This is a genomic window from Streptomyces sp. NPDC049887, from assembly GCF_040656535.1.
Taxonomy (GTDB): domain Bacteria; phylum Actinomycetota; class Actinomycetes; order Streptomycetales; family Streptomycetaceae; genus Streptomyces.
On sequence record NZ_JBFAMM010000012.1, the window covers coordinates 115171 to 171506 of the forward strand.

50 protein-coding genes, 3 pseudogenes and 1 riboswitch (2 of these 54 only partly in view) are annotated in these 56336 nt (G+C 73.3%); of the genes and pseudogenes, 24 read left to right on the forward strand and 29 right to left on the reverse strand.

Going from position 1 to position 56336, the window contains the following annotated elements; genetic code table 11:
• On the forward strand, positions 1 to 876 hold the 3' portion of the coding sequence (gene dapD / locus AB0J10_RS17135) for a 2,3,4,5-tetrahydropyridine-2,6-dicarboxylate N-succinyltransferase (protein WP_363062295.1). 126 nt of this gene lie to the left of the window's left edge; only the last 876 of its 1002 coding nucleotides appear in the window; its start codon lies beyond the left edge, outside the window; it ends in the stop codon at positions 874 to 876.
• A 146-nt stretch (positions 877 to 1022) separates the two neighbouring features.
• The gene (locus tag AB0J10_RS17140; protein WP_363062297.1) at positions 1023 to 1226 is read left to right on the forward strand and encodes a hypothetical protein; all 204 of its coding nucleotides are present in this window, start codon (positions 1023 to 1025) and stop codon (positions 1224 to 1226) included.
• Here the strand turns inward: AB0J10_RS17140 and dapA are convergent.
• Together dapA and AB0J10_RS17150 are read right to left on the reverse strand one after the other, a co-directional pair.
• Complete coding sequence (gene dapA / locus AB0J10_RS17145) at positions 1211 to 2185, reverse strand: 4-hydroxy-tetrahydrodipicolinate synthase (protein WP_363062299.1); 975 nt, start codon at positions 2183 to 2185, stop codon at positions 1211 to 1213. The genes AB0J10_RS17140 and dapA overlap by 16 nt on opposite strands.
• Positions 2186 to 2616: 431 nt before the next feature.
• Positions 2617 to 4461, reverse strand: coding sequence for an endonuclease/exonuclease/phosphatase family protein (locus AB0J10_RS17150; protein WP_363062301.1), 1845 nt, complete (start codon positions 4459 to 4461; stop codon positions 2617 to 2619).
• A gap of 210 nt (positions 4462 to 4671) precedes the next feature.
• Here AB0J10_RS17150 and AB0J10_RS17155 point away from each other — a divergent pair, with 210 nt between their 5' ends.
• The 3 genes from AB0J10_RS17155 to AB0J10_RS17165 all read left to right on the forward strand — a co-directional run bounded on the left by AB0J10_RS17155 (position 4672) and on the right by AB0J10_RS17165 (position 8796).
• Positions 4672 to 6126 carry a hypothetical protein gene (locus tag AB0J10_RS17155; RefSeq protein ID WP_363062303.1) on the forward strand — a complete coding sequence of 485 codons (1455 nt, stop codon included), beginning with the start codon at positions 4672 to 4674 and terminating at the stop codon, positions 6124 to 6126.
• 824 nt (positions 6127 to 6950) lie between these two features.
• Positions 6951 to 8534 carry a TROVE domain-containing protein gene (locus AB0J10_RS17160; RefSeq protein WP_363062305.1) on the forward strand — a complete coding sequence of 528 codons (1584 nt, stop codon included), beginning with the start codon at positions 6951 to 6953 and terminating at the stop codon, positions 8532 to 8534.
• 34 nt (positions 8535 to 8568) lie between these two features.
• The gene (locus AB0J10_RS17165; protein ID WP_363062307.1) at positions 8569 to 8796 is read left to right on the forward strand and encodes a hypothetical protein; all 228 of its coding nucleotides are present in this window, start codon (positions 8569 to 8571) and stop codon (positions 8794 to 8796) included.
• A 102-nt stretch (positions 8797 to 8898) separates the two neighbouring features.
• On the opposite strand, the gene AB0J10_RS17170 is transcribed toward AB0J10_RS17165, so the two are convergent.
• Positions 8899 to 10080, reverse strand: coding sequence for a TerD family protein (locus AB0J10_RS17170; protein ID WP_363062309.1), 1182 nt, complete (start codon positions 10078 to 10080; stop codon positions 8899 to 8901).
• A 263-nt stretch (positions 10081 to 10343) separates the two neighbouring features.
• Here AB0J10_RS17170 and AB0J10_RS17175 point away from each other — a divergent pair, with 263 nt between their 5' ends.
• Complete coding sequence (locus AB0J10_RS17175) at positions 10344 to 11765, forward strand: NCS2 family permease (RefSeq protein WP_363062311.1); 1422 nt, start codon at positions 10344 to 10346, stop codon at positions 11763 to 11765.
• Here the strand turns inward: AB0J10_RS17175 and AB0J10_RS17180 are convergent.
• From AB0J10_RS17180 to AB0J10_RS17195, 4 genes are all read right to left on the reverse strand, one after another.
• Positions 11758 to 12186 (reverse strand): hypothetical protein, encoded by a 429-nt coding sequence (locus tag AB0J10_RS17180; RefSeq protein ID WP_363062313.1) that lies wholly within the window; start codon positions 12184 to 12186, stop codon positions 11758 to 11760. The two genes, AB0J10_RS17175 and AB0J10_RS17180, sit on opposite strands and share 8 nt — an antisense overlap.
• Before the next feature lie 69 nt (positions 12187 to 12255).
• Positions 12256 to 13701: a penicillin-binding transpeptidase domain-containing protein gene (locus tag AB0J10_RS17185; RefSeq protein WP_363062315.1), complete on the reverse strand. Its 1446-nt coding sequence runs from the start codon at positions 13699 to 13701 to the stop codon at positions 12256 to 12258.
• A 217-nt stretch (positions 13702 to 13918) separates the two neighbouring features.
• Positions 13919 to 14389, reverse strand: coding sequence for a GNAT family N-acetyltransferase (locus tag AB0J10_RS17190; protein WP_363062317.1), 471 nt, complete (start codon positions 14387 to 14389; stop codon positions 13919 to 13921).
• Positions 14389 to 15159 (reverse strand): IclR family transcriptional regulator, encoded by a 771-nt coding sequence (locus AB0J10_RS17195; RefSeq protein ID WP_363062319.1) that lies wholly within the window; start codon positions 15157 to 15159, stop codon positions 14389 to 14391. Before AB0J10_RS17195 ends, AB0J10_RS17190 begins: the two co-directional genes overlap by 1 nt.
• A 117-nt stretch (positions 15160 to 15276) precedes the next feature.
• Here AB0J10_RS17195 and AB0J10_RS17200 point away from each other — a divergent pair, with 117 nt between their 5' ends.
• On the forward strand, positions 15277 to 16809 hold the full coding sequence (locus AB0J10_RS17200; protein ID WP_363062321.1) for an aldehyde dehydrogenase (NADP(+)): 1533 nt from the start codon (positions 15277 to 15279) through the stop codon (positions 16807 to 16809).
• Between the two features lie 206 nt (positions 16810 to 17015).
• Positions 17016 to 18059, forward strand: coding sequence for an aminotransferase class V-fold PLP-dependent enzyme (locus AB0J10_RS17205; RefSeq protein ID WP_363062323.1), 1044 nt, complete (start codon positions 17016 to 17018; stop codon positions 18057 to 18059).
• A gap of 173 nt (positions 18060 to 18232) precedes the next feature.
• Here the strand turns inward: AB0J10_RS17205 and AB0J10_RS17210 are convergent.
• Positions 18233 to 18712: pseudogene (locus AB0J10_RS17210) on the reverse strand (MarR family winged helix-turn-helix transcriptional regulator); the annotation flags it as partial.
• Between the two features lie 198 nt (positions 18713 to 18910).
• On the opposite strand from AB0J10_RS17210, the gene AB0J10_RS17215 reads away from it, so the two are divergent.
• On the forward strand, positions 18911 to 19990 hold the full coding sequence (locus tag AB0J10_RS17215; RefSeq protein WP_363062325.1) for an alkene reductase: 1080 nt from the start codon (positions 18911 to 18913) through the stop codon (positions 19988 to 19990).
• 138 nt (positions 19991 to 20128) lie between these two features.
• On the opposite strand, the gene thpD is transcribed toward AB0J10_RS17215, so the two are convergent.
• From thpD to AB0J10_RS17240, 5 genes are all read right to left on the reverse strand, one after another.
• Positions 20129 to 21019: an ectoine hydroxylase gene (gene thpD / locus AB0J10_RS17220; RefSeq protein WP_363062327.1), complete on the reverse strand. Its 891-nt coding sequence runs from the start codon at positions 21017 to 21019 to the stop codon at positions 20129 to 20131.
• Between the two features lie 2 nt (positions 21020 to 21021).
• A complete protein-coding gene (locus tag AB0J10_RS17225) occupies positions 21022 to 21420 on the reverse strand; it encodes an ectoine synthase (protein WP_362551782.1) in 399 nt (132 codons plus the stop codon).
• Between the two features lie 58 nt (positions 21421 to 21478).
• Positions 21479 to 22747, reverse strand: a complete 1269-nt coding sequence (ectB, locus tag AB0J10_RS17230; protein WP_363062329.1) for a diaminobutyrate--2-oxoglutarate transaminase — start codon at positions 22745 to 22747, stop codon at positions 21479 to 21481.
• A 121-nt stretch (positions 22748 to 22868) separates the two neighbouring features.
• On the reverse strand, positions 22869 to 23363 hold the full coding sequence (ectA, locus tag AB0J10_RS17235) for a diaminobutyrate acetyltransferase (protein WP_363062331.1): 495 nt from the start codon (positions 23361 to 23363) through the stop codon (positions 22869 to 22871).
• A gap of 343 nt (positions 23364 to 23706) precedes the next feature.
• The gene (locus AB0J10_RS17240) at positions 23707 to 24807 is read right to left on the reverse strand and encodes an aminotransferase class V-fold PLP-dependent enzyme (RefSeq protein WP_363062333.1); all 1101 of its coding nucleotides are present in this window, start codon (positions 24805 to 24807) and stop codon (positions 23707 to 23709) included.
• Between the two features lie 79 nt (positions 24808 to 24886).
• Between AB0J10_RS17240 and AB0J10_RS17245 the strand changes: the two genes are divergently transcribed.
• Together AB0J10_RS17245 and AB0J10_RS17250 are read left to right on the forward strand one after the other, a co-directional pair.
• Positions 24887 to 25975: an amidohydrolase family protein gene (locus AB0J10_RS17245; protein WP_363062335.1), complete on the forward strand. Its 1089-nt coding sequence runs from the start codon at positions 24887 to 24889 to the stop codon at positions 25973 to 25975.
• 324 nt (positions 25976 to 26299) lie between these two features.
• The gene (locus tag AB0J10_RS17250) at positions 26300 to 27211 is read left to right on the forward strand and encodes an SCO1860 family LAETG-anchored protein (RefSeq protein WP_363062337.1); all 912 of its coding nucleotides are present in this window, start codon (positions 26300 to 26302) and stop codon (positions 27209 to 27211) included.
• A gap of 152 nt (positions 27212 to 27363) precedes the next feature.
• On the opposite strand, the pseudogene cobC reads toward AB0J10_RS17250, so the two are convergent.
• From cobC to AB0J10_RS17265, 3 genes and pseudogenes are all read right to left on the reverse strand, one after another.
• Positions 27364 to 28395 (reverse strand): annotated as a pseudogene (gene cobC / locus AB0J10_RS17255) (Rv2231c family pyridoxal phosphate-dependent protein CobC); the annotation flags it as partial.
• A 14-nt stretch (positions 28396 to 28409) separates the two neighbouring features.
• Positions 28410 to 29204 carry a sirohydrochlorin chelatase gene (locus tag AB0J10_RS17260; protein ID WP_363062339.1) on the reverse strand — a complete coding sequence of 265 codons (795 nt, stop codon included), beginning with the start codon at positions 29202 to 29204 and terminating at the stop codon, positions 28410 to 28412.
• A gap of 134 nt (positions 29205 to 29338) precedes the next feature.
• Positions 29339 to 29725, reverse strand: a pseudogene (locus AB0J10_RS17265) (cobalamin biosynthesis protein); the annotation flags it as partial.
• Between the two features lie 47 nt (positions 29726 to 29772).
• On the opposite strand from AB0J10_RS17265, the gene AB0J10_RS17270 reads away from it, so the two are divergent.
• Positions 29773 to 30516 carry a ZIP family metal transporter gene (locus AB0J10_RS17270; protein WP_363062341.1) on the forward strand — a complete coding sequence of 248 codons (744 nt, stop codon included), beginning with the start codon at positions 29773 to 29775 and terminating at the stop codon, positions 30514 to 30516.
• A gap of 20 nt (positions 30517 to 30536) precedes the next feature.
• On the opposite strand, the gene AB0J10_RS17275 is transcribed toward AB0J10_RS17270, so the two are convergent.
• The 7 genes from AB0J10_RS17275 to AB0J10_RS17305 form a co-directional block, all read right to left on the reverse strand.
• Positions 30537 to 31910 carry a cobyrinate a,c-diamide synthase gene (locus AB0J10_RS17275; RefSeq protein ID WP_363062343.1) on the reverse strand — a complete coding sequence of 458 codons (1374 nt, stop codon included), beginning with the start codon at positions 31908 to 31910 and terminating at the stop codon, positions 30537 to 30539.
• Positions 31911 to 31929: 19 nt separating this feature from the next.
• Positions 31930 to 32538 carry a cob(I)yrinic acid a,c-diamide adenosyltransferase gene (gene cobO, locus AB0J10_RS17280; protein ID WP_363062345.1) on the reverse strand — a complete coding sequence of 203 codons (609 nt, stop codon included), beginning with the start codon at positions 32536 to 32538 and terminating at the stop codon, positions 31930 to 31932.
• A complete protein-coding gene (locus AB0J10_RS17285; protein WP_363062468.1) occupies positions 32538 to 34601 on the reverse strand; it encodes a putative cobaltochelatase in 2064 nt (687 codons plus the stop codon). The genes cobO and AB0J10_RS17285 overlap by 1 nt, the downstream gene beginning before the upstream one ends.
• A gap of 38 nt (positions 34602 to 34639) precedes the next feature.
• Positions 34640 to 36193: a cobyric acid synthase gene (locus tag AB0J10_RS17290; protein ID WP_363062347.1), complete on the reverse strand. Its 1554-nt coding sequence runs from the start codon at positions 36191 to 36193 to the stop codon at positions 34640 to 34642.
• Positions 36190 to 37173: a cobalamin biosynthesis protein gene (locus AB0J10_RS17295; protein WP_363062349.1), complete on the reverse strand. Its 984-nt coding sequence runs from the start codon at positions 37171 to 37173 to the stop codon at positions 36190 to 36192. The genes AB0J10_RS17290 and AB0J10_RS17295 overlap by 4 nt, the downstream gene beginning before the upstream one ends.
• 30 nt (positions 37174 to 37203) lie before the next feature.
• Positions 37204 to 37364, reverse strand: a riboswitch (cobalamin riboswitch).
• 125 nt (positions 37365 to 37489) lie between these two features.
• Positions 37490 to 37711, reverse strand: a complete 222-nt coding sequence (locus tag AB0J10_RS17300) for a hypothetical protein (protein ID WP_363062351.1) — start codon at positions 37709 to 37711, stop codon at positions 37490 to 37492.
• Between the two features lie 12 nt (positions 37712 to 37723).
• Positions 37724 to 38980: an inorganic phosphate transporter gene (locus tag AB0J10_RS17305; protein WP_363062353.1), complete on the reverse strand. Its 1257-nt coding sequence runs from the start codon at positions 38978 to 38980 to the stop codon at positions 37724 to 37726.
• 398 nt (positions 38981 to 39378) lie between these two features.
• Here AB0J10_RS17305 and AB0J10_RS17310 point away from each other — a divergent pair, with 398 nt between their 5' ends.
• From AB0J10_RS17310 to AB0J10_RS17320, 3 genes are all read left to right on the forward strand, one after another.
• Positions 39379 to 40092: a class II aldolase/adducin family protein gene (locus AB0J10_RS17310; protein WP_363062355.1), complete on the forward strand. Its 714-nt coding sequence runs from the start codon at positions 39379 to 39381 to the stop codon at positions 40090 to 40092.
• 59 nt (positions 40093 to 40151) lie between these two features.
• Positions 40152 to 41279, forward strand: coding sequence for an alpha/beta fold hydrolase (locus AB0J10_RS17315; protein ID WP_363062357.1), 1128 nt, complete (start codon positions 40152 to 40154; stop codon positions 41277 to 41279).
• Between the two features lie 311 nt (positions 41280 to 41590).
• Positions 41591 to 42967, forward strand: coding sequence for a hypothetical protein (locus AB0J10_RS17320; RefSeq protein ID WP_363062359.1), 1377 nt, complete (start codon positions 41591 to 41593; stop codon positions 42965 to 42967).
• 270 nt (positions 42968 to 43237) lie between these two features.
• Here AB0J10_RS17320 and AB0J10_RS17325 read toward each other — a convergent pair whose 3' ends face one another.
• A complete protein-coding gene (locus AB0J10_RS17325; protein ID WP_363062360.1) occupies positions 43238 to 44128 on the reverse strand; it encodes a neutral zinc metallopeptidase in 891 nt (296 codons plus the stop codon).
• 361 nt (positions 44129 to 44489) lie between these two features.
• Here AB0J10_RS17325 and AB0J10_RS17330 point away from each other — a divergent pair, with 361 nt between their 5' ends.
• The 3 genes from AB0J10_RS17330 (at position 44490) to AB0J10_RS17340 (ending at position 47891) form a co-directional block, all read left to right on the forward strand.
• Entirely contained in the window at positions 44490 to 46088 is a 1599-nt protein-coding gene (locus AB0J10_RS17330) for an ABC-F family ATP-binding cassette domain-containing protein (RefSeq protein ID WP_363062362.1), read from the forward strand.
• A gap of 650 nt (positions 46089 to 46738) precedes the next feature.
• A complete protein-coding gene (locus AB0J10_RS17335; protein ID WP_017948860.1) occupies positions 46739 to 46960 on the forward strand; it encodes a helix-turn-helix domain-containing protein in 222 nt (73 codons plus the stop codon).
• A 139-nt stretch (positions 46961 to 47099) separates the two neighbouring features.
• Positions 47100 to 47891: an enoyl-CoA hydratase/isomerase family protein gene (locus AB0J10_RS17340; protein ID WP_363062364.1), complete on the forward strand. Its 792-nt coding sequence runs from the start codon at positions 47100 to 47102 to the stop codon at positions 47889 to 47891.
• A 231-nt stretch (positions 47892 to 48122) separates the two neighbouring features.
• Here AB0J10_RS17340 and AB0J10_RS17345 read toward each other — a convergent pair whose 3' ends face one another.
• Positions 48123 to 48950, reverse strand: a complete 828-nt coding sequence (locus tag AB0J10_RS17345; protein WP_363062366.1) for a hypothetical protein — start codon at positions 48948 to 48950, stop codon at positions 48123 to 48125.
• Between the two features lie 119 nt (positions 48951 to 49069).
• On the opposite strand from AB0J10_RS17345, the gene AB0J10_RS17350 reads away from it, so the two are divergent.
• The 6 genes from AB0J10_RS17350 (at position 49070) to AB0J10_RS17375 (ending at position 51819) form a co-directional block, all read left to right on the forward strand.
• The gene (locus tag AB0J10_RS17350) at positions 49070 to 49522 is read left to right on the forward strand and encodes an Asp23/Gls24 family envelope stress response protein (RefSeq protein WP_269731124.1); all 453 of its coding nucleotides are present in this window, start codon (positions 49070 to 49072) and stop codon (positions 49520 to 49522) included.
• A 24-nt stretch (positions 49523 to 49546) separates the two neighbouring features.
• On the forward strand, positions 49547 to 49738 hold the full coding sequence (locus tag AB0J10_RS17355) for a hypothetical protein (RefSeq protein WP_363062369.1): 192 nt from the start codon (positions 49547 to 49549) through the stop codon (positions 49736 to 49738).
• 6 nt (positions 49739 to 49744) lie between these two features.
• The gene (locus AB0J10_RS17360) at positions 49745 to 50167 is read left to right on the forward strand and encodes a hypothetical protein (RefSeq protein ID WP_363062371.1); all 423 of its coding nucleotides are present in this window, start codon (positions 49745 to 49747) and stop codon (positions 50165 to 50167) included.
• Entirely contained in the window at positions 50164 to 50835 is a 672-nt protein-coding gene (locus AB0J10_RS17365; protein WP_363062372.1) for a DUF6286 domain-containing protein, read from the forward strand. Before AB0J10_RS17360 ends, AB0J10_RS17365 begins: the two co-directional genes overlap by 4 nt.
• Positions 50832 to 51419: an alkaline shock response membrane anchor protein AmaP gene (amaP, locus tag AB0J10_RS17370; protein WP_363062374.1), complete on the forward strand. Its 588-nt coding sequence runs from the start codon at positions 50832 to 50834 to the stop codon at positions 51417 to 51419. The genes AB0J10_RS17365 and amaP overlap by 4 nt, the downstream gene beginning before the upstream one ends.
• A 208-nt stretch (positions 51420 to 51627) precedes the next feature.
• Positions 51628 to 51819 carry a DUF6381 family protein gene (locus tag AB0J10_RS17375; RefSeq protein ID WP_363062376.1) on the forward strand — a complete coding sequence of 64 codons (192 nt, stop codon included), beginning with the start codon at positions 51628 to 51630 and terminating at the stop codon, positions 51817 to 51819.
• A gap of 185 nt (positions 51820 to 52004) precedes the next feature.
• On the opposite strand, the gene AB0J10_RS17380 is transcribed toward AB0J10_RS17375, so the two are convergent.
• The 4 genes from AB0J10_RS17380 to AB0J10_RS17395 all read right to left on the reverse strand — a co-directional run.
• A complete protein-coding gene (locus tag AB0J10_RS17380; RefSeq protein WP_363062378.1) occupies positions 52005 to 52646 on the reverse strand; it encodes a universal stress protein in 642 nt (213 codons plus the stop codon).
• Positions 52647 to 53270: 624 nt separating this feature from the next.
• Positions 53271 to 54026, reverse strand: coding sequence for an SDR family oxidoreductase (locus AB0J10_RS17385; RefSeq protein WP_363062380.1), 756 nt, complete (start codon positions 54024 to 54026; stop codon positions 53271 to 53273).
• 4 nt (positions 54027 to 54030) lie between these two features.
• On the reverse strand, positions 54031 to 55827 hold the full coding sequence (locus tag AB0J10_RS17390) for a glycoside hydrolase family 15 protein (RefSeq protein WP_363062382.1): 1797 nt from the start codon (positions 55825 to 55827) through the stop codon (positions 54031 to 54033).
• Between the two features lie 243 nt (positions 55828 to 56070).
• On the reverse strand, positions 56071 to 56336 hold the end of the coding sequence (locus tag AB0J10_RS17395) for an SURF1 family protein (RefSeq protein ID WP_363062384.1). 538 nt of this gene lie beyond the right edge of the window; the window shows 266 of its 804 coding nt (coding positions 539-804); the start codon falls outside the window, past its right edge — the gene reads right to left on this strand; its stop codon occupies positions 56071 to 56073.

A 56336-nucleotide genomic window follows, 5' to 3' on the forward strand; every position in this document is an offset into this window, starting at 1 on the left:
GAGCCCGGCCCCGCCGGCACCGAGCGCCTCACGCCCGACCAGGCGGTCAACCTGCTCGGTGAAGGTGCCGCCAGGGCCGTCGGTGTGGACGCCCGGCGCGAGGTCGAGGTCGTGGCCGTACGCACGGTCATCGCCTCGCTCGACGAGAAGCCGATCGACGCGCACGACGCCTACCTGCGCCTCCACCTGCTCTCGCACCGGCTCGTGCGGCCGCACGGCCAGAGCCTCGACGGGGTCTTCGGGCTGCTGGCCAACGTCGCCTGGACCTCCCTGGGGCCGGTCGCCGTCGACAACGTCGAGAGGGTGCGGCTCAACGCCCGCGCCGAGGGCCTCCACCTCCAGGTGACCTCGATCGACAAGTTCCCGCGGATGACGGACTACGTGGCGCCCAAGGGCGTCCGCATCGCCGACGCCGACCGCGTCCGGCTCGGCGCGCACCTCGCCGAGGGCACCACGGTCATGCACGAGGGCTTCGTCAACTTCAACGCGGGCACCCTGGGCACCTCCATGGTCGAGGGCCGTATCTCCGCCGGCGTCGTGATCGGCGACGGCTCCGACATCGGCGGCGGCGCCTCCACCATGGGCACCCTCTCCGGCGGCGGCAACGTGGTCATCGCCGTCGGCGAGCGCTGCCTGATCGGCGCCGAGGCGGGCGTCGGGATCGCGCTCGGCGACGAGTGCGTCGTCGAGGCCGGTCTGTACGTCACCGCGGGCACCCGCGTCACGATGCCCGACGGACAGATCGTCAAGGCCCGTGAGCTGTCCGGCGCCTCGAACATCCTCTTCCGCCGCAACTCGGTGACCGGCGCCGTCGAGGCCCGCCCGAACAACGCGGTCTGGGGCGGTCTCAACGAGGTGCTGCACAGTCACAACTGAGGTACGCCGTCGCCGCCCCGGGTACCGGAGGTCCGCTCCCCGGGGTCGGCGAACGCTTTCGTGTGACTCCGCGTGACCTCCGGCGCCGCCGGACGGATGAACGGGTGACCGTGGAGTCCTACGAAATGCCAAGGCGAGGAATCGAGATGAAGACCAGGCCGGCCGTGCTCGGAACGCTGATGCTGGGGGCCCTGGCGGGTCCGTGCGGACTCGCGCACGCCGACGAGACCCACAGCGACTCGCACAACGCCCCTGTCGTGGCGCTGGTCTCGACCGGCCAGATCGACGATCCGCTCGAGGACGTCCTGGAGCATGCCGCCGTCCTCGGCTCGACCTACGTGTACGACTGAGCCCGGACGGGAACCTCCGGGGCCGTACCGGCCCGGTGCGCGCGCGGCGCCGCCGGGTACAGCCGGGCGAGTTCCCCGTACGCCGCCAGCAGCCCGCCGGTCGTCTCCCGGCCGGCGGGCCGCAGCGGCTCGCGCACCGGTCCGGCCGGCAGTCCGATCGCCCCCAGCAGGGCCTTCGCGGTCACCGTGCCCGGCAGTCCCGAGGCCATCATCGACTCGGCGAGCGGCAGGGTGAGCTGGTTGATCGTGGTGGCCTCGGCCGTCAGCCCCGCGTCGAAGGCGTCCAGGACGGCCCGCATGGGGCGCGGGGCGGCGTTCGCCACGGTGCTGACGAAACCGGCGGCGCCGACGGCGTAGAGCGGCAGGTTCGTCTCCTCGCAGCCCGAGTAGTACGCGAGCGAGGTCCGGGCGATCACCTTGGTGCTGCCGAGCAGGTCGTACGCGCAGTCCTTCACGGCCACGATCCGCGGGTGGGCGGACACGCGTACCAGGGTGTCCGGTTCGATGCGGGTGCCGGTGCGGCCCGGGATGTCGTACAGCATCAGCGGAATGCCCACCGCGTCCGCGACCTGCCGGAAGTGTGCCGCGAGGGCGTCCTGCGGCGGTCTGCTGTAGTACGGGGTCACCACCAGCAGGCCGTCCGCCCCCGCCTTCTCCGCCGCCCGGCCCAGCTCGACGGTGTGCCGGGTGCTTGCGCTGCCGACGCCGGCGACGACGGCCGCTCGTTCGCCCACGGCCTCGCGCACGGCCCGTACAAGCGCGGTCTTCTCGGCGTCGGTGGTGGTGGGCGACTCACCTGTGGTGCCGTTCAGCACCAGCCCGTCGCAGCCCTCGTCCACCAGGTGCGCGGCCAGCTTCTGTGCGCCGGCCAGGTCGGGGCCGCCATCGGCGGTGAACGGTGTGATCATCGCGCAGAGTGCACGGCCGAACGGGCGCGGTCGAGGTCGTGGCGTCGTCATGGCCGAAGTGTCCGTCCCGGCGACTGTGAAGGTCCACTTAGTTCTGCTTGGGTGCAAGGGAAAGCATTGCTGAAGGGATTGGTGCGGTGGGGTGGGCGCCGGCCCCGGACCGCCGCCACGGACGGTACCCGCGTCCGCGGCCACGCCGAGGGGAGAGCGGGGCGGGAGGCCCGGAAGGCGCTGGAGGCGCCCCACGGCGGATCCGGCTCCCGTGCCTCGCCGTGGCACCTGGTCCGGAGCCACCCGGCCGGGTCCCACGGGCAGCCGCGTGACGCGCTGGACGCCCGCGCCCTTCCCTGACGCGGGCGTCCGGGAAGGGCGCGGCCGACCGCCCCGATGCCGATGCCGATGCCGATGCCGAGGCGGAGCCGGGCGCCGCGACGGGCGCCCGTCCGCTGTGCGTCCCGCCGGGCGTTCCGCCCGCTCCGCGGTTACGGGCGGAAGCGCAGCACCTGCGGGTCGTGGTCGCTGTTCTGGTCCGCGAACTCCGCGTTGATGTGGACGCTGTCGTAGCTGAAGTCGTCGATCGACGGGCTGGTCAGGATCTGGTCAAGCACCTGGCTGTTGCCCTGGTAGACGTACGAGTAACGCTCCCAGCGCGGCAGCGACTTGATGGCGGGGTACAGCGCACCGCCGTGCGTCAGCGCCTTCGTGGTCTGCGAGAACTCGAAGTCGTTGATGTCGCCGAGCACGACCACGTCGGCGTTGCGCTGGGCCTTCAGGATGTCCTTCACGAAGGCGTTCACGGTCTGGGCCTGCAGCAGGCGCTGGGCCTCGGAGGACCGGGCCGGCGGCTGGTGGTGCGAGGTCAGGCTCTCGTCGCCGCCCTTCGAACCGAAGTGGTTGGCGATGACGAACACCGTGCGGCCTCGGAAGACGAACTCTCCCGCGAGCGGCTTGCGGCTGTTCTCCCAGGCCGCGTTGGCCGGGTCGACCCGGCCGGGGGAGAGGGTCAGGGCGGCGCGGCCCTTCTCCCGGACGACACCGGTCGCGGCGGTCGGCGTGCCGCCCGCACGGTCGGTGAAGGAGACCCGCTCGGGGTCGAAGAGGAACACCTGGCGGATGTTGCCGCCGGGCTGGCCTCCGTCCTTGTTGTTCTCCGGGTCGACCGAGCGGAAGTCGTAGGCAGGACCGCCGGCGGCGACGATCGCCTCCGTGAACTTGCGGACGGTCTGGTCCGCGGCGACCACACCGTCGTTCGTCGCGCCCGTGTTGTCCTGGATCTCCTCCAGGGCGATGATGTCCGGCGTGGCGAGGTTCTCGACGACGGCCCGGGCCAGGGCGTCGAACTTCTCCTGTGGGTCGGACGGGTCCAGGTTCTCCACGTTGTACGTGGCCACGGACAGTTCACCGCGGCGCTCCTGGCGGGCGCGCTCGCGCTCCAGGCCGCGGTCCTGCACCGTGCCGAGGGTACGGGCCGTGATAGTGTAGCCGCCGAACTGGTTGAAGTCCAGCGGGCCCTCGGTCGTTCCGGACAGCACGTCACCGACGTTCGCCTTCGGGAACGGCTGCTGGGCGATCGGCACCAGCGACTGGATCTGGAGCCGGCCGGTGTTCTGGGAGGCGTACGAGCCGTAGCGGGTTCCGCCGCGCACGGTGCGGTTCTCCCACGGCTTCACCGTGACCCACAGCTCCGAGTACGGGTCGGTGGCGCCGACGACACGCGAGGAGCCGATCCGGACGTTGCTGCCCTCCAGGGACTCGTAGTAGTCCAGGGCGTACGCGCGGGGCCGCAGCGGCAGCGCGTTGATGCTGTTCCCGGCCGCGGGGTCGCCCTCGGGCGCGTACGCCGACGGCACGGAGCGGGCGGTGATCGTCACCGGCGCGGGCAGCTCGTTCCCGGAGGAGACCACGGTGATCGTCGGCTTGGAGATCTGGGTGATCGACTGGTTGCCGGAGTTGAGGCCGCCGGGGACGTACTCGCCGACCGTGCCCGAGACCCTGACCGCGTCGCCGGTGGCGACCGTCGGGGTGGAGCCCGTGAAGACGAAGATCCCCTCGCTGGTGGCGGGGTCGGCGTCGGCCTGGGGGTCCTGGATCCAGAATCCGCGGGAGGAGCCGTACGTACGGACACCGATGACGATGCCCTCGACGTCGGCGACCTGGCGGCCGACGAGCGGGGACGTACGGGTCGTGCCCTGGATGTCGTGAATGCGGACGGCCGGGTCCGTGTTCTCGGCATCGGCGGCGGCCGAGGAGGAACCGGCGAGCAGGCCGGCGGCCAGTGCGGAGGCCACGACGGCTGCGACGGCGGCAGATCTCGGTATGGAAGACATCAGGGAACTCCGGTGTGAGGGTTGAGGGGTGGCATGTGGGACCACTGATGGATCTACGCGCGTCAATGTCTTGTGTGGATGCGTGAGTTGTCAAGAGGTGCCGGGTGTACGGGGGTTGACGGGTACATGAATCGGAAGGCATCGGGCGAATTGCGTCTACGCTGGGGGCCGCCACGAGCCGGATCGCCCACAGCCGAGGAGAGCCCCCAGATGCCAGCAGACCGCCCCGCCGGACGCCGTGCCCTGCCGCCTGTGCGACTGCACTCGGACGCGGAACTGGCGCGGGACGCGCTGGGCGCGCCCCTGCTCGCCCGGGCCGTGCGGCTGGCGCGCTGGGCCGGACCCGAGACCAGGGTCGGCGCGGGCGGTGAGCTCGTCGACGAGCAACTCGCTCCGGCAGCCGAGGTGTTGGGGCTGCCGGCGGACGAGGACGGCCGGGCGTACGCCAGCGAGGCATGGCGGATCGCCGTGGACACCGGGCTCGTCGAGGTCACGGATCCGGAGGACGACACCGCCGAGTTCGGCACGGTCACCGCCGGCGGCGCGCTGCCGCTGGTCACCGGCGGCAGCCCGCAGGACGTGCTCGCGCTCTGGCAGGACGCCTTCGACGCGGTCTTCGCCGACGCCATCGCCCCCGTGCTGGAGGATCCGGACGCGATCATCGGCCCGGACGGCGGGATCGACTTCGACGCGCTCGGCTGGGACCCCGAGGCGGAGACGGAGTTCCTCGACGGCGTCCTCGGCAACCTCTACCTGCTGACGGCCATGGGGACGGGCGCGGTGGAGGGGCAGGTTCCGCTGCCGGCCCTCGCCGCGTCGATGATCGTGCCGGACGACATGCGGGAGCCCACCGACGCGGTACTGGAGCAGGTCTCCGACGCGATGATGCGCCTCGACGACCAGTTCCGGGTGCTGGAACCGATCGGACTGGTGGAGTACCGGCCGGTCGACGAGGCACTGATGGTCGAGGAGGGCGCCGAGCCCGCGCTCCCGGGCATCGAGGAGGACGTCTCGCGCTACGGGCTGGTGAAGCTCACCCCGCTCGGCCTGTACGGCGTCAGGAACCGGCTGGCCGAGGGCGGGGAGTCGGTTCCGGCCGTCGGCGACCTCGCCGACAAGGACGCCGACGCGCTGCTCGACGGAGTGGCGTACTACCCCGACGAGGCGGCCCTGGCGGAGACCGCGCAGTGGCTCGGCGCGCGAGCCCCGCTGCAGGCCGCCCGTGAACTGCTCGCCGCCGCGCGGGGCAGCGACCCCGGCGCGCCGCTGCGCCGTCTGCGCTGCCAGCAGGCGCTCGCACTCGCGGGCCCCGAGGCGGAACCGGCGGTCCGGGACGTCCTGGACGACCGCGAACTCGGCGGCCTCGCCCGCGTCTGGCTCGCCGAGCGCGGCGCACCGGACGTACCCCCGCCGCCGGAGACCATGGTCTTCTGGCTCGCCGTCGACACCATCGCGGCCCAGCTCGACGCCGAGGGCGACCTGGCGGACGTCCAGGACCTGATCGTGGGCCTCGTGGGTCAGCACGGCGGCTTCTTCGACGCGGTCTGGCGCGTCGACCACCCCGCCACGGTGGACGTCCTCGACGCGATGGGCCGACTCCACCCCGACAGGAAGACGGCGAAGGACGCCCGCAAGGCGGCGTTCAAGGCCCGCTCCCGAGGCTGACACCGGCTCGCCGGCGCCGGCCCCGGTAGCGGGCCCTGAAGCGGTCCGGCGGCGGGGCCGCCGCCGGCCTTCCCCGGCGGATACCGCGTCCCCGCGGCCGGTACCGTGCCGCGGGGCGCGCTCATGGCGGGCGTCGTGCGTCCACGCACGGCCGGTCGGCGGGCGCACGCCCGCGCGCGAATCGAAGGGGCGCACGCTGACCGCGACGGCGTCGGACAGGCGATCCTGAGCTACCACCGCTCTGTTCGCCGGCATCCGGACGCCGGGCATCACACTCGCCGTCACCGGCCCCTGGAAACGAGGGCCCCGCCCCTGAGCAACGGCGTCCCGGATCCGCCCGGGCGGCCGGAAAACCCTTGGCGCGACCCGCGCCCGCTTCCCTAGAGTGATCCACGTCCAGGTGCGCAGGCAGGACCTACTTCCGCTCATAACGGGGAGGCCGCGGGTTCGAGTCCCGCCGCCGGCACTCGTGCCGGTGTAGCTCAGAGGTCAGAGCACCACTGTCGGTTCCGCCGAACCGTCCTCTGGACGCACAACTCCGTGCACCTCCCGGTGCGCAGGCCGCGGTTACTTCGTTGTCATCGAAATTGCGACCGCAGCCGTCCTCGATCTCGGGAGGCCCAGCATGCGGAGAGGGCGCCCGGTGCGCAGGCCACGGGTACTTCCGGATCTGGCGGCTGCGGGTTCGAGTCCCGTCATGCCTTCGGGGCGTGTAGCTCAATCGGGCAGAGCACCAGGCACAGCAACCGTCGCCGACCCCTGATCTCGGGCACCCTCTTCCGCGCTGCGCTTCCCCTGGAAACACCGAATTCGGGGGAATTCACATGGCACGCTTCAACATCCGCCCCGTCAAGTCCCGCGCGGCCTCGCCCGTGAGGACGACCGGGCGGACCACCGTCACCCACCAGGGCGGCCGGGGCCATCTGCGCGATGCCAAGTCCGAGCTGTTTCTGCTGGCGGTGGCGAACTTCGTCTCCCAGCAGACCTTCTACGAGTCCGACGAGGCCCGGGACGACCGCTTCATCGCGCTCGTCCGCACGCTCGCCGTCGAGGACCCCGAGTGGACCGCCGGCCTGATCGGCTGGCTCCGCGGGGACGCGGGCATGCGTACCGCCTCGCTCGTCGCCGGCGCCGAGTACGTGAAGGCCCGGCTGGACGCCGGTGCCACCGAGGGGCCGGCGAACCGGAAGGTCGTCGCGTCCGTGCTGCGCCGCGCCGACGAGCCGGGCGAACTGCTCGGCTACTGGACCTCCCGCTACGGGCGGAGCATCCCGAAGCCGGTGAAGCGTGGCGTCGCCGACGCCGTGCGCCGCCTCTACACCGGCAAGTCGCTGCTGAAGTACGACACCGCGGCCAAGGGCTACCGGTTCGGCGACGTGCTGAACCTCGTGCACGCCTCGCCGGACCCGGACAGGCCCGGGCAGGGCGAGCTGTTCCGCTACGCCCTGGACCGCAGGCACCACCCGGCCACGGCCGTCCCGCCCGCCTCGAACCGTACGCTCACCGCGTACCGGGCGCTGATGGCGCTGCCGGTCGGGGAACGGCGTGCCGTGGTCGCGGCGCCGGACGCGGCCGAGCGGCTGGCGGGGGCGGGAATGACCTGGGAGGCGCTGGCGGGCTGGCTGCAGGGCCCGATGGACGCCGCAGCCTGGGAGGCCGTGATCCCCTCCATGGGTGCCATGGCGCTGGTGCGCAATCTGCGCAACTTCGACCAGGCCGGGGTGTCCGACGAGGTCGCGGCGCGGGTCGCGGCGAAGATCTCGGACCCGGAGTCGGTCGCGGCCTCGCGGCAGTTCCCCTTCCGCTACCTGGCCGCCTACCGGCACGCGCCGTCGCTGCGCTGGTCGTACCCGCTGGAGACGGCACTCGGCCACTCGCTGGCCAACGTGCCCGCGCTGCCCGGCCGGACGCTGATCCTGGTCGACCGCTCCGGCTCGATGTGGTCGAGGCTGTCCGACCGTTCGGAGCTGAACCGGGCGGACGCGGCGGCGATCTTCGGAACGGCGCTCGCCATGCGGGCGCAGGCGGCGGACCTGGTGGAGTTCGGAACGACCAGCCGGCCCGTGCGGTACCGGCCGGGCGAGTCGGTGCTGAAGGTGCTGGGCCGGTTCGGCGACCTCGGCGGTACCGACACCACCGGGGCCGTGCGCAGGCACTACCGGAGCCACGACCGGGTGCTGATCGTCACCGACGAGCAGGCGTCGTACAGCCGCCACGGCGACCCGGCCGCGCAGGTCCCGGACCGCGTCCCGGTCCACACCTGGAACCTGGCCGGGTACCGGGCGGGCCACGGCCCCTCGGGCACCGGCAACCGGCACACCTTCGGCGGACTGACGGACGCCGCTTTCCGGATGGTGCCGCTGCTGGAGGCCGGCCGGGACGCGAACTGGCCGTGGGTGGCGGATTGAACGGGGAGCGGGGGGAGGGCACATACTGCAGGCAATGACTGAATCTGCCGGTTCCCGGCGTCACCTGCCCACCAGTCCCTTCCACCGCCCCACCCCGCCCGCCCCGCCGATCGAGCACTTCGACGTCGGAGACCGGGTCTCGCACGACCAGTTCGGACTCGGAAGAGTCACCGGAGTCGAGGGCGCGGACGCCGTCCTCGTCGACTTCTCAGGGCGACAAGGGAGGATCCTCAGCCCGTTCACGAAACTGACCAAACTCTGAGGTCGCGCCCGCGGGCCGCCGCCGCATCGGCGGCGGCCCGGGGCTCCACCCGACGGTCGCGATCAGCGCGACCGTCTCGCCGTCGATCCGGCGCGGCCCGCCCTAGAGTGCTTGGGCGGCGGGCTTGACCATGCCCCGGACCGTGCGGGACTTCACGAACTCGCCGATCGCCGTCATCTCCCACTCGCCCGAGTACTGGCGGATGAGCTTCGCCATCATCACCCCGGTCTGCGGTTCGGCGCTGGTGAGGTCGAAGCGGACGAGTTCCTCGCCCGAGGCGGCGTCGATCAGCCGGCAGTACGCCTTGGCGACCTCGGTGAACTTCTGGCCCGAGAAGGAGTTCACCGTGAAGACCAGTCCCGTGGCGTCGGCGGGGAGCCTTCCCAGGTCCACGACGATCACCTCGTCGTCCCCCGCGCCCTCCCCGGTCAGATTGTCGCCGGAGTGCTTGATCGCGCCGTTCAGGATCGACAGCTTGCCGAAGTAGCAGCTGTCGAGGTGGTTGCGCTGCGGGCCGTACGCGATCACCGAGGCGTCCAGGTCGATGTCCCGGCCGCGGTAGGCGGGCTCCCAGCCGAGGCCCATCTTGACCTGGGAGAGCAGCGGGGCGCCGCCCTTGACCAGGGAGACGGTCTGGTTCTTCTGGAGACTGACCCGGCCCTTGTCGAGGTTGATCTTGCCGGAGCCGGCAGGGGCCGCGGGCGCGGCGGGTGCCGCGGGGGCCTGCGCCGGGGGTGCGGCCGCTGCGGGGGCGGGGGTCGGAGCGGGCGCGGCGGCCGGTTCCTCGTCGACCGAGACTCCGAAGTCGGTGGCGATGCCGGCCAGCCCGTTCGCGTACCCCTGGCCGACGGCACGGGCCTTCCACGCGCCGTTCCGCAGGTAGACCTCCACGACGACCAGGGCGGTCTCCGTGCCCAGACGGGGCGGCGTGAAGGTGGCCAGCACCGTGCCGCCGTCCGCGTCGCGGATCGTGGCGGTGGGCTCGATGCCCTGGAAGGTCTGCCCCGCGGCGTCCGGGCTGGCGGTGACGACGATCCTCTCGATTCCGGCCGGAACCGCCGTGGTGTCGACGACGATGGCGTCCGGCGCGGAGCCGCCGCCCGACCGGTACGTCACTCCGGGGCCCGAGGGCTGGTTGTAGAAGATGAAATCGTCGTCTGAGCGCACCTTGCCGTCGGCGGTGAGCAGCAGGCTCGATACGTCGAGCCGCACCGGGGCGGCGACGTCCACCACCACGCGGGCGGCGGCCAGGGGGATGTTCGAGCCGGGGGTCATAGCTGTCATGACTGGGGTAACGAGCGAGGTCGCTTTGCCGTTCCCTTACCTTCGGCCGAATCGGTGCGGCCGGCGGTCGGGCCGGGCCCTCCGGTTCCCCCGCGCGGCGCGGCCGGCGGGAAGGCTCGGCCGGCGGTGGGCCCCGCGGCTCCCGGCGGTCCAGTCGGGTAACGCCGTGGGCGAGTGACGTGGCGAAAACCTGAGGGGCGCTCCCGGCGGGCACAATCCAGCCGTCCGACACGCGCGGAACCGTCACCCGCCGAGGAGAGCCCATGCCGGAAACACCAGCGCGAAGCGCCTTCGACCGCTACTTCCGCGTCTCTGAACGAGGGTCGACCGTCGCCCGCGAAGTGCGGGGCGGCATCGCCACGTTCTTCACGATGGCCTACGTCCTCGTGCTCAACCCGATCATCCTCGGCAGCGCCCAGGACAAGTTCGGCAACCAGCTGTCCACTCCCCAGCTGGTCACCGTCACCGCCCTGGTGGCCGCCGTGATGACCGTGATCATGGGCGTCGGCGGCAATGTGCCGATCGCCGTCGCGGCTGGCCTCGGCCTCAACGCCCTCGTCGCCTACCAGATCGCGCCACTGATGAGCTGGCCGGACGCGATGGGCCTGGTGGTGATCGAGGGCATCGTCATCTCCGTCCTCGTCGTCACCGGGCTGCGCGAGGCGATCATGCACGCCATCCCGCAGCAGCTGAAGCAGGCCATCAGCGTCGGCATCGGGATGTTCATCGCCTTCATCGGGTTCGTCGACGCGGGCTTCGCGACCCGCATCCCCGGTGAGACGGGGACCGTGCCCGTCCAGCTCGGCGCCACGGGCCATCTGTCCGGGTGGCCGGTGCTCGTCTTCTGCCTGGGTGTGCTGCTGACCATCTCCCTGGTGACCCGGAAGGTGCGCGGCGCGATCCTGCTGTCCATCGTCACGATGACCGTCGTCGCCATCGTCGTCGACGCGATCGCCGACATCGCCCCGCCCGCCTGGGGACTGACCGTGCCGTCCGTCCCGGACGACCTGTTGGCCTTCCCGGACTTCGGACTCGTGGGCGCCTTCAGCCTCTTCGGAGCCTTCGAGCAGGTCAGTGCCGTCACCGTCGTCCTGCTGGTGTTCACCCTCGTGCTCAGCGACTTCTTCGACACCATGGGCACGGTCGTCGGGGTCTCCAACGAGGCCGGGCTGCTCGACGAGAAGGGCGACGTCCCCAACCTCGGGCGGATCCTGCTCATCGACGGCGCGGCCGCGACCGCGGGCGGTCTGGCGTCCGCCTCCTCCGCGACCTCCTACGTCGAGTCCGCCGCCGGTGTCGGCGAGGGCGCCCGCACGGGCTTCGCCAACGTGGTCACGGGCGCGCTCTTCGGCCTGGCCCTGCTGCTCACCCCGCTCGCCACGATGGTGCCCGCCCAGGCGGCCGCACCCGCCCTGGTCGTGGTCGGATTCATGCTGATGACCCAGGTGCGGCACATCGACTGGCTGTCGTACGAGATCGCCATCCCCGCGTTCCTGACGATCGCCGTGATGCCGTTCACGTACTCCATCACCAACGGCATCGGCGCTGGCTTCATCGCCTACGTCGTCCTCAAGACGGTGCTGGGCAGGGCACGGGAGGTGCACGCGCTGCTGTGGGTCACGGCGGCCCTGTTCGTCGTGTACTTCGCGATCGACCCGATCGAGCAGCTGATCGGCCTCAGGTAGCGGCACGCCGTGCGTCGTACCGGAGGGCCAGGCCCGTCGCCAGCGCGCCGAGGCCCTCCCAGAGGCCCACGCCGAGGAAACCGGCCGGGGCTCGCCCGCCGATCACGGCCAGGGTGAAGACGGCACAGGTCAACAGGCGGAACGGGACCGTCCAGCGAAAGAAGGGACGCCAGTCGGAGAGCGCTGCCAGGACGTAGTACACGCCCATGTTGAGCGCGGCCATCGAGGACGCGGTCAGAAAGACGACCGTGTGGTCCCCCTCCGTCCGATCCGGATCCGGGACCGCCTCGAAGCCCGTCAACGAGAGCAGTGCGTCCGGGGCGACCAGCCCCGTCAGGCCCATGGCGGCGGCGAGAAGACCGAACACGGCCATGGTCCAGCCGGACAGGGAGCGGGGCAGCGGCTGCACGAAGTCCTCCATGCGCAAGGGGAGTTGACGTGTGAACGACTCCTGCATACCGTGCGCCCCGCTCCCGGCCGCGCGCGGGGGCTACTTCAGCGCCGCCCGCATCATCCTCTCGGCCACCGGCGCCGCGAGCCCGTTGCCGCTCACCTCGGAGCGGGCCGCCCCGGAGTCCTCGACGATCACCGCGACCGCCACCTCCTTGCCGTCGGCGCCCTTGGCGTACGAGGTGAACCAGGCGTACGGCGTCCTGCTGTTGTTCTCGCCGTGCTGGGCCGTGCCCGTCTTGCCGCCGACCTCGGCGCCGTCGATCCGGGCGTTGCTGCCCGTGCCGTCCTCGACGACCGTCACCATCGCACTGCGCAGCTGCTCGGCCGTCCTCGAGGAGACGATGCGCTCGGTCTCGGAGTCCGGGTACTCCTGCAGCGTGGTCCCGTCGGCGTCCACCACCTTGGACACCATATGCGGCGACGCCAGGAGACCGTCGTTGGCCAGGGTGGCGGACACCATGGCCATCTGCAGGGGCGTGGCGGTGACCTCAAACTGCCCGATGCCCGTCAAGGCCGTCTGGGCATCGTCCATGTTCGTCGGGTACACACTCTTGGCGGCACGCACGGGGACGTCCCGCTCGGAGTCGTTGAAGCCGAACTTCTCCGCCGTCGCCCGGACCTTCTCCTTGCCGAGCCGCTCCGCCATCTTCCCGAAGACGTTGTTGCACGAGTACCGCAACGCGGTGCGGATCGTGGCGTTCTCGCACGGCGCGGACGCGTTCTCGTTGACCAGCACCGTCCGGGTGTGCGGCAGCGTGTAGGGCTGGGGGCTGTCGGTCGGCTCGTCCACGGACGCGTACAGGCCCTCCTCCAGCGCTGCGGCGGCGACCACGAGCTTGAAGGTCGAGCCGGGCGGCAGCGGCTGCCGCAGGGCCCGGTTGACCACGGGCTGGTCCTCGTCCCCGGTGAGCCGCTGCCACGCCTCGCCGTCCGTGGTCCCGCTGATCTCCGACGGGTCGTACGACGGGGTGCTCACCACCCCGAGGATCCGTCCGGTCTTCGGGTCGACGGCGACCGCGGCGCCCTTCTTGTCGCCGAGCGCCTCGAAACCGGCCTTCTGAACCGCGGGATCCACGGTGGTGAGGACGTCCCCCGGCTGGGCGCGCTTGCCGGTGAGTGCGTCCAGCGGGTTCTTCAGCCGGTTGTCCGTGCCGTCGAGCACGTCGCCGTAGATGCCTTCGAGCTGTGTCGCCCCGTACGCCTGCGAGCTGTAGCCGGTGACGGGTGCGTACAGCGCGCCGTCCGTGTACGTGCGCTGGTACGCCAGATCGCCTCCCTCCGTCCGCTGCGAGCCGGTGACCGGGGAGCCGGCCACCACGATGTCGCCGAGCGGCTGCGCGTACCGCGCGATGGTGTTCCGCCGGTTGTGCTTGTCGTCCGCGAGGGCCTTGGCCTCGTAGCCCTGCACCCAGGTCGCCCGCAGCAGCAGGGCGAGCACAAGGAGCAGGCTGAAGACCGCGGCGCGCCTGATCGTCTTGTTCATCCCGCAGAAGGACGAGCGGTACGGAGAGCTTCGTTCCGGATCGGCCGGTTTTCTCACCGGATCCTCATTCTCGCGAGGAGCCGCGACGGCCCCTGGCGGGGGAGTCCGCCCGGCCCACGAGGGGTTCGTCCGGGCGCCGACCGATGGATATCCGCGCGGGCCCGGCCGCCCGGCCCGCGGGGGCCATGCGGCCCGTCGGAGGCGGCCGCCGACGGCCTCAGCCGTCGAGCCGCAGCAGCAGTTCCTCGGTCTCCTCGCCCCTGGCGTGGGCGAAGCCGCTGTCCCGCCCGGTCACCGTGAAACCGCACTTGACCAGCACCCGCAGCGAACCCGTGTTGTCGGCGGCCACGCGGGCGTGCAGCGGCCGTTCCGGCACGATCCGCAGCAGGGCGCGCAGCGCGGCCGTGGCCACACCCCGACCCCACAGGGCGCGGTCGATCCAGTACGTCACCTCGCGCTCGCCGGGCGGCCCGTACACGGCGGCGTGCCCCGCCACGGCGCCGTCCACGAGGACGGTGCGGTTGACGTCGTCCGTGCCCAGGATCCGCTCCCAGTGGGCGTCGAACCGGGCCCGGTCGGCCGGGTCCTCGGCGGTGAACGCGGCCATGCGCCCGGCCTCGGGGTCCTGCATCAGCGTGAAGAGGAAGTCGAGGTCGGTGGGCCGCACCTCGCGGAGGACGATCTCCATCAGAGCCGCCTCGTGGCGAGCGTCAGCCGGTCCCGCGCGTCGAACAGCGCGTCCTTGATCATCTGCTCGTGCGCGGGGGTCAGCCGGGCCACCGGCACCGAACAGCTGATCGCGTCGCGGGCCGGGGTGCGATAGGGGATGGCCACGCCGAAACAGCGCAGGCCCAGCGTGTTCTCCTCCCGGTCCACGGCGTAGCCCTGCTCGCGGATCTGCCGCAGTTCCTCGATCAGCCGCTCGCGGTCGGTGACGGTCTGCTCGGTCAGTGCGGGCAGCGTCTCCGGGAGCATCTTCCGCACCTGTTCGTCGCTGTGGGTCGCGAGCAGCGCCTTGCCGAGCGAGGTGGAGTGCGCGGGCAGCCGGCGGCCGACGCGGGTGAACGGGCGAAGGTAGTGCCGCGACTGGCGGGTGGCGAGGTACACGACGTTCGTACCGTCGAGCCGGGCCAGGTGGATGGTCTCCGCGGTGTCGTCCGAGAGGCGGTCCAGGGTGGAGCGCGCCGCCGCGACGACCTCGTCGCCGTCGATGTACGACGTGCCGACGAGCAGGGCCCGTACGCCGATGCCGTAGCGGGTGCCCGTCGCGTCCGTCTCCACCCAGCCGAGCTCGACGAGGGTGCGCAGCAGCATGTACAGGCTGGACTTCGGATAGCCGACGGCCTCCTGGACGGCTGCGAGCGAGTGCATCCCGGGTCGGCCCGCGAAGTACTCGAGCAGCTCCACCGTCCGCACCGCGGATTTGACCTGTGGTCCACCCTGCTCGGCAGTCGCCATGGCCCTCAACCCTTCTTGACCGCGCAGAACGCCCGGAAATAGAGTCACCGACGACCCCACTATTCATCATCGGGAACCGTGTTCAGAATACCGAACAACTCGGGGAAGGAAGCCGTGGTGGGAGCAGCACCAGTCTGGAGTGTGGACCCCCGAACCGGGAAGCCGCGTGAGCAGGTCGCGGTCGAGGCCACGGCGGAGGAGGTCGACCGCGCGGTGCGGTCCGCGGAGGCCGCCCGCGCCGCCCTGGGCGACCGCGGGGCCAGGGCCGCCCTGCTGCGGACCGCCGCGGATCTCCTGGACGAGTCGGGCCGGCACGTCATCGAGGCCGCCGACGCCGAGACCGCGCTCGGCCCCGTCCGGCTGACCGGTGAACTCGCCAGGACCACCGCCCAGTTGCGGGCCTTCGCGGACGTGGTCGACGAGGGCTCCTTCCTGGACATCCGCATCGACCACGCCGACCCCGCGCGCACCCCGCCGTGGCCCGACCTGCGCCGCTGGAAGATCCCGCTCGGCGTGGTCGCCGTCTACGCGGCGAGCAACTTCCCCCTCGCCTTCTCCGTGCCCGGCGGCGACACCGCGAGTGCCCTCGCAGCCGGCTGCCCCGTGGTCGTCAAGGCCCACCCCGACCACCCGGCGACCTCCGAACTGTGCGCGGCACTGCTGCGCGCGGCGGCCAGGCGCGCCGGGCTGCCCGAGGACGTCGTCGTGCTGGTGCACGGCTTCGAGGCGGGCGTGGAACTCGTGGGCCATCCGCTGGTCGCCGCGGCCGGGTTCACCGGTTCGGTACGCGGCGGACGCGCCCTCTTCGACGCGGCCGCCGCCCGCCCGGTGCCGATCCCCTTCCACGGGGAACTCGGCTCCCTCAACCCGGTCGTGGTCACCGAGGCCGCGGCCGCGGAGCGCGCCGAGGCCATCGGCAGCGGTCTGGCCGGCTCGATGACCCTGGGGGAGGGGCAGTTCTGCACCAAGCCCGGATTCGTCCTCGTCCCCGCCGGCGACGCGGGCGACCGGTTGCTGAAGTCCCTGACCGCCGCGGTGAGCGAGACCGATCCCGGGGTCATGCTCGACCACCGGATGCGGGACGCCTTCGTCGCGGGCGTGGGCGAGCGGGCCGGACTGGAGGACGTCGAGTCGCCCGTCACCCCGGGCGCGTGCGGCGACCACAGTGTCAGCGCCGGTTTCCTGACCGTGCCGGCCCGGCGGCTGACCGAGGAGGGACCGCACGACCTGCTCCTGGAGGAGTGCTTCGGCCCCGTCGCGGTCGTCGCCCGCTACGAGGACACGGACGAGATCGAGGCGGTGCTGTCCCGGCTGCCGGGCAATCTCACGGCCACGCTGCACGTCTCCGAGGAGGAGGCCGCAGGCCCCGCCGCCGAGCTGCTCGCCTCGCTCACCGCGCTGGCGGGCCGCGTCGTCGTCGACGGCTGGCCGACCGGCGTCGCCGTCGCCCCCGCCCAGCACCACGGCGGCCCCTACCCGGCCACCACGTCCACCTCCACCTCGGTCGGCGCCACCGCGATCGAGCGCTGGCTGCGGCCCGTCACCTACCAGTCGGCGCCGTCCGCCCTGCTCCCGCCCGAGCTGCGCGACGACAACCCGCCGGGGCTGCCGCGACTGGTCGACGGGCGTCCGGACGCTCCGCGAGGCTGACCGACCATGCGCGCGGGCGTGCCGCGCGGCCGGGTGAAGGCCGCACGGCCCCGGCGGGCCGTGCGCGGGAACGCCGGTCGCCGACGCTCCGGTTCGACGGGGGACGCAGCGCCCGCGCCGTGCGTCGACCTCACTGCCGAGGGGCCGGCCGACGGCCGCGGGAAGGATCGCCCGGTGCGCCCGAACGCGCCGTAGGGTACGGACACATGGACACCCTTGGAGGCGCCGAGTTCGCGCCCACGTCGACGTATCTGAACACCTCCAGCTGCGGTCTGTGGCCGAGGCGCTCGGTGGAGGCCGTCGGAAGGCTCGCACAGGAGATCGCCGACGGCCGCCCGGAGGGCTCGGGCAGCACCGGCGCCGTCGAGACGGCCAGGGGCTCCTTCGCGCGGCTGACGGGCGTGTCCGCGGAGCGCGTGGCCCTGGGCGGCTCCGTCGCCGTCCATGTGGGGCTGATCGCGGCCTCCCTGCCCTCCGGAGCCGAAGTCCTCGTTCCCGAGGGCGAGTTCAGCTCCATGGTCACCCCGTTCACCACCCGGGACCTGAAGGTGCGGTACGCCCCGCTCGACTCGCTCGCCGAGGCGGTGGGCCCCGGCACCGCGCTGGTGGCCCTCTCCGCGGTGCAGTCGGCCGACGGCCGGATCGCGGATCTGCCCGCGGTGCGGACCGCGGCGGCCGCGCACGGGGCGCGCGTCCTGCTGGACGCCAGCCAGGCCGCCGGCTGGCTGCCGCTGGACGCCGGACGGTACGACTACACGGTCACGGGCGGGTTCAAGTACCTGATGTGCCCGCGCGGCGCCTCCTTCCTCACCGTCACCGAGGAGGCCCAGGAGTCGCTGGTCCCGGTGCACGCGGGGCTGTTCGCGGCCGAGGACCCGGAGGGCAGCACGTACGGGCCCGTCGAGGAGTTCGCCCGTTCCGCCCGGCGCTACGACGAGCCGCCCTCGTACCTCGCCTACCACGCGGCCGCTCGGTCGCTGCCGCTGCTGGAGGAGATCGGCATCGCGACGGTCCACGCCCACAACACCGCGCTCGCCGCCCGGTTCCGGGAGGGACTGAGGGAGCTCGGGCACGAGCCCGTACCCGGTGACTCGGGCATCGTCGCCGTGCCCGGACTCGGCGGGCGACGGCCCCTGCTGGCCCGCGCCGGGATCGTCGTGTCGGCCCGCGCCGGCAATCTGCGGGCCTCCTTCCACCTCTACAACTCGGCGGCGGACGTCGACCGGGCGCTCGACGTGCTCTCGGGCTGAGCCGGCGGCCCGGCGCTCCCGCCCGGGCCCGGTCCACCGGGTGCGCCGGTGCTTCCGGAGCGGTCCGCCGGGTCCCGGGGCAGGGCACAGGTCAACCCGGTCCCGGGGCGGTCCGGTGTGCTGCCGGGGCGGTCCTTCCGCACCGCCGTGCCGTCGTGGCACTCCGCCGCGGCCTCCGTGCACAGATTGCCCTCGACCTTGGACAGCAGCCGGCCCAGCTCGGCGCGCTCGGCCTGGTCGAGCCCGGCCAGCGTGAGCTCCTCCAGCGTGCTCCAGGCCCGGCTGACCTCGGCGAGCAGCGCGCAGCTCCCCTCGGTCGCCTCGACCAGGACCGCGCGCCGGTCGGCGGGGTCGGGGCGCCGCCGTACATGGCCGGACTGCTCCAGGCGCTGGAGCATCTTGGTGACGGTCGACGGGTCCAGCTCGGCGGCCCTGATCAGCTCGGACTGCCGTACGGGCCCGGCCTCCCAGAGGTACATCATCACCATCTCCTGGCCCGGGTAGAGCCCCGCCTGCCTCAGCAGTCTGCCCGCCGCGGCGCGGTGGAGCCGGGCCACCCGGGAGACGGCGTGGCTGACCGGGCCGCCGCGGGCGGCCGCCGGCAGCCCGTCACCGCGGGCATCGGGACAGAAGGGGGCGGCCTCCGGTTTCATCGGGCCTCCTCGGTGCTCTTGCTGCGGCTGACGCGGACCGCGGCTCCTCAGGAGAGTGACGCGGCCGCGTCGACGGTCCCACACATCCGCAGGAACAGATTACCTTGGTCGGCCAATTAATGAGCTACAGTGGCAGCCGGTCCAATATTTGGCCGACCAATATTATTGTTTCGCTGCCTGTCCCTCCCGGGAGCTCCCATGACCATCGCCTTCGACCCGATCGACCTCCGCGGCACTCCGCTGGCCAACCGCATCGCCATGGCGCCGATGACCCGCAGCCGCGCCTTCGGCCCGGGGCTCACCCCGACCGACTCCACCGTCGAGTACTACGCGCAGCGCGCCTCCGCGGGACTGATCATCACCGAGGGAATCCAGCCCTCCGTCGTCGGCCAGGGCTATCCCGACACCCCGGGACTGCACACCGAGGAGCAGATAGCGGCCTGGCGCCGGGTCACCGGTGCCGTGCACGACGCAGGCGGGCGGATCTTCGCGCAGCTCATGCACGCCGGCCGGATCGGTCACCCCTCGCTGCTGCCCGACGGGCTCGTACCGGTCGGACCCTCCCCGGTGGCCGCCGCGGGGCAGCTGTTCACGCACGAGGGCCCGCAGGACCTGGTCACCCCGCGCGAGCTCACCGCCGACGAAGTGCGCGCCACCATCGACGACTTCGCCGCCGCGGCGCGCAACGCGATCGAGGCGGGCTTCGACGGCGTGGAACTGCACGGTGCCAACGGATACCTCATCCACCAGTTCCTGGCGCCCAACACCAATCTCCGCGACGACGAATGGGGCGGCTCCGCCGAGGCCCGCACCCGTTTCGCACTGGAGACCACCAGGGCCGTCGTCGCCGCCATCGGTGCCGGGCGCACCGCCGTCCGGATCTCACCCACCCACGCCTACAACGACATCGCCGAACCCCTGGAGGAGGCCGAACTGGCCTATCCCGTACTGGTCCGGGAACTCGACGCGCTGGACCTCGCGTACCTGCACATCCTGGAGGCCGAACCGGGTCTGCGGGAACTCACCCTCGCCCTGCGCAAGGAGTACTCCGGCACCGTCGTCCTCAACGCGGCGACCGAGGGGCCGACCGGCCCCGGAGCGCTCGACCTGATCGAGGACGGCGTGGCCGACCTCGTCTCCTACGGCGCGCTGTTCCTCGCCAACCCCGACCTGCCGGCCCGGCTGAAGGCGGGCGGCCCGTTCAACACCCCCGACGTCGCCACCTTCTTCGGCGGCGGGGACAAGGGCTACACCGACTACCCGGCTCTGGGCGGCTGACCGCGGTCCGGGCACGGGAAGGGGCCGGCCGCATGAGCGGCCGGCCCCTTGCCCGCATCTCACGGCGGCCGCACCGGGATGCGGCCACCGCGCTCCGACGCCGGGTCCCGGAGCGTCCCCCGGAACCCGGCCCCGAGCTCACCTCACCGGTGTGAAGTCCCGCGCCCCGATGAAGGACGGGCGCGGCACCGGTGCCGCGAACGGCTCCCGCGCGGCGTTCTCCACGCTGTTGAACACGATGAAGACGTTGCTGCGCGCGTACGGGGTGATGTTGTCCCCGGAACCGTGCATCGCGTTGCAGTCGAACCAGGTCGCCGAGCCGGCCTTGCCCGTGAACAGCCGGATGCCGTGCCGGTCGGCGAAGGCGGTCAGCGCCTCGTCCGACGGGGTACCGGCGTCCTGCATCTGCAGCGACTTCTTGTAGTTGTCCTTGGGCGTCTCACCGGCGCAGCCGAGGAAGGTCTTGTGCGAGCCGGGCATGATCATCAACCCGCCGTTGGTGTCGTAGTTCTCGGTGAGGGCGATCGACACCGACACGGTCCGCATGTGCGGCAGCCCGTCCTCGGCGTGCCAGGTCTCGAAGTCCGAGTGCCAGTAGAAGCCCGAGGCCCCGAAGCCCGGCTTGACGTTGATCCGCGACTGGTGGACGTAGACGTCCGAGCCGAGGATCTGCCGCGCCCGGCCCACCACGCGCTCGTCGCGGACCAGGGCCTCGAAGATCTCGCTGATCCTGTGGACCTCGAAGACCGAACGGACCGACTGCGACTTCGGCTCGACGATCGAGCGCTCGTCGGCGCGGATCAGCGGGTCGTTGACCAGCCGGTCCAGCTCGGCGCGGTAGACGTCCACCTCGGCCGGGGTGAGCAGCTCCGGCATCGCGAGGAAGCCGTCGTGCTCGTACCCCTGGAGATCGGCGGCGGAGATCGGGCCCGGCGCTCCGGGCGGTGACCACACGACGGGGTCCCGGCGGGGGACGGCCGTCTCAGTGGCGCCGCGGGTCGGGTAGAGATCGGTGATCGCGGTGGTCATGGTCAGCCCTCCTCGGTGAGCAGCGGATAGACGCCGTTCTCGTCGTGGTCCTCCCGACCGGTGACGGGCGGGTTGAAGACGCAGACGCAGCGGAAGTCCGTCTTGGGACGGAGCGTGTGGCGCTCGTGGCCGTCCAGCAGGTACATCGTGCCGGGCTCGATCCAGTGCGCCTCACCGGTCTCGTCGTTCGTCAGCTCCGCCTCGCCCTCCACGCAGAGCACGGCCTCGATGTGGTTCGCGTACCACATCGACGTCTCCGTACCCGCGTACAGCACGGTCTCGTGGAAGGAGAAGCCGACCTTCTCCTTGGCGAGCACGATGCGCTTGCTCTCCCACGTGCCGGACTTCGACCTGACGTGCCGGTCGGTGTTCTCGATGTCCTTGAGCGATCGGACGATCACGGTGTGTTCAGAACCTTTCTTTTCCTCGCCGTACGGTTGTGCCGCCGCGGGGGCGGCGTCAGGCGGTCTCGCGGACGGCACGGGCCAGCGTGCGCAGGCCCTCGTCCAGCTCGTCGGGTGTCACGGTGAGCGGCGGCAGCAGCTTCACCACCTCGCTCTCCGGCCCCGAGGTCTCGAGCAGCAGACCGAGGTCGAACGCCCGGGCGCAGACCGCCGAAGCACGGCTCTTGTCGGTGAACTCCAGACCCCAGACCAGACCGCGGCCGCGGTAGCGGGCGCCGAGGGCGGAGTTCTCGTCGCAGATGCCCAGGAGGGCCTGCTCGACCTGCTCGCCGCGGGCGATGGTCTGCTTCTCCATCTGCCCGTCGGCCCAGTACGTTCCCAGCGCGGCGGCCGCCGTGACGAAGGCCGGGTTGTTGCCTCGGAACGTGCCGTTGTGCTCGCCCGGCTCCCAGACGTCCAGCTCCGGGTTGAACAGGCAGAGCGACATGGGCAGGCCGTAGCCGCTGATGGACTTCGACAGGGTGACGATGTCCGGGGTGATGCCCGCCTCCTCGAAGGAGAAGAAGGCACCGGTGCGGCCGCAGCCCATCTGGATGTCGTCGACGATGAGCAGCATGTCCTGACGCCGGCACAGATCGGCCAGCGCGCGCAGCCACTCGGCGCTTGCGACGTTGATGCCGCCCTCGCCCTGCACGGTCTCGACGATGACCGCGGCGGGCTTGTTCAGCCCCGACCCCTGGTCCTCGAGCAGCCGCTCGAACCAGAGGAAGTCCTGGACCTGGCCGTCCAGGTAGTTGTCGAACGGCATCGGGGTGCCGTGGACCAGCGGGATGCCGGCGCCGGCGCGCTTGAAGGCGTTGCCGGTCACGGCGAGGGAGCCGAGCGACATCCCGTGGAAGGCGTTGGTGAAGGAGACGATCGCCTCACGGCCCTTCACCTTCCGGGCCAGCTTCAGCGCCGCCTCGACGGCGTTGGTTCCGGTCGGGCCGGGGAACATCACCTTGTACGGCAGGTCACGCGGCCGCAGCACGACGTTCTGGAAGGTCTCCAGGAAGGCGCGCTTGGCGGTCGTCGCCATGTCCAGGCCGTGGGTGATGCCGTCGCGCTCCAGGTAGTCCAGCAGCGCGCGTTTCAGCACGGGGTTGTTGTGGCCGTAGTTGAGTGATCCTGCGCCGGCGAAGAAGTCCAGGTAGGTGTGGCCGTCCTCGTCGGTGAGGCGTGCGCCCTGCGCGCGGTCGAACACGGCGGGCCAACCGCGGCAGTAGCTGCGCACCTCCGACTCCAGGGTCTCGAAGACACTCAGGGCGGGCGGGGTGATGGTCACAGCGTTTCACTCCTGGTAGGGGGTCGGACGGAGCTTGGATGCGGGTCGTGCGGTGGTCGCGCCGGGCGGGCCGGAGCGGGGCCGGCGCGGAGAGGGGACCGGATCGGCCGGTCCACCGGTCTCAGTCGCTGATGGGGCCGATGCGGTACAGCACCTCGGGCTCGTGTCCCCCGTCGGGGAAGAGCCCACCGTCGAACAGGACCTCGCGGTCCAGTGACGCGCCGTGCCGGGCCGCGTACGAGGTGAAGAGGCGGTCCGAGGCGGTGTTGTCCGGAGTGACGGTCGTCTCGACCGCGCGGACACCGCGCGGGACGACTCGGTGGGTGAGCGCGTCGAGGAGCGTGCCGGCCAGTCCGCGGCCGCGGTGCTCCCCGTCGACGGCGACCTGCCAGACGACCAGCACGTCCGGCCGCTCGGGCCGGATGTATCCGGTGACGAAGGCGATCGGCTCACCGTCCGGGCCGCGGGCCACCACGGAGGTCGCGGCGAAATCGCGGCACCACAGCAAATAGCTGTACGAGGAGTTGAGGTCCAGGACCTCGGAGTCGCGGGCGATACGCCAGATCGCGGCTCCGTCCTCCACGCTCGGGCTGTCGATGCTCAATGCGGTGGTCATGCGGATTGAATTTACCGAGCAAATTCGTAAATTGCATCGGGGAGAGGGGTTGGCGGGGTCCGGTCCGTGTGTTATCACGCGGGCGCGCGCCCTGGCGCGAGCTCAGGGTGAACTCTCCGGATTTGACCGGGAGTTATCGGACATAAAATCACCTGTGTGGTGTCTGTCACACGGTCGTGACGCCCGTGGAACGATCTTGGGGCCGTGTGGGAACTCATGCGTTTAGGGTGCGAAAAAGCGGGCAGACGAATGCAGGGAGCCGCCCCGGATAAAGCAGCTCCCTGTATTCATTTAATAATGCGCTGTTTGTTTTTCGGTGAGATCGGGAAGCAGTCGGGGGGAATTAGTTCTGCCAGGCTTCCATGACCGCGCGGCGGGCGGCGGAGACATCCGTGGCATGCCCGTGTTCGCCGAGCGCCGCCCCCAGTGCCGTGAGCGAGGAGGACACCACGTCGCGGCTCGCGTCCGCGCCGTAGTGGTTCACCCGGATCATCTCGGCGGACAGCGCCCCGCCGCCCGCGACCAGCGGCACCGAAGGGTCGACGGCCAGGGCCCTCGCCACCAGGTCCGCGGCGTCCACCCCGGCGGGCGCGCGGAGCGTGGTCGCCACCGGGGCCGCGTCCCTCTCCTCGTGCACGTACGGCGCCAGCACGCCCAGCGCGTACACCCCGGCGCGGGTCGCCGCGGCCGCCGAGGCGTGCCTCGCCGTCACCGCGTCCAGCCCCTCCTTCTCGATCCGCTCCAGGCAGGCCTCCAGCGCCAGCATCTCCAGCTGCGCGGGGGCGTGCAGCAGGGACCGGCGGCCACCGTCGATCCAGCGCTCCTTCCAGTCCAGCAGCGACAGGTAGGAGCGCCGGGGGGCCGCGGGATTCGCCGCGAAGCGCTCCCACGCCCGCTCGCTGACCGACACCGCCGAGACCCCGGCCGGCCCGCCCATCGCCTTCTGCGCCCCGATCACGCACAGGTCCACGCCCCACGCGTCCGGCAGCAGCGGCTCGGCGCCCACGGAGGCCACGGCGTCCAGCATGAACAGCGCGCCGTGGGCCCGCACGACCTCGCCGATCTCCGCCACCGGGTTGGTGTTGCCGGTGGCCGCCTCGGCGTGCACCAGGGACACGAAGTCGATCTCGGGATGCCGCTCCAGGGCCCGCGCGATCTCCTCGGCGGTCGCCGCACCGTGGAACGGCACCTCCAGGTCGACCACCGCGGCGCCCGAGTCGCGCAGCCAGTGGCCGAAGGTCTGCCCGTACGGGCCCGTGACCACGTTCAGCGCGGCCGAGCCGGGTCGTGCCCCGGCGCGGACGCAGCCCTCCAGCGGCAGCAGCGCCTCCCCCTGGGTGATCACCACGTCCGCCTCGGTGGACAGGAGCCCGGCGACCCGTCGCTCGATGGCCGCGAAGTGCGCGGCGGTCAGCGGGGTCAGGTCCAGGAACGGATGGGTCACGGTGGTGCTCGCTTCGCTCGGATGGATGTTCGGTGATGTCCTCGGTCGAGGGTAGGACAGGGCTCGTAGAGTGCTGGTCATGAGCGATCACGCGGTGCTGCATGTCAAGGGGCGGGTGCTCGTCGGGCCGGACGACGTCCGCGACGAGCTGTGGGTGGTCGGCGGCCGCGTCACCCACCGGCGCCCGTCCGCCGGGGACGTCCGCACCGTCCGGGGCTGGGCGCTCCCCGGCCTGGTCGACGCCCACTGCCACGTCGGGCTCGACCGGCACGGCGCGGTGGACGAGGCGACCAGCGAGAAGCAGGCGCTGACCGACCGCGACGCGGGCACCCTCCTCATCCGCGACGCCGGGTCCGCCGCGGACACCCGCTGGATAGACGACCGCGAGGACCTCCCGAGGATCATCCGCGCCGGCCGGCACATCGCCCGCACCCGCCGCTACATCCGCAACTACGCCCACGAGATCGAGCCCGAGGACCTCGTCGCCTACGTGGCCAGGGAGGCCCGGCGCGGCGACGGCTGGGTCAAGCTGGTCGGCGACTGGATCGACCGGGAGGTCGGCGACCTCACCGCCTGCTGGCCGCGCGGCGCCGTCGAGGCCGCCATCGCCGAGGCGCACCGCCTCGGCGCCCGGGTCACCGCGCACTGCTTCGCCGAGGACTCGCTGCGCGACCTGGTCGAGGCGGGCATCGACTGCATCGAGCACGCCACGGGACTGACCGAGGACCTGATCCCGCTCTTCGCCGAGCGCGGCGTGGCCATCGTCCCCACGCTGGTCAACATCGCCACCTTCCCGGAGCTCGCGGTCGGCGGCGAGAGCAAGTTCCCGCGCTGGTCGGACCATATGCGACGGCTCCACGCGCGCCGGTACGACACCGTCCGCTCGGCCTGGGACGCGGGCATCCCCGTCTACGTCGGCACCGACGCGGGCGGCAGCCTGCCGCACGGGCTGGTGGCCGCCGAGGTCGCCGAGCTGGTCAAGGCGGGCATCCCGGCGGTGGACGCCCTCTCCGCGACCGCCTGGCGCGCACGGAGCTGGCTCGGCCGGCCGGGCCTGGAGGAGGGCGCCCCGGCGGACCTGGTCGTGTACGACAGCGACCCGAGGGCGGACGTACGGGTGCTGGCGGCGCCGCGGACGGTGGTCATGCGGGGACGCGTCGTCGGTTGACGGGCCGTGACGCGGGCCGGCGCCGGCTCGTTCCACCTCCTTGGTGCCGTGTCAGGTGAACGTCCGCCCCGCGGTGCGCGTCATCCGCGGACCGACCGGAGTGCGCCCTTGGCGCCCGCCCTGTGGGGGACCCGGAGGGAACGTCCGTGCCCCGGTAATCGAATGCGGGCACGGAAGCCCCACTTTGGAGTGAACTCACCCCAGGTGTCGGATGGTTCACTCCCGGTGCGTAAGTATTCCGGTGTTCCCGGTCGCCGCCGCCCCGCACGGGTCCCTGTCGTGGGCGCGCGGCGACGTCGTGTCTCCCGTGGGGGTTCCACCACCGTGAAGAGCAACACCTTCCGCATGCCCGTACGCCGCTCGACGGCCGCCGTGGCCGCCGCCGCGCTGGCCGTCGGACCCGTGGCGCTCGCCGCCCCGGCCAGGGCGACGGGCGGCGGCGACGGACGCGCGAGCGCGGTCGTCCTCCGGACCGGCCTGGACGTCTCGCTGCTCGACAGGAGCGTCCAGGTCCCGCTGAAGACGTCCCTCAACGAGGTCCAGGCGCCCGCGAGCGCCGAGAAGACCGCGCTGGCCGTCCAGCTCGAAGGCGTCGACCAGGGCAAGCCGTTCAATGTGCTGCAGGCGGAGGTGGCGAGCGCGAAGGCCACCGCGGACCGGGACGGCGCGGAGGGCCGTGTGGAGCTCGCCCACGCCAAGGTGCACGTGCCGGGGCTGCCGCTGCTCTCCCTCGTCGAGGTCGGCCAGGTCACGGCCGAGGCGGTCTGCGAGGTGGGGAGGAAGCCGCTCGCCCGGTCCAACCTGCTCGGCTCCGTCACGGTGCTCGGCAGGAGGACCACGCTCACGACGGGCGGCACGACCGAGGTCAAGGTGCCCGGTGTCGGGGTCGTCACCCTCGGTCTGTCCCGTACCGGCACGACCTCGCGCACGGCCGCGGCCACGGCGCTCGAACTCAAGGTGTCCGTCAACCCGTTGAAGCTGAACGTCGCCGAGGTCGACGGCGCGCTGACGCTCGCGGAGGCGACCTGCGAGACCCCCTCGGGCAAGCCCGTCGACGAACCGCCCGCCACGACCGATCCCGACGTCAGGCCCCAGACCGGCGGGGTGAAGCCGCCCGCGACGGACGGCCTGGCGGCGACCGGCGGGGACACGTCGACACCGTGGTTCGCGGCGGGTTCGGTGGTCCTCCTCGCGGTCGGCGGCGGCGCGGTCGCCCTGGCGCGCCGCCGCGCCTAGCCGCCTGCGCCCGCCGGTGCGGCGGAGGGTCCGCGCCGGGCCTTCGGGCGCCTCCGGCGGGGGCGCCGGGGGCGAAGCAGGCACGCGTGACGCGCCCTCGGCGTCGCCACCCGCAGGGACCGCACCGCCCGCCTCCGCAAGTGCGGCGGCGCCTACGCGCCGACGAGGGTCAGCGCCTGGTCCAGGGCCTGGAGGAAACGGTTCGTCGTGGCTCGGTCGCGGACCGCGAGACGCAGCCAGTCACGGCCCAGCCCCGGGAAGGTGTCCCCCCGCCGGGCCGCGAAGCCGAGCGCCCGCAGCCGTCCGCGTACCTCGTCCGCCCGGTCGATGCGGACGAGGACGAACGGGCCCGAAGCCGCCGGCACCACCCGTACCTCGTCGAACTCCGCGAGACCGGCGAGCAGATGCGCCCGGTCCGCCGCGATCCGCTCCGCCGCCTCCGCCGCCTCCGCGAGGGCGTGCGCCGACATGCACGCCTCGGCGGCGGCGAGCGCGGGAGTGCCCACCGGCCAGAGCGGCTGGGCCCGTTCGAGCCGGGCCACCGTCCCGGGATCGGCGAGGACGTAGCCGATCCGCAGCCCCGCGAGCCCCCAGGTCTTGGTGAGGCTCCGCAGCACGACCAGCCCGGGTACGTCGGTCCGCGGCGCGAGGGCTTCCGGCTCGCCGGGCACCGCGTCCATGAACGCCTCGTCGACCACCAGGGTCCGCCCCGGCCGGGCGAGCCGGGCCAGTTCGGCGGCCGGATGGAGCACCGAGGTGGGGTTGGTGGGGTTGCCGACGACGACGAGGTCCGCGGACTCGGGCACGGCCGCGGGGTCCAGCCGGAAACCGTCCTCCGCAGGCAGCACCACACGCGCCACGTCGTGCCCGGCGTCCCGCAGGGCAGCCTCGGGTTCCGTGAACTGGGGGTGCACCACGACCGGCCGGCTCACCCGCAGGGCCCGGGCGAGCAGCACGAACGCCTCCGCCGCCCCGGCCGTCAGCAGCACCCGCTCCACCGGCAGCCCGTGCCGTGCCGCGACCGCCGCCCGAGCCGCGCGGCCGTCGGGGTAGGCGGCGAGGGACGTCAGCGACGCCGCGATGCGCTCCCGCAGCCACTCCGGCGGGGTGCCGGTGCGGACGTTGACCGCGAGATCGGTCAGACGTCCGTCGCGTACCTCCGCGTCACCGTGGTGCCGCAGATCGTGGAAGTCGCCGTTCACGGGCGTCCCGCGGGAGCCGGGACCGGCGAGGCCACGGCCTCCCGATAGCGGTCGACGACCAGATCGGCCAGCTCCTCGGCAGCGCCTATCACCCCGGCCGGCCACACCTCCGTGTCCGGGTGCGCCTCGGCCCAGCCCTCGGCGTGCAGCACGGCCCGCTCGACCGGGCCGCCGTCGAACAGGGCGTACGGGAGCACCACGATCCGGCGTGCCCCGAGCCGTGCGCACCGGTCGAGCCCCGACGGCACGTCGGGCGCGGCCGTCGAGACGAACGCCGTCTCGACCCCGGCGTACCCCCGGCCCTCCCAGAGCAGCCGCGCCGCCCGGTGCACCTCCGCGTTGGCCTGCGGGTCGGCCGAGCCGGGCCCGACCAGCAGCACGGTCACGTCGGCGCGGTCCCGCGGCGAGCGGGCCCCGCCGCCCAGCGCCTCGTCGAGCCGCTGCTCCAGCAGCGCGAGCAACACCGGGTCGGGGCCGAGGGAACGGCCCAGCGACACGGTGAGCCCGGGCTGTTCCTCGCGGACCGTCTGCAGCGCCGCGGACAGGGCCTCCTCGCTCCACCGGTCCGGTAGCAGCGTGAGGGGGACGGCGGCCAGCCGGTCGGTTCCCGCGGCGACGAGTTCGCCCACGGCCTCTTCGATCGGCCACCGGCCGGAGCCCAGGAGGCCGGCCGCGACGGGAATTCCGGGATGGCGGCTGCCCAGGTGTTCCACGAGGTCCAGCAGTGCCGCGGCTCCGGCGTCGTGCCGGACGCCGTCGGCGGCGATGAGCAGGGCGGGCGGGGAAGTCACAGGTTCTCCTTGCGGTGGTGGCGATGCCGCCGGTGCCGGCCGACCGGTCCGCCGTCGTTCACGTCCGAGATCATGTCCGGCGCCACCGGTTCCACGCACGGCGGGACCGGACCCGGACTCGAAGTATCCGCAAGCCGCACGATGGCACAGGTCACCGCGCCGGGTCGCCCCTGACCTCCGGATTTCCGTTTCCCCACCACGAGTTCTCCCCCGTCCGCGAGGGCCGCGGCCTCCGCCACCGAAGGGGTGCCCACCGCGGCCGCCGCCGCGGACGGGTGCGGCACCGGTACCCGGGCGAGCTCCGCGGCGGCGTACGCCCGCAGCGGGACGCCGAGCGCGGCCGCCGCGGCCGCGACGCCCGGTTCGCGCGCCTTGGCCGCCACCGTCGCGACCGCCACGACCGAACCCGCCGGCGCCCCCGCCTCCCGCAGCGCCTCCCGGACGAGAGCGAGCACCTCGTCCGCGGACGCCCCCCTGCGCGCCCCCACACCGACGACGAACCCGCCCGCGCGGCCGGTCATGGCGTGGCACCCGGCGGGGCGGCGGTGGGATCGGCTAGCAAGAACCCATGGCGGTGTTCGTCGCGCTCGGCGCGTTCCTGATGACGCTGTTCGGCGGCTGGGCGGCGCAGCGCGTCACCGACCGCCGGCACCTCGTGCTCGGCCTCGCCGGGGGACTGATGCTGGGGGTCGCCGGGCTCGATCTGCTGCCGGAGGCGATGGCGGCCGCGGGTGAGGACGTCTTCGGCGTACCGCGGGCCATGCTGCTGGTCGTCGGCGGCTTTCTGCTGGCCCACGCGGTGGAGCGGCTGCTCGCCGGCCGGCAGGCCGCGCACGGGGCGTACAACGGCGGCCGGTCCGCCCACCACCACCGCGCACCGCGGGTCGGCATGACCGTCGCCGCGGCCATGGTGCTGCACAGCCTGATGGACGGCATCGCCATCGGGGCGGCCTTCCAGGCGGGCGGTGGGATGGGACTGACCGTGGCGCTCGCGGTCATCACCCACGACTTCGCCGACGGCTTCAACACGTACACCGTCACCAGCCTGTACGGGAACGAGCGCCGCAAGGCCGTCGCCATGCTCTTCGCCGCGGCCCTCGCCCCGGTGGTCGGCGCCGCCTCGACCCTGCTGTTCACCATGCCGCCCGAGGTGCTCGGCGGCTATCTCGGCTTCTTCGGCGGCGCGTTGCTCTATCTCGCCGCCGCGGAGATCCTCCCGGAGGCACACCACGCGCACCCGGCCCGGTCGACCCTGCTGTGCACGGTGTCGGGCGTGGCGTTCATCTGGCTGGTGACGGGCCTGGCGGAGTGACGCGCCGAGGCCCTCGGCGCCTACGCCCCCGCGTCCCACGCCGCGCACCTCTCCGCGAACCGTCCTGCCGCGCCCGGCGCGCCCGCCCAGTGCGTGTGCACATAGCTCGCGTGCACTCCGCCGCGGACGAAGCCCTCCACCCGGGGCTCCGGTTGCCGGAGCCCCCAGGCAGGGTCCGCCCCCGCGCCCGGCTCCGTGACGGTGCGGTGGAACTCGTGGCCGCGCATCCGGGTCCCCGCCGGGGCCAGGACGCTGTCGCTCACCGCCACGGCGTCCCGGTAGCCCAGCGTCAGCCGTTCCGACATCCGCGCGTCGGCGTCCAGCACCCCGCACATGGGCCGGCCGTCCAGCGAGCGCGCGAGGTACAGCAGTCCGGCGCACTCGGCGGCGACGGGCGCCCCCGAGCGGGCCAGCTCCGCGACCGCCTTGCGCAGGCGGGAGTTGGCGGACAGCTCCGGCGCGTACACCTCGGGGAAGCCGCCGCCGACGACCAGGCCGGCCGTCCCGGCGGGCAGCTCCTCGTCGTGCAGCGGGTCGAAGGTGACGACCTCCGCGCCGGCGGCCGTCAGCAGCTCCGTGTGCTCGGCGTACGAGAAGGTGAACGCGGCGCCCCCGGCCACGGCGACGAGGGGCCGCCGGTCCCGCGCCCGGCCGGCTGGCGAACCCAGTGCCGTCCCGGGATCCCAGGGGTCCCCGGTGAGCGGCGGCGCGCTGCGCGCCAGGGCCAGCAGCGCTTCCAGGTCGCAGCCCGCACGTACCTGCTCGGCCTGCGCCGCGACCGCGTCGACCGCCTCGCTCCGCCGCTCGGCGACCGGCACGAGTCCCAGGTGCCGCGACGGCGTCGCCACCGCGGGCGCCCGTCGCAGCACACCGAGCACCGGCACCCCGGACTCCTCCAGGGCCTCCCTCAGCAGGGCCTCGTGGCGGTCGGTGGCGACCTTGTTGAGGATCACCCCGCCGAGCCGCACCTCCGGGTCCCAGGACGCGAATCCGTGCACCAGCGCCGCCACCGACCGCGACTGCGAGGACGCGTCGACGACCAGTACCACCGGCGCCCTGAGCAGCTTGGCGACCTGGGCCGTGGAGGCCAGCTCGCCGGCCCCCGCGGCCCCGTCGTACAGCCCCATCACCCCCTCGACGACGGCCAGGTCGCAGCCGTGCGCGCCGTGCGAGAACAGCGGGGCGACCAGCTCCGTACCGCACATGTACGCGTCGAGGTTGCGGCCCGGGCGCCCGGTGGCGAGCGCGTGGTAGCCGGGATCGATGTAGTCGGGACCCACCTTGTGCGGGGAGACGGCGAGTCCGGCGGCCGTGAAGGCCGCCATCAGACCCGTCGCGACGGTGGTCTTGCCGCTGCCGGAGGCCGGGGCCGCGACGACGAGACGCGCTACCACGTTCTGCCTGCCGCTCGCTCTACCACTCGATGCCCCGCTGGCCCTTCTGGCCCGCGTCCATCGGATGCCTGACCTTGGACATGTCGGTCACGAGGTCGGCGAACTCCTGCAGTTCCCGCGGGGCGTTGCGGCCGGTGATCACGACGTGCTGGGTACCGGGCCGGTCGCGCAGCACCTCGATCACCTCGGCCGTGTCGATCCAGCCCCAGTGCAGCAGATAGGCGAACTCGTCGAGCACGTAGAACTTGTACGTCCCGGCGGCCAGGTCGCGCTTCACCTGTTCCCAGCCCTCGCGCGCCTTGTCCTCGTGGGACTGCTCGCCCTCGGCCGGCGGACGCTGGATCCACGACCAGCCCTCGCCCATCTTGTGCCAGTGGACCGTGCCGCCCTCGCCGCTCGCGCCGAGGACCTTGAGGGCGTTCTCCTCGCCGACCCTCCACTTCGCCGACTTCACGAACTGGAACACCCCGACCGGCCAGCCCTGGTTCCAGGCGCGCAGCGCCATCCCGAAGGCGGCCGTGGACTTCCCCTTGCCGATGCCCGTGTGCACCATCACCAGCGGTCGGTTGCGGCGCTGGCGGGTGGTGAGACCGTCGTCCGGAACCACGTCCGGCTTTCCCTGCGGCACTACGCTGCCCTCCTGTTGCGGACCGTGCTGTCGGTTCCCGTCGTCGCCGCGCGTACGTCCCGGACCAGCCCCGCGATGCTGTCGGCGCGAAGCTCGTCCAGGGTGACGGCGGTGCCGCCGAGGTCACGGGCGAGGTTCCCGGCGAGACCAAGCCGCACCGGGCCCGCCTCGCAGTCCACGACCACCGAGGCCGTGCCCTCGGCGGCGTGCAGCCGGGCGGCGCGTCCGGCGAGCGCCAGGGCGTCGCCGCCACGCGCCCCGGTCGCCCGTCCGTCGGTCACGACGACCAGCAGCGGCCGCCGCGACGGGTCGCGCAGCCGCTCCACCCGCAGGACGTCATGGGCCTTCAGCAGCCCGGCCGCCAGCGGTGTCCGGCCGCCCGTCGGCAGCTCCTCCAGCCGTGCGGCGGCGGCGTCCACGGACGAGGTCGGCGGCAGTGCCACATCGGCGCCGGTGCCGCGGAAGGTGACCAGGCCGACCTTGTCCCGGCGCTGGTAGGCGTCCAGCAGCAGCGACAGCACCGCGCCCTTCACGGAACCCATGCGCCGGCGGGCCGCCATGGAGCCGGAGGCGTCGACGACGAAGAGCACGAGGTTGCCCTCACGGCCCTCGCGGGTGGCCTGGCGCAGATCGTCCCGGCGGACCACGAGCCCCGGTCCGAGACGGCCGCGGGCACGCTGGTGCGGTGCCGCCGCCCGAACGGTCGCCGCCAGGTGCAGCTTGGTCAGCGCACCCCGCGGCCGGCGCGCCCCGGTCGTCCTGCCGTGCTCGGTGCGGGCCCGGGAGCGGCGCCCCGCCGCCCCCTCGCCGAGACCGGGCACGCTGAGCACCTTCGTACGGAACGGCTCCGCGGCCCGCTCGGCGGCCCGGTCGCCCGCGCCGGCTCCCGCGGCCGGCGCCCCGGCGGCTTCGGACGGCTCGGGCTGCCCGGCGGGCGGCTCCGGGGGCTCGGGCTGCTCCGCGGGAGGGCCGGGTTCGGGCCCCTGGCCCTGGGGCGGGACGCCTCCACCGCCGGGGCCGCCGTCCGGGCCGGACGGGTCCGTGTCGGGGTCCGGATCGGGGTCGGTGTCCGGGTCCGGCCGGTCGTCCCCGCCGAACCGCTCCAGCGTCTCGTCGAGCTTGTCCTCGTCGAGGCCGGGCGCGTCGAACGGGTTGCGCCGGCGCCGGTGGGGGAGCGCGAGGAGCGCGGCCTGCCGCACGTCCTCCTCGCGGACGTCCGCACGGCCCGCCCACGCGGCCAGCGCCGTCGCGGTCCGGGCCATCACGATGTCGGCGCGCATGCCGTCCACCTCGAACGCCGCGCAGGTGGCGGCGATCTGCCGCAGCGCCGCGTCCCCGAGCTCCACCCGGGGCAGCAGCGTCCTCGCGGTCACGATGCGCTCGCGCAGCGCCGCCTCCTCGTCCGCCCAGCGGGCCGCGAAGGCGGCGGGGTCGTCGTCGTGGGCGAGCCTGCGCCGGACGACCTCCACCCGCTGGTCCGGCTCCCGGGACGCGGCGACCTCGACCGTCAGTCCGAAGCGGTCGAGCAACTGCGGCCGCAGCTCCCCCTCTTCGGGGTTCATCGTGCCGACGAGCAGGAACCGGGCGGCGTGCCGCACGGACACACCCTCGCGCTCGACGTAGGAGGCGCCCATCGCGGCCGCGTCCAGCAGCAGGTCGACCAGATGGTCGTGGAGCAGATTGACCTCGTCCACGTACAGCACGCCCCGGTGCGCGTCGGCGAGCAGACCGGGTTCGAACGCCTTCACCCCGTCCGCGAGGGCCCGTTCGATGTCGAGGGCGCCGACGAGCCGGTCCTCCGAGGCGCCGACGGGCAGCTCGACCATCCTGGCCGGGCGTGCCGTGCCGGGCGCGGCCTCGTGCGGGCCGTCCGGGCAGCCCGGATCGGGCGCCCCGGGAGCACAGGAGAACCGGCATCCGGCGACCACGTCGACGTCCGGCATCAGCGCGGCGAGGGCGCGCACGGCCGTCGACTTGGCGGTGCCCTTCTCCCCGCGGACGAGCACTCCGCCGACGGCCGGGCTGACCGCGTTCAGCAGCAGGGCGAGCCGCAGGTCGTCCATGCCGACGACCGCCGTGAACGGGTAGTGGGGGGCGTTGCTCACTGTGCGGCTCCAGGGGTTCCGGCGCTGGGCGGACCGGGGAGGTCGGGTGCGCCCGGCGGGATGAACGGCAGGCCCGAGGGCGCGCCGCCCTCGATGAGACGGAGGAGCGCGTCCGTGTCCGCGTGCTCCTCGATCAGATCGCCGAGGCGGTCGAGCTGGGCCTCGCGCAGGGTGGCGAAGGAGGTGTCCGGGGCGGGGACGAAGCGCCGGCCCGCCGCCGCGGCGACGGCCCGCAGGAACGCCCGGCGGAATCCGTCGCTCTCCAGCGATCCGTGCCAGTGGGTGCCCCACACCTCACCGACCCGGCAGCCGTCGAGGAAGGGTTCGCCGCCGAGCACCTCGGCGACGCCGTGGTGGATCTCGTAGCCCTCGACCGGCTGCCGCAGCGCTTCACCGGACGGGCGGGCGAGCGTCTTCTCCGCGGCGAACCGCACCCGGACGGGGAGCAGTCCGAGCCCCGGCACGGCTCCGGCCCGGGACTCGACCTCGTCGTCGATGTGCTCGCCGAGCACCTGGAATCCGCCGCAGATGCCGAGCACGGGCCGGCCCTCCGCCGCGCGCCGGGCGAGCGCGCCGGCGAGACCGCGCTCGCGCAGCCACTCCAGGGCGCGCACGGTGCCGCGCGTACCGGGCACCACCACCAGGTCGGCGTCGGCCAGTTCCTCCGGGCGGTCGACGAAGCGCACGATCACGCCCGGCTCGGCGGCGAGCGCGTCCACGTCGGTGAAGTTGGACATCAGCGGCACGGCGCACACGGCCACGCGCAGCACGTCCTCACCGACCGGCGGTGCCACCACCGACTCGCGCACGGTGCCGCGCAGCGACACCCGCAGCCCGTCCTCCTCGTCGATGCCGAGCCCGTGCGCGTACGGCAGCACCCCGAACGTCCGCCGCCCGGTGAGTGCGTGGAGCATCTCCAGCCCCGGCTCCAGCAGCGTGACGTCGCCGCGGAACTTGTTGACGAGGTATCCCGCGATGAGTTCCTGGTCCTCCGGGGCCAGCAGCGCGGTCGTGCCGAAGAACTGGGCGAAGACCCCGCCCCGGTCGATGTCGCCCACGACGAGCACGGGGAGGCGCGCCGCGCGGGCGATGCCCATGTTGACGATGTCCGTGCGCCGAAGATTGATCTCCGCGGGGCTGCCCGCGCCCTCACAGATCACCGCGTCGTATGTGTTCCGCAACTCGTCCAGGCAGTCCATCACCGGTTCGAACAGCGCCTTCTGGCGCCCTCCGTGGTAGCCGCGCGCGCTCAGCTCGCCCACGGGCCTGCCCATCAGCACGACCTGGCTGGACCGGTCGCCGCCGGGTTTCAGCAGCACCGGGTTCATCAGGGCCGTGGGTTCCACCCGTGCGGCCTGCGCCTGCATGGCCTGAGCCCGGCCGATCTCGGCGCCCTCGCGGGTGACGAAGGAGTTGAGGGACATGTTCTGCCCCTTGAAGGGCGCGACCTTCACGCCCCGGCGCACCAGCCAGCGGCAGATCCCCGCCGTGACGACGCTCTTCCCGGCGTCCGAGGTGGTGCCCGCGACCAGCAACCCGCCCCCGCTCATGTGCGCCTCCGCCCCAGGGCCCCGGCCGCGAGGCGCCCGCCCGCGCACACCGCGAGTGCCAGCACCCCCACGCGCCGCGAGAGCCGTACCGCCCGCTCGATGTCCGCGACCTCGACGGCCCTGCCGCCGGCGCCGTTGAGCACGGGCCGGTGCTCGACCCGGCCGCCGTACGAGAGCGTCCCGCCGAGCCGTACGCCGAGGGCCCCGGCGAACGCGGCCTCCACGGGACCGGCGTTGGGGCTCGGATGCTTCGCGGCGTCGCGGCGCCAGGCGCGTGCCGCGCCGCGCGGGTCGCCGCCCGCGGCGGTCGCCAGGGCCGCGGTGAGCCGGGCCCCGGGCCAGCCCGCGAGATCGTCGAGGCGGGCCGAGGCCCAGCCGTACCGCCGGTGGCGGGGGGACCTGTGACCCACCATCGCGTCCAGGGTGTTGACGGCGCGGAACCCGACGAGTCCGGGCACGCCGCCGACCGCGCCCCAGAACAGCGCGCCCACGACGGCGTCCGAGGTGTTCTCGGCGACGGACTCGACGACGGCGCGGGCGATCCCGGGGCCGTCCAGTGCCTGCGGGTCGCGCCCGCACAGATGCGGCAGCCGTTCCCTGGCGACCTCGATGTCCCCGGCCGCCAGCGCCCCGCCGATCGACCGGGCCTCCCGGCCCAGCGAGGTGCCGCCGACGACGGCCCAGGTGGCGGTCGCGGTCAGGGCGACGGCGGCGCCGCGCGATCGGCGTGCGAAGGCGGCGGCCAGCGCGCCCGCGGCGATCGCGCCGCCGGCGCACACCGCGGTGTGCAGGGCGCCCCAGCCACGGTGGTCGCGCCAGAGTCTCCGTTCGACCGCGGCGGCGGCCCGGCCGAAGGCGGCGACCGGGTGCCCGCGGCGTGGATCGCCGAGGAGCAGGTCGCCGGCCAGTCCGGCCGCGGCGCCGTACGCGAACGTGATGTCCGGGCGCGGCACGCCCGGCCTCCCCGGTTCGGCAGGCATGTTCGTCCTCACTCAGGGTCCGCGCCCTGGCTCGACGTGACCGGCGGGAGAGAGTTCCTGGCTCCGGGGTGCTCCGTGAGGGAGCGCACCCGTGACAGTGGCGGGACCGCGCCGGATTCGCACCGGCTTCCTCTTCTGCCGCCGTAAATGGCTCCGGAAGTCCACCACGGTCCCCGAACGCCCGTCAACTCGCCCTTGACCTGCGACGGGACAGTGTGCCGAGGCCCACACCGGGCGGGTGCGGGCGCGCACACGACAGGGGCCGGACCACCCGGAGGTGGGCCCGGCCCCTGTGCGAGGAGGTGCCGTACGGCGGTCAGACCACGATCAGATAGATCCCGAAGGCCACCGCCGCCGCGCAGAGCGCGAAGCAGGCGTACGCACCCGTGCGGGCGAGGCCGGCGGAGCCTCCCTGCGCGGCCGCGGCCTCCTGCTTGGAGAGACCCGCGATGCCCAGGGTGAACAGGCCCACCAGGGCGACGGTCACGACGAGGCTCACGCCGAAGACGGAGCCCAGAGCTGCCCAGTCGATCTTCATGCTGTTCTTTCCTTACACCGTGGCGGCGGGCGCCGCAGTGGACTCGGATGCCTGGGCCGGGACGGTGGCCTTCAGCGCCTCGGGCTCGGTGACCGGGGTCGTGGCGGCACCGGCCGGGGGCGGGGTGACGGCCGCGATGGCGGCGGTGACGACGCCCGCGGGCTCGACCTCGTCGTCCGTGACGTTGGTGTGGTCGACCGGCTTGCGGCGCGAGATCACCCAGATGGCCCCGGAGCCGGCGACGAGCAGCACGGCCACGGCGGCGATGCCCCAGGTGCCCTGCTTGGTCAGGAACTCCGCGGCCGCGGCGACCAGGGCGGCGGCGGGCAGGGTCAGGCCCCAGGCGACGAACATCCGGGTCGCGGTGGACCAGCGGACCACACCGCCCCTGCGGCCGAGACCGGCGCCCATCACGGCACCCGAGCAGGACTGGGTGGTGGAGAGCGAGAAGCCGAGGTTCGAGGAGGCCAGGATGACCGTCGCGGCGCTGGTCTGGGCGGCGAAGCCCTGCTGCGGCTGGAGGTCGGTCAGCCCCTTGCCCATGGTGCGGATGATGCGCCAGCCGCCGAGGTAGGTACCGAGCGCGATCGCGACACCGGCGGAGACGATGACCCACATCGGGGGGTTCGAGCCGGGCGCGAGGACGCCGCCGGTGACCAGGGCCAGGGTGATGACGCCCATGGTCTTCTGCGCGTCGTTGGTGCCGTGGGCGAGGGACACCAGGCCGGCGGAGGCGATCTGCCCGGCGCGGTAGCCCTTGGAGGTGGCCTTGTTCTCGTTCGTGCCACCGATCCGGTACGTCAGCCTGGTGGCGACCACGGCCGCGAGGCCGGCGACGAGCGGAGCCGCGACGGCGGGGATCAGGACCTTGGTGACGATCGTGCCCCCGTTGACGGCGGAGAAGCCGGCCGACATCACGGCGGCGCCGATGAGGCCGCCGAAGAGGGCGTGGGAGGAGCTGGACGGGAGGCCCAGCAGCCAGGTCAGCAGGTTCCAGAGGATCGCGCCGACGAGCGCGGCGAAGATCACTTCTGGGCGGATGCCCTCTTCGTTGATGATGCCGCCCGAGATCGTCTTGGCGACCTCGACGGACAGGAACGCGCCGACCAGGTTCAGCACGGCGGACATCGCCACTGCTGCCTTCGGTCTCATCGCACCCGTCGAGATGGTCGTCGCCATGGCGTTGGCGGTGTCGTGGAAGCCGTTCGTGAAATCGAACACGAGTGCTGTCACGACGACAATCGCGAGCAGCAGGGTGATGTGCTCCATTTACCGGGTACCCAGGCAATCGTTCAGATGTCAGTGGCTCGGGTGAACGTAGGGTTGCTGAGTGAACGGAAGGTGAACTGGGGCGGGCTTTGGAGTGTCTTCAAGCGGAGTGAGGCTCTTCCGTTCATGCCTGCGGAGACGCTTGCGGCGGTGTCCCGGGAGCGCTCGCGGCCGGGGCGTACCGATCGGAATCGGCCAAATTCCTGGCCTGTAGCTCTCCAGGGTGGTCGCGAAGTGGCCGCTAAGTGATCAAAATCCTTCGCCTGGATGAACGCCGAAAGAGATTCCGGTCACTCCGGACTTTCCGTCGCCACGCCCCGGCCATCGGGGTGCGGCGACGGCGGCCCGGAGCCGGCCCGCCGTCGCCGCCACCGGTCCGGACTGACACGATCGGCCGCATGACGGAACAGGGGCAACCCGACGAACAGCCGGACGAACAGCCGGAGGGCCAGGAGCGGGAGGCGATATCCCGGGCCTGGTCGGACCTCGTGGCCACGGCGCGCAGAACCGTCGCGGACGGCCTGGTCGTGGGAACCTCGGGGAACGTCTCCGTACGCGTCCCCGGCCCCACCGGCGACATCGTGCTGGTCACCCCCAGCGGGGTGCACTACGACCGGCTCACCGCGGCGGACGCCGTCGGTGTCCGCCTCGACGGGCGGCAGGTCCTCGGGCAGCTCACGCCCACCAGCGAGCTCCCGATGCACCTCGCGATCCACCGCGCCACCGACGCGGTGGCCGTCGTCCACACGCACGCCGTGCACGCCACGGCCGTCTCCACCCTCGTCGACGAACTGCCGCTGATCCACTACATGGCGGCGGCCCTCGGCGGCCCCGTCCGCGTCGCCCCCTACGCCCTGTACGGCACCGGCGAGCTGGCGGCGCACATGCTCCGCGCCCTGGCGGACCGCACCGGCTGCCTGCTCCGCAACCACGGGACGGTCACCTACGGGTCCTCACTGGACCAGGCCTTCGACCGCACGGCCCAGCTGGAGTGGATGTGCCGCCTCTGGCTCACTGCCGTCTCCGTCCCCGGACGCACCCCCGCCCTGCTCTCCGAGTCGCAGCTCCGGGAGGTCGCCGGGAAGCTCCGCGACTACGGCCAGTCCCGCTGACGTCACTCCCGCCGCCCGGTCCACTGGCACCCCGGCACGGACCTCACCACACTGGAACGGTGCGCCCGGCAACAGCGACGGCAGCGGCCGTCACCACCCTCATCGGTCTCGGCGCGGCCGCGTTCGCCGCAGGCCGGTACGCCAGCGACGCCGCGCTGAAGGCCCCCGCGGGACGACCCCTGCCCGGTGAAGGGCGGCTCACCGTGCACGCCACCGGGCCGGGCCGGGTCACCCTCACCCGCAGCCTCGTCTCCCAGCGCCCCGGCACCTACGGGCTCTGCGGGCACGACGTGCACGCCCTCGCGGGCCCCGTCCTGGAACAGGTGCCGCACGCGGCGGACACCGTGGTCCGCCGGCTGGAGCGGGTCGAGCGCGGCAGCCTCGACCCCGGCACCAAGGTGCGGCTCACCCCCCAGCTGCACGTCGGCGACCCGGACAGCGCGCTCGGCATCGACCACGAGGACGTGGACATCCCGGGCGAACTCGGGCCCCTGCCGGGCTGGTTCGTCCCCGGACCGCGCTCGACCTGGGTCATCGTGGTGCACGGCCTCGGCACCACGCGTGAACTCACGATGAACCTCATGCCGTTCCTCACCGAGCAGCGACTGCCGGTGCTGGCGCCCGCCTACCGCGGCGACCCCGGCGCTCCCGCGCCCCCCGACGGCCTCGGGCACCTCGGTGACTCCGAATGGCGCGACCTCGACGCGGCCGTGCGTTTCGCGGTCCGCGGCGGCGCCGACCGCGTCATCCTGCACGGCTGGTCCACCGGCGCGTCAATGGCCCTGCACGCCGCCGCCAACTCCGCGCTTCGCGAGCGGATCGCCGGACTCGTCCTGGACTCCCCGGTCCTGGACTGGGAGACCACTCTTCGGTCCCTCGCCGCGGCCCGCCGCATGCCGACCGCACTGCTGTCGCTCGCGGTACGCGCGGCACAGGGGCGCACGGGCCTCCACGGCGACCGGCTGCGGGCGGCCGCCGACCCGGACGCACTGCGCGTACCCACCCTGATCTTCCACGGACCGGACGACACCATCGCCCCCTGGGGCCCGTCGCGGGAACTTGCGGCCCGGCGGCCCGACCTGGTCAGTCTGCACACCGTGGCGCACGCCCCGCACGCGGCCATGTGGAACGCCGACCCGGCCCGATACGAGGAGGCCCTCCGGCGCTTCCTCACCCCGCTGCTCTAGGTGTGCTGTCCCGGGGCGCCCGGCACGCACGCTCGCCGCGTTGTCGGAGTCGTCCGAGCGGGCCCAGTACGAGGGCGATCCTCCGTCTTGCGGCCCTTCCGCACGGCCCGGAGGGCCGGGGGAGACCCGATGCACCGGACCCGATCCCCGACGCGGGAGCCCTGACTCACGCGCCACCGGAGATCCAGCGGCCCGGCCGGCCCGGTCCGGAACCCCGCGACCGCCGCTCGGCAGTCCCTCTGACGACCCCTCGGTACGTGTTCCCCCCTTCCGATTGGGCTTTCGGGCCGACAGCGGGGAGACTGCTCCCCGTGACGTCCCGTAACCTGCGCGACTCCAGGCTCCGTCTTGTCCGCCCACGGCCCACCGCCACGGCCCGCCGCGCCGTGACGAACAGGCGCACGCGACCCGCTCCGCGCCCGCCCGAGGGCACGCCGCCGACCGCGGAGCTGGCCGGCCAGGCGCGCGGGGTCCTCGCCGACGCGGTGCGCATCGCCCGCTGGGCGGCAGCCCACCACGCCGAGGGCAGCGCCGCCGAGCGGGAACGGGCCGCCGCGGACCTGCGGCTGACACCGGGACAGGTCCACGCCGGCTGGGACCGCGCCCGGCTCGCGGGGCTCGTGGAACTGCACGGCGGCACGGCACGCCCCGGCTGGCGGCTGAACGCATGGAACCGCGACGACAGCGCCGTCCTGCGCGGCTGGGTCGCCCTGTTCGACGCCTGGCCCCTCGTCCACCCAGCCCCCGCCGACGTGGCGCCCGCGGCCGTCGCCGAAGTGGTGGAGGCCGTCCCCCAGGTGCTCTCCCTCCTCCAGCTCTCCGCCGGGCCCGTGCTCCTGCCGGCCCTGCTCGACCTGCTCCAGCAGCGGGTGGCGGAACTGCGCGAGGAGCGCTGCGAGGTGCCCTACGGTCCCGAGCCCGCCCCCGCCGACGCGGCGGCCGCGGCCCTCGCCGAACCGCCGGAGGCCGTTCTCCCCGCACTGCTCGACTGGGCCCTGGAGGGTCTCGCGGCCGTCGGTGCACTGACCCTCGGCGACGGCCACGCCACCCTCACCCCGCTCGGCAACTGGGCGGTGTGGGTCAAGCTCGAGCAGATCTGCGTCGCCGCGCAGAGCCCGGCGGGCCACATCGAGCAGTCCGCCGAGGAGATGCTCAGGGGCTGCGCGCGGCTCAGCCCCGGGCCCGCCCGCGCCGAGTACCGGGCCTGGCTCGCCGCCCGTACCGTCTCCAGCGCGGTCACCGAACTCGTCGCCGCCGCCCGTGGCGAGGACGCCCTGTTGCGCGGACTGGCGTTCGAAGCGCTCCGGGTCGTGGGTGCGGCCGCCGAGGCCGATGTCCGAGCCGCGGCCGAGGAGCCCTCACTGCGCCCCTACGCCCTGCTGTGGCTCGCCGAGTACGAGGGCGGCGACCCCGAGGACGCCGCCGAGGTGCTCACGCGAGAAGAGGCGACCTGGCTCTGGGTGGACACCGCCGCCGCTGTCGCGGACCACGGCGAGAGCGCCCTGCTGGTACGCCATCTGGACTCGGCGGTGCAGGGCACCGTCCCCGCCCTGCTCGACGAGATCCGGGCCGTCGGCCATCCGCGCACCGTGCAGGTCCTGGTCGCCCTCGCGGCTGCGCACCCGGACCCGGCCCTGGCGAAGGCCGTGCGGCGGGCGGCCTTCCAGGTGCACACCGGGGGTGCCTGACCGCGGGACCGGGCCGCGTCGCCGGGGCGCGGTGTCGGAGGCGGCGACGGCCCGCCGGCAGGCTCAGATGCCCGGTGCCTCGCCACGCCGACCACCCCTTCTCCTCGGTGCCGTTGGTCCTCCCGCGGTGTCGTGGCGTCGGTGCCGGGTTCCCGGATTCCTCGGTGCCGGTGCCGGTGCCGGTGCCGGTGCCCTCGATCCCCGACGGGGCGTGACCCGGGTCCCCGTCCGGTGCCGGGAACCGACGGACGCCGGGAGTCACCGGGCGGCTCAGCGGAAGGTGTTGCACCGGGCCATGTCGCCGGTGCGGTAGCCCTCGTAGAACCACTGCCGGCGCTGGGCGGCCGAACCGTGCGTCCAGGTCTCGGGGGTGACCCGGCCCTGGACCCGCTCCTGGATCCGGTCGTCGCCCACGGCGGCGGCCGCGTCGAGCCCGTCGCGGACGTCCTCGGCCGTCAGCCGCGTGAGCAGCGGCCGTCCGGTCCTGTCGTCCGGCGTGGTCGTCGCGTGCCGTGCCCACACCCCTGCGTAGCAGTCGGCCTGCAGTTCCACGCGCACCGCGTTGCTTCCCTCGCCCTGCCGCCGGTCCTGGGCCCTGGCGAGCGTGCCCATCTGGTTCTGGACGTGGTGGCCGTACTCGTGTGCCACGACGTACGCCTGGGCGAACGGGCCGCCGGTCGCCCCGAACCGGTTGCGCAGCTCGTCGAAGAAGCCGAGGTCCAGATAGACCTTCCGGTCGGCCGGGCAGTAGAAGGGTCCCACCGCGGAGGTCGCCGTCCCGCAGGCCGTGGCGACCCGGCCGCTGAAGAGCACGGTCGAGGCGTCCGTGTAGCGGCCCCCGCGCCGGCCGTACTCGGCCCGCCAGAAGTCCTGGAGGCTGTTGACCACGGCGACCGCCCGGCAGTCCTCACGGGTGTTCGCGTCGGAGCCCTTCCGGCAGGACTGCGCCACCTGGGCGGCGGACTCGGAGGTCGCCTCGGGAGCGGTGCCGTCCTCCGTGAGCCCGAGCTGGTCGGGTCCGACACCGAAGAACAGCCCGAGGATCAGCGCGAGAAGACCGGCGATGCCGCCGCCGACGGTCGCTCTCCCGCCGGGGACGCGGCTGCGGCGCACATCCTGGACCTCCGAGGTGTCCAGGTCGGCGTCGTCGTCGAACTGCATGCCCCGAGTATCGATCAGTACGGTGCCCCTCGCCCCTTTTGATCGCTACGCCGATACCTCCCGCCCGCCCCGCCCCGACAACGGGGCTCGTCCCGTCCGTCGCGGCGTTCCGACTGCCGGGGCCGTTCCGTCCCGTCCCGCCCCGCCCCGACAAGGGCGGCCGCCCGCCCCGCCCCGGTCGGACACCCGTCGCCGTCCCGTCCCGGGTCCCCAGGGTGTGCCGTGGCGGGCGCCACAGAAATCCGGTTGCCCGGTCCCGGTAGACTGGCCCGCATGGCAATTCTCCTCATGGATCAGACGGCGTAGAAGCCTTCGCGCGCCCCGTCGTCCTTCCGCCGTCCATCCGTCCTGGAGTCTTCCCGTGATCACCGCTTCCGGCGTCGAGCTGCGCGCCGGCGCCCGCGTCCTCATCGAGTCCGCCACCTTCCGCATCGCCAAGGGCGACCGCATCGGCCTGGTCGGCCGCAACGGAGCGGGCAAGACGACCCTCACCAAGTGCCTCGCCGGCGAGGGCATCCCAGCCGCCGGCCAGATCGCCCGTTCGGGTCAGGTCGGCTATCTGCCCCAGGACCCGCGTACCGGCGACCTGGAGGTGCTCGCCCGGGACCGCATCCTCTCCGCCCGCGGCCTCGACGTCCTGATCCGCAAGATGCGCGAGAACGAGCACCGCATCGCCACGGGCAAGGGCACCACCCGCGAGAAGGCGCTCAAGCAGTACGAGCGCCAGGAGACCGAGTTCCTCACCAAGGGCGGGTACTCCGCGGAGTCCGAGGCCGCCACCATCGCCGCCGCGCTCAACCTGCCCGACCGGGTCCTCGGCCAGCCGCTGCACACCCTCTCCGGCGGCCAGCGCCGCCGCGTCGAGCTCGCCCGGATCCTGTTCTCGGACGCCGACACGCTCCTGCTCGACGAGCCGACGAACCACCTCGACGCCGACTCGGTCGTGTGGCTGCGCGAGTACCTCAAGACCTACCGCGGCGGCTTCGTGGTCATCTCCCACGACGTCGACCTCGTGGAGACCGTCGTCAACAAGGTCTTCTACCTGGACGCCAACCGCTCCGCGATCGACATCTACAACATGGGCTGGAAGCTCTACCAGCAGCAGCGCGAGGCCGACGAGAAGCGCCGCAAGCGGGAGCGCCAGAACGCGGAGAAGAAGGCCGCCGCGCTCAACGCCCAGGCCGACAAGATGCGCGCCAAGGCCACCAAGACCGTCGCCGCGCAGAACATGGCCCGCCGCGCCGAGCGGCTGCTGTCGGGTCTGGAGGACGTACGCCTCTCGGACAAGGTCGCGAAGCTGCGCTTCCCCGAGCCGGCGCCCTGCGGAAAGACCCCGCTGACGGCCGAGGGGCTGTCCAAGTCCTACGGCTCGCTCGAGATCTTCACCGATGTCGACCTGGCCATCGACAAGGGATCCCGCGTGGTGGTCCTCGGCCTCAACGGCGCCGGCAAGACCACCCTGCTGCGGCTCCTCGGCGGTGTGGAGAAGCCCGACACCGGCGAGGTCCTGGAGGGCCACGGGCTGAAACTGGGCTACTACGCCCAGGAGCACGAGACGCTCGACCCGGACCGCACGGTCCTGGAGAACATGCGCTCGGCCGCCCCCGATCTGGACCTCGTGGAGGTCCGCAAGGTGCTGGGTTCCTTCCTGTTCTCCGGTGACGACGTCGACAAACCGGCCGGGGTGCTCTCCGGCGGGGAGAAGACACGGCTGGCGCTGGCCACGCTGGTGGTCTCCGCGGCGAACGTCCTGCTGCTCGACGAGCCGACGAACAACCTCGACCCGGCCAGCCGCGAGGAGATCCTCGGGGCCCTGCGTACGTACAAGGGCGCCGTGGTCCTGGTGACCCACGACGAGGGCGCCGTCGAGGCCCTGCAGCCGGAGCGGATCATCCTGTTGCCGGACGGGGTCGAGGACCTGTGGGGCGCGGACTACGCGGATCTCGTCGCCCTGGCCTGAGCCAGGACCACCGCTGGTGTCCGGCGGCCGCCGAGGACCACCACTGGCGGCCGCCGGACGGGGTGCCGTACGTACGGTTCCGGGCCCGGTGACTCCCGTCCGGGAGGCCCGGCCGGGGCGGGGGCCGTGAAGCCGGGTCCGAGAAGCCCGGTCGGAGCCGGGTCCGCGGAGCCGGCTCCTGGAGGCTTGGCCGTAGCCGTCCGCGGAGCCCGTCCGTGCCGCCCGGGGGATCCACCCGGTGCCGGTCCGACGGGGCGGCACCGATCGGTCCCGGGAGCCGGTCGTGGCCCCGACCGGGTGCCCCCTCCGGGAGGATCCAACCGGACTGATCCACTCCGTATAGATCATTCGGCTCACGCGTGATCCTTCATCTGAGTGAGTGCGTCTCGTATCGCGGCGTGGCGGTCGGCCGGAACGGCCCGCCACCCGTGTGGGGCAACGGTGCCGGCGAGGATGCCCCTGACCTGGAATTTCAGCCTCCGGGGCGATGGAACGGCCCCGGGAGCGCCGCCGGAAGGCCGTACTCCGGCGGCGCTCCGGTGCGTACCGAGGCCGAAGCTCGTCGTACGGACCTTGTCGAATGGGTGGCCAGGAAGCCCTGTAGGGGTGATCATGAGAGTCCAGAGCGCACTTCCCATGAGGAGGCACGGGTGGCCGAGACTCTGAAGAAGGGCAGCCGGGTGACCGGCGCCGCGCGCGACAAGCTCGCGGCAGACCTGAAGAAGAAGTACGACTCCGGTGCGAGCATCCGGGCGTTGGCCGAGGAGACCGGCCGCTCGTATGGATTCGTCCACCGGATGCTCAGCGAGTCCGGAGTCACGCTGCGTGGACGCGGCGGGGCGACGCGAGGCAAGAAGGCGGCGTCGACCTGACGCCCGAGTTCTCGAGCGTCGTCTGAGGCCTGCCGGTCTCCGGTGTCGGCCACCCGGCCGATCCCGCGGTCGGCCGGGTGGTTACTGTGCAGTCACTTGATGTTCGCTGCACTGACCGCACCGGAACCGGAGGCGCCTCATGACTTCGCTGGACTCTGTGCTCGACAAGGACGGCGTACGGCTCACCGTCGAAGACGCGGTGGCCACGGTGACCCTCACCAACCCGGCCAGGCGCAACGCCCAGTCCCCCGCTCTCTGGCGGGCGTTGACCGAGGCCGGGCGGTCGCTGCCGGGTACCGTGCGGGTGGTCGTGCTGCGCGGCGAGGGTAAGTCCTTCTCCGCGGGGCTGGACCGGCAGGCCTTCACGCCGGAGGGCTTCGACGGCGAGCCGTCGTTCATCGATCTGGCACGCGGCTCGGACGCCGAGCTCGATGCCGTCATCGCCGAGTACCAGGAGGCGTTCACCTGGTGGCGCCGCAACGACATCGTGTCCATCGCCGCTGTCCAGGGGCATGCGATCGGTGCCGGGTTCCAGCTCGCCCTCGCCTGCGACCTGCGGGTCGTCTCGCAGGACGTTCAGTTCGCCATGCGCGAGACCAGCCTGGGACTGGTTCCCGACCTCACGGGGACGCATCCGCTGGTCTCCCTGGTGGGCTACGCCCGTGCGCTGGAGATCTGTGCCACGGGCCGCTTCGTCCACGCCGAGGAGGCGGAGCGCATCGGACTCGCCAACCTCGCCGTGGCCGCCGAGGAACTCGACGCTTCGGTACGCGACTTGGCCGCCGCACTGCTTGCCGCGCCGCGTGACGCGGTGATCGAGACCAAGGCGCTGCTCCGTGGGGCGCGATCGCGCACGTACGAGGACCAGCGCACCGCCGAGCGCGCCGCGCAGGCACGCCGTCTGCGTGATCTGGCGGGCCTCACCGACTGAACGACGCGGGCCGGCCCCTCCTGTGCCGCGCCGCGCCGGTCGGGTCCGACCCTTACGGCGCGGGCCGCCCCGGTCGCAGGCGTCGGGCGAGCCGGCCCCTTCGAACCGGGTGGGGGACGGGGCCGGCTGCGGCCTGCGGCTCCCGCAGGGCCCTCGCCCTGCGCCACGGGTCCGAGGCGTGCGCCCCGGGGTCCGTCCTTCCGAGCGCGGGCGTACCCGGGCGGCCCGCGCTCACTCCCCGGTGCCGACCTCCGTGACGAGGACCGTGACGGGCAGGGGCGACGGCAGAACCGAGACGACCGCGGCGCGGACGGCGCGGGCCACCTCCACGGGACGATGGCCCGGCGCCGTCGCGCATTCGACCCGTACGGACGACGCGTCGGCCCGTACGGCCGCCCCGAGCGAGCCGGTGAGCCGGGCGACGCCCGGAACGGCGGCAGCGGCGGCGGCGACGGCACCCGGCAGCTCGCCGGCACCGGCCCCGCCCCGCGGTTCGCCGGTACTCCCCGCGGCGGTGGTCGCGTGCCCCGGCTCCTGCGGGGAATCCGCGGGGCGCGTCCCGTCCGCTCCGTCCGTCTCCGCGTCCTGCGGTCGGGCGGCGGTCGGCCGCGAGACCACGGGGGTGCCGGCGGGCCCCGGCGCTCCGTCCGCCTCCGGTGGCGCGTCCAGCAGCGCCGTCACGCGGAGGTCGACGACCGCGACCGTCAGACCGAGGTGTTCCCGGGCGGCTGCGAACAGGGCGGTGCGCAGCCGCTCGGCCAGCTCCGGCAGGGGTACCGCGGCAGCGGCCGCGAAATCCGCCTCGATCCGCAGCGGTCCGGGAGGCAACGCGGCCGGGGGCGGCGGGACGGCCGGCGCCCCGGCCGCCCCGGGGTCGGCGAGTCCGGTCCGGATGCCGCCCGGCACCACACCGGGCACCTCCCCGGCGGCCCGCCGCAGCACCGGCTCCGCCGCCCGTTCCGCCAGCCAGGCGCTGTCCTCCGCGGTACCGAGCGGAAGCAGTCTGCCCAGCCCGAGCCGCGTCCGTACCGCCCCGGTCCAGCCCTCGGCCGTCGTCATCCGTACCGCCTCGTCATTGCTCCAGCCTGCCGCATCCTCCGGCGCGGGAGCGGGCAAGCGGACTTAGTGTGGTCAACGTAGTCGGGAGTTCACCACCGCCCGGAAAGGTACGCATGGCGATGACCGACACGGATGTCAGTGTGACCAAGGAACCGGCCGGCACGGTGCGGCGCGGCGGCGGCGATCCGGCGACCCGGGGCCGTACCACCATCGCCGACGGAGTCGTCGAGAAGATCGCCGCGCTGGCGGCCCGTGACGTGGTCGGTGTCCACGCGATGGGCAGCGGCCTCTCCCGCACCTTCGGCGCGGTGCGCGACCGGGTGCCGGGGGGCAAACCGCCCGTCACCCGTGGAGTGAAGGCCGAGGTGGGGGAGAAGCAGACCGCACTCGACCTGGAGATCGTCGTCGACTACGGCGTCGCGATCGCGGATGTGGCCCGCGCCGTGCGCGAGAACGTCGTCGCCGCGGTCGAGCGGATGACCGGCCTGGAGGTCGTCGAGGTCAACATCGCCGTGGGCGATGTGAAACTTCCGGACGAGGAAGACGAAGAGACGGAACCGCGGATCCAGTAGCGGAGCTCACGAGAGGAGCCCGTAATGAGCATGGCGGTGGCCGGTCTGCTGGCCGGGATGGCCCTCGGATTCGCCGGATACTTCGGTGGGTTCGCGGCGTTCCTGCTGGTGGCGGCGCTGGGGGCGGTCGGGTTCGTCGTCGGGCGCATCCTCGACGGCGATCTCGAACCGGGCGACTTCTTCAGGAGCCGCGAGCACGGCGACCGGCGGGGGTGACCCGGCGTGGCCGCCGAGACACCCCCGCCCCCGGTCCCGTCGGCACCGTCGGCGGGCCCGCCCGCACCGGTGCCCCCGCGCCCCGCGGCTACGGGGATCCGCCCTGCCGAGCGGGGGGCGACCACGATCGCCGACCGGGTGGTCGCGAAGATCGCCGCCCAGGCGGCCCGTGAGGCACTCGTCCGTGTGCCGGAGGGCGGATCCGCACCCCACGCGACGGTCTCCGTGCACCACGACCACGCCCGGGTACGGATCAGCCTCGACCTCGACTACCCGAGCGACATCGGAGGCCAGTGCCGTGACGTGCGTCGTCATGTCGCGGAGCGGGTAGAGGCGTTGGCGGGAATGGCGGTGCCGGAGGTCGCCGTACAGGTCGAGCGGCTGCACTCCGTCCACACGCGCCGGGCTGCCCAGGGGAGGCTCCGATGAGCGAACCGGTGAAGGGATCCGCAGGGGGGAGCGAACCGGCCGGAGGCTCCGTACGGGAGCTGGACCAGTCGGCCTCCGCCGCCGCGTACCGGCCGCTGCCCGCGGCCGAGGACGACGGCGGCGCCCGCCGCTTCTGGTCGCGGCGGCGGATTCCCGCCGCGCTGCTCGCGGCGGTCGTGGCGGCCGGTGCGGGACTGCTGCTGTTCGACGTCGTCTCCGTACGGGCCGAGCGGCCCGGGATGCGCTGGCGGCGGTCGCTCGCCGACGACCTGGCGAGCAGGCCGGTGGACGACACCTGGGTACTGGTGGGCGCGGGGGCGGCCGTCGTGGTCGGAGCGTGGCTGTTGGTGCTCGCCGTGACACCGGGCCTGCGGAATCTGCTGCCCATGCGCCGCCGGGCGGGCGAAGGGGACGTACGGGCCGGTCTCGACCGGGATGCCGCGGAACTGGTGCTGCGCGACCGGGCGATGGAGGTCTCGGGAGTGCAGTCCGTGCGGGTGCGGGTGCGGCGGTCCCGGGTCGGGGTGAGGGCGGTGTCCCACTTCCGTGAACTCGACGAGGTCCGGTCCGACCTGGACACCGTGCTGGGCGACGGCATCCGCGAGCTGGGACTGGTGCGGCGGCCGGCCCTGTCGGTGCAGGTGCGCCGCCCGGCGAAGAAAGGATGAGCGCGATGCTCCGGGTCGTCAACCGGGTACTGATCGGTCTGGCCGGTCTGGTGCTCGTCGTGCCGGGGGGAGCGGTCCTGGCAGCGGGGCTGGGGCTGCCGGTCCCGTCCTGGTGGCCGTGGCGGGGGGCCGGGGCCGTACTGCTGAGCGAGAGCCGCCGCGGGCGGTGGGAGGACCACGGCTGGTGGTGGCCCGTGGTGATCGCGGTGCTGGCGGTCGTCTTCCTCCTCGCGCTCTGGTGGCTGCTGGCGCAGTTCCGCCGCTCCCGGCTGGCCGAGGTGCTGGTGGACAGCGGTGACGGCGAGGGGGCCCTGCTGCGGGGCCGCGCCATGGAGGCCGTGCTCGTGCGGGAGGCCGAGGACCTGGACGGCGTGTCCCGGACCCAGGTCGTACTGCACGGACGCCGCACCGCCCCGGCGGCCCGTGTGCGCCTGCTCCTCGAGCCCTTCGCGTCACCGGGCGAGACGCTGCACCGCCTCTCGGCCGAGGCCCTGGCGCACGCGCGCGACTCGGCAGGGCTGGCGTCGCTGCCCGCGGAGGTGCGGTTGCGGGCCCGGAGGCACCGGGCGAAGCGGGTTACATGAGCGGGGTTGACGGGCCCGGGGCCCAGTCGTCGCGGGCGGGACACGATCCGCATGCCGTTCCGGTCCCGCGAGCGCGCCGCCGGGGCGATCCCCCCGGCAGGCGTTCCGGGATGTCCTCCGTCTCGGGTGTGAGCGGCGTTCGGGATGCGCGTCGCCAGGGGCACTGGTTCGCTGAGAGTGGTCCGCTGAAAGCGACACCAAGGAGGTCATGAGCATGTCAGACGAGGTCGGCGGCCGGGTCCGGCAGATGCGGCAGAAGGCCGAGGAGCTGAAGCAGGCCGCGGAACGCGTGAACGATCCCGAGGAGAGCCGGCGGCTCAAGGAGAAGGCGCGCAGGCTCCAGGAGCAGAGTGAGCAGGAGAGCACGATGGGATCCGGGGACATCTACCCCATGGAGTGACCCCCCGTGCCCGTACGCACCGGCCGGCACATGTCACCGGCCGGCGCGTGCACGGGCCCGCGCCGGCCGGTCCCGCGCCGTGGCCGGGAGGACGCGGGGAGGGATCCCGAGCCGAGCCGAGCCGAGAAGGGCCGTGCCCCGCCCCCGGATCGTGCGGCGCCCCACCCGGTGCGCACAGCGGCACATCACCCGGGGGCCTCCTCGGGGGATCCGCGCCGGTGCTCGCCCGCCACGAGAACGGGGACGGTGTGCTGACGCACCAGTTCCCAGGCGACGTTGCCGAGCAGGCGACGTGACAGGCCCCTCCCGTGTGTGCCGACGACAATGAGGTCGAAGTCCTGTTCCCTGGCGTAGTTCACCAGAGCCTGCGCCGGTGGACCCGGGATGATGTCGCATTCCGTCACCCGCCCGCCGCTCCGCTCGGCGACGGTCCCCAGACGGTTCCTGGCCGCGGTGATGCTCGGGTCCCCCTGGTGGTCGGCCGCGTCGTATCCCACCACCTCGACCGCGACGAGGGCTTCGGCGTACGGCCCCAGCAGGTCGACGGCCAGGTCCAGCGCTGCCTGCGACGCCCTGGAGCCGTCCACGCCCACCAGCACCCTCAGGCCGCCCGGCCCGGGCGCACCGACTTCCATCCGCGCGAGCGGTCCCGCATGCGGCGGCTGGATGCGCTCGCCGGCGACAAGGGCCAGGATCGGCCCGAAAACGGCACCCATGAGCAGCCACCCCCAATGGTGGTAACCGCGTCGTGCCATCCACCAGGCGGTGACGAGGCCGGTGGCGACCCAGGCTCCCCCGACGACGAGGACGAACGCGAGATCACTCACGGCAGGTTCCAGGTGGGGTCGGGGTGGCGGGTCGCGCGTGAGGCGACGACTGCCACCGTGGTGCGGGGGGAATGGTCCGGCGCCGTCCCGTGCGGGGCAAAGGGGCAGGCCGTCCATATACACCTCCTCCTTGTTCACCACACTTGTGCATATCCGTATGGAATGCCAATGAGGAGGGCGGGTCCGACCTCGGAGGTGGCCGGACGACGGCGAGGCCCGACGGGACGCCAGGGGGAGGCGCGGGACACCCGACCGCGTCTGCTGCTCGGGGGTGACGGCCGGTGACGCGCCGCGTGCCGGGGTACGGGCGGCGTCCGCCTCCGCGACGGGTACAGCCGGCGGCCGCGGCTCGGGGGCCCCGCCACGGCAAGGGCGGGGTGGCGCGCTCGTCCGGATGCGTCGGCCGAAGACGCACCGCGTGCCGGGGCGGCTCGGTCGCTGCGGGTTCCTCCGCAGACGGTCCGGCGCCGCCCGGGGCGCCCGGAACACCTGCTGCCACCGGGGCCGTCTCCAGCGAATGCCGAGCCCTGCGGGCGGAAGGCGCCGCCGTCCTCGCACGGCCCCCGAGGACACCCGGGTCGGAAGCGGGACTTCGCCGCGCCGTCCACCGGCCGCGTCATCCCGTCAGAAACCGGACCTCGCCCCGCCGTCCACCGGCAGCATCACACCCGTGAGGTAGGACGCCGCGGGCGAGAGCATGAACGCCGCCGTGCGGCCGAACTCCTCCGGAGTGCCGTAGCGCCGCAGCGGAATGCGGGACTCGTTGGCGGCACGGGCCGCGTCCACGTCCCCCGACAGCGCGTCGAGCTCGCGCACCCGGTCGGTGTCGATACGGGCCGGCAGCAGTCCCACGACGCGGATTCCGCGCGGGCCCAGCTCGTCCGAGAGCGACTTGGCGAAACCGGCCAGACCGGGACGCAGACCGTTCGAGATGGTCAGGCCGGGAATCGGCTCGTGGACCGAGCCGGACAGCACGAAGCCGATGACCCCGCCCTCACCCAGCGCCGCCGCCGCGCCCCGGGCCAGCCTGACCGCGCCCAGGAACACCGACTCGAACGCCCTCTGCCACTGCTCGTCCGTGTTGTCCGCGACGAAGCCCGGCGGGGGGCCGCCGACGCTGATCAGTACGCCGTCGAAGCGGCCGAAGTGCTCCCGGGCGGCCCCGATCAGCCGCTCGGCGGTATCGGGGTCGGCGTTGTCGGCGGCGACGCCGACGGCGTCCGGGCCGATCCCGGCAGCCGCCTCCGCGGCGGCCTTCGCGTTCCTTCCGGTGATGATCAGCTTCGCGCCCTCGGCGGCCAGTGCCCGGGCGGCGGCGTTGCCCAGCCCGCGGGTCGCCCCCGTCACGACGTGGACGCGGTCCTTCAGTCCAAGATCCATGGCCCTATCCTGCCGCGCCGCGTGCGGCGAGAGCCAGGGCGGAGCCGACCAGTCCCACATGGCTGAACGCCTGCGGGAAGTTCCCGAGCTGCCGCCGCGCCACCGGGTCGTACTCCTCCGCCAGCAGGCCGACGTCGCTGCGCAGTTCCAGCAACCGCTCGAAGAGGTCCTTGGCCTCCTCCACCCGCCCGGTCGCACGGAGGGCGTCGACCATCCAGAACGAGCAGACGAGAAACGTTCCTTCACGGCCGGGCAGTCCGTCGACGGACGGCCCCTTCGTGCTGTAGCGGTTGATCAGCCCGTTCCGGCCGAGCCCGGACCGCACCGCGTCGACCGTGCCCACGACCCTCGGGTCGTCCGGCGGCAGGAAGCCCACCCGGGGGATGAGCAGCGCCGAGGCGTCCAGCTCGTCCGAACCGTAGTACTGGGTGAAGGTGTTCCGGTCCGCGTCGAACCCCCGGTCGCACACCTCCCGGTGCACAGCGTCCCGCATCGCCCGCCACCGGGTCACGTCGCCGGGGAGTCCGGGGTCGTCCTCCAGCGTCCGTACGGCGCGGTCGGCCGCCACCCACGCCATCACCTTGGAGAACACGAAGTGGCGCCGCGGCCCGCGCACTTCCCACAGGCCCTCGTCGGGCTCCCGCCACGTCGACTCCAGGAAACCCAGCAGGCTCAGCTGGAGGTTCCAGGCGTGCGGCGCGGACTCCAGTCCGGCCTCGCGGCCGAGCCGCAACGCATCCATGACCTCGCCGTAGACGTCGAGCTGGAGCTGGTCGACGGCGCCGTTGCCGATCCGTACCGGCGCGGAGCCCTCGTAACCGCGCAGCCACGGCAGTTCCGTCTCCGGCAGCCTGCGCTCCCCGGCCACCCCGTACATGATCTGCAGCCCCGAGGGGTCACCCGCCACCGCGCGCACCAGCCAGTCCCGCCAGGCCGCGGCCTCGTCGACATAGCCGGTGGAGAGGAGCGCGCCGAGTGTCAGCGTGGAGTCGCGCAGCCAGCAGTAGCGGTAGTCCCAGTTCCGTACGCCGCCGGGATCCTCGGGGAGGGAGGTCGTGGGAGCGGCGACGATCCCGCCCGTCGGAGCGTAGGTCAACGCCTTCAGGGTGATCAGCGAGCGGACCACGGCCTCCCGGTACGGCCCCTCGTAGCTGCACCGCGCCGACCACTCCTGCCAGTCGTCCACGCTCGCGCTCAGCGCGTGGAAGGGATCGAGGAGCCGGGGAGCCGGCTCGTGCGAGGGGTGCCAGGTGAGGACGAACGCCAGGCTCTGGCCGGCGCCGACGGTGAACGACGAGACGGTGCTGAACTGCTGGCCCCAGGTCTTCACCGGCACGGAGTCGGGGTTCTCGAGCCGCAGCCACACGGAGTCGGGGCCCGCGACCGCCACCCGGTGGTCGTTCGTCCGCCGCATCCACGGTACGACCGAGCCGTAGTCGAAGCGCAGCCGCAGGGTCGCGGCCATCTCGACGCTGCCGCTGACGCCCTCCACGATCCGTACGACGTCGGGGGCCTTGTCGCGCTGCGGCATGAAGTCGATGACCTTGACCGTGCCGGTCCGCGTCTCCCAGAACGACTCGAGGACGAGCGTGCCCGGGACGTAGCGGCGGCGGGTGCAGGTCCCAGCGCCCTTGGGCGCGAGCCGCCAATGGCCGTTGTCGTCGTTGCCGAGCAGTGCCGCGAAGCAGGCCCCGGAGTCGAAGCGCGGCAGGCACAGCCAGTCGACCGAGCCGTCCCTGCCCACCAGACCCGCGGTCTGCAGATCGCCGATCAGGGCGTAGTCCTCGATGCGTTGGGTCACGACATGCCGTTTTCCCTCGCCGGCGGCCGCCTAAGCGGTGGTGCCTGCCACGCGGTGGACCTTCGCGGGGCGGGGAACGCCCGGGCGGCGCTCGGGGGTTCGCGTCGGTGGGTCGCGAGCCCTGGGCCTCGGGACCGACGGGCCCGCCCCGGGGCGGTGCCCTGCCCGTGCCCGCGCGGACACCGGGCTTCTCCGGGACGCTCCCGTGGCCCGGCCCCGCGTCGCCGGGGCGGGCCCGGCCGTTCAGCTCGCCGTCGCGCCCGCCGTCGCGGGCGTTTCCTCGGCGGCCGGTCCGGCGGCCGCCGCGGCCCGGTCGCGCTTCTCGCGGCGGACCAGGACCACCCAGCCCACCGGGACACCGGCCGCGAACAGCCACCACTGGACCGCGTACGCCATGTGCGCGCCGATGGAGTCGTGGTCGGGCTCCGCGATCAGCTCGGGGGTGCCACCGGCCGGCTCGGGGGCGGTCTGCTGCAGGTAGCCGCCGAGCACGGGCCGGCCCAGGCTCT

Coding starts and splice junctions, on each gene's coding strand:
- AB0J10_RS17155 (WP_363062303.1), top strand. CDS start 4,672: ATGCCAGCAGACCGCCCCGCCGGACGCCGTGCCCTGCCGCCTGTGCGA.
- AB0J10_RS17355 (WP_363062369.1), top strand. CDS start 49,547: ATGAGCATGGCGGTGGCCGGTCTGCTGGCCGGGATGGCCCTCGGATTC.
- AB0J10_RS17375 (WP_363062376.1), top strand. CDS start 51,628: ATGAGCATGTCAGACGAGGTCGGCGGCCGGGTCCGGCAGATGCGGCAG.
- AB0J10_RS17300 (WP_363062351.1), bottom strand. CDS start 37,711: ATGAAGATCGACTGGGCAGCTCTGGGCTCCGTCTTCGGCGTGAGCCTC.
- amaP (WP_363062374.1), top strand. CDS start 50,832: ATGAGCGCGATGCTCCGGGTCGTCAACCGGGTACTGATCGGTCTGGCC.
- AB0J10_RS17195 (WP_363062319.1), bottom strand. CDS start 15,159: ATGGCGACTGCCGAGCAGGGTGGACCACAGGTCAAATCCGCGGTGCGG.
- AB0J10_RS17170 (WP_363062309.1), bottom strand. CDS start 10,080: ATGACAGCTATGACCCCCGGCTCGAACATCCCCCTGGCCGCCGCCCGC.
- AB0J10_RS17140 (WP_363062297.1), top strand. CDS start 1,023: ATGAAGACCAGGCCGGCCGTGCTCGGAACGCTGATGCTGGGGGCCCTG.
- AB0J10_RS17285 (WP_363062468.1), bottom strand. CDS start 34,601: ATGGACGACCTGCGGCTCGCCCTGCTGCTGAACGCGGTCAGCCCGGCC.
- AB0J10_RS17385 (WP_363062380.1), bottom strand. CDS start 54,026: ATGGATCTTGGACTGAAGGACCGCGTCCACGTCGTGACGGGGGCGACC.
- AB0J10_RS17185 (WP_363062315.1), bottom strand. CDS start 13,701: ATGAACAAGACGATCAGGCGCGCCGCGGTCTTCAGCCTGCTCCTTGTG.
- AB0J10_RS17365 (WP_363062372.1), top strand. CDS start 50,164: ATGAGCGAACCGGTGAAGGGATCCGCAGGGGGGAGCGAACCGGCCGGA.
- ectA (WP_363062331.1), bottom strand. CDS start 23,363: ATGACCACCGCATTGAGCATCGACAGCCCGAGCGTGGAGGACGGAGCC.
- AB0J10_RS17325 (WP_363062360.1), bottom strand. CDS start 44,128: ATGCAGTTCGACGACGACGCCGACCTGGACACCTCGGAGGTCCAGGAT.
- dapA (WP_363062299.1), bottom strand. CDS start 2,185: ATGACGACGCCACGACCTCGACCGCGCCCGTTCGGCCGTGCACTCTGC.
- AB0J10_RS17295 (WP_363062349.1), bottom strand. CDS start 37,173: ATGCCTGCCGAACCGGGGAGGCCGGGCGTGCCGCGCCCGGACATCACG.
- thpD (WP_363062327.1), bottom strand. CDS start 21,019: ATGACCACCGCGATCACCGATCTCTACCCGACCCGCGGCGCCACTGAG.
- AB0J10_RS17310 (WP_363062355.1), top strand. CDS start 39,379: ATGACGGAACAGGGGCAACCCGACGAACAGCCGGACGAACAGCCGGAG.
- AB0J10_RS17160 (WP_363062305.1), top strand. CDS start 6,951: ATGGCACGCTTCAACATCCGCCCCGTCAAGTCCCGCGCGGCCTCGCCC.
- AB0J10_RS17345 (WP_363062366.1), bottom strand. CDS start 48,950: ATGACGACGGCCGAGGGCTGGACCGGGGCGGTACGGACGCGGCTCGGG.
- AB0J10_RS17270 (WP_363062341.1), top strand. CDS start 29,773: ATGGCGGTGTTCGTCGCGCTCGGCGCGTTCCTGATGACGCTGTTCGGC.
- AB0J10_RS17150 (WP_363062301.1), bottom strand. CDS start 4,461: ATGTCTTCCATACCGAGATCTGCCGCCGTCGCAGCCGTCGTGGCCTCC.
- AB0J10_RS17215 (WP_363062325.1), top strand. CDS start 18,911: ATGACCATCGCCTTCGACCCGATCGACCTCCGCGGCACTCCGCTGGCC.
- AB0J10_RS17305 (WP_363062353.1), bottom strand. CDS start 38,980: ATGGAGCACATCACCCTGCTGCTCGCGATTGTCGTCGTGACAGCACTC.
- AB0J10_RS17290 (WP_363062347.1), bottom strand. CDS start 36,193: ATGAGCGGGGGCGGGTTGCTGGTCGCGGGCACCACCTCGGACGCCGGG.
- AB0J10_RS17350 (WP_269731124.1), top strand. CDS start 49,070: ATGACCGACACGGATGTCAGTGTGACCAAGGAACCGGCCGGCACGGTG.
- AB0J10_RS17165 (WP_363062307.1), top strand. CDS start 8,569: ATGACTGAATCTGCCGGTTCCCGGCGTCACCTGCCCACCAGTCCCTTC.
- AB0J10_RS17245 (WP_363062335.1), top strand. CDS start 24,887: ATGAGCGATCACGCGGTGCTGCATGTCAAGGGGCGGGTGCTCGTCGGG.
- AB0J10_RS17190 (WP_363062317.1), bottom strand. CDS start 14,389: ATGGAGATCGTCCTCCGCGAGGTGCGGCCCACCGACCTCGACTTCCTC.
- AB0J10_RS17340 (WP_363062364.1), top strand. CDS start 47,100: ATGACTTCGCTGGACTCTGTGCTCGACAAGGACGGCGTACGGCTCACC.
- AB0J10_RS17175 (WP_363062311.1), top strand. CDS start 10,344: ATGCCGGAAACACCAGCGCGAAGCGCCTTCGACCGCTACTTCCGCGTC.
- AB0J10_RS17180 (WP_363062313.1), bottom strand. CDS start 12,186: ATGGAGGACTTCGTGCAGCCGCTGCCCCGCTCCCTGTCCGGCTGGACC.
- AB0J10_RS17205 (WP_363062323.1), top strand. CDS start 17,016: ATGGACACCCTTGGAGGCGCCGAGTTCGCGCCCACGTCGACGTATCTG.